Origin of the sequence: Vibrio crassostreae (assembly GCF_041439375.1) — a bacterium.
GTDB lineage: Bacteria > Pseudomonadota > Gammaproteobacteria > Enterobacterales > Vibrionaceae > Vibrio > Vibrio crassostreae_D.
The window spans coordinates 1-57671 of record NZ_JBGONY010000030.1; the positions used below are offsets into that span (position 1 = coordinate 1).

The window sequence follows — 57671 nt, forward strand, 5'->3', positions numbered from 1 at the left end:
TATAACTCTTTACCATGCTGTTCAAAAAACACTCACGAAAGATCAACACGCCCTAGCTTTCTCACACTAGTTTTTTCTATATCTTGCTCTCTAACAATGTTTTCAATTACGTTGTTTTCAGGATTCATAACTGTTTATTAGAAAACTATGAATTCATCTAAGGGTAGTCAAGAAGGGAATCCCTCTTGCCAGTGAACAACATTAGAACGTAGTGGGTTGTTCTATCTGGAATCCTTCAGAATATAAAACGTTAGAGCAGCATTAATTTGCAATTTTAATTATAAATTAATATTTGTTAAGTAAACGATTTATGTTGAAGAACTGGACAATTATTACTCAGGCAGTTAAGCATGGTGCTGAAGGAGTGTTAGTTAGAGAGAAATACCTAACCTCTAAAAACCATCCTAATCACAGGCTAACAGATAACCTCATTTCAATTATTGGCAATAAAGAAACATCAAAAAGAATAGCGTTAGCTGGTGAAGAGTTTAGAGTCAATCAACACCTATACCAGAAGAAAGGAGGCCGCCCTCTCTCAAGTTATGCAGTGGAGTATTGTCTGACACTACCAAAAGGCTACCGCCCTACAACAAAACAATGGCAGGAAATAGCGAAAGACTGCTGTGTAACACTAGCTAAGTTAGTCAATTTGAGTAATACAGAGGTTAAGCAGTACCAAAAGCAAATTCGTGCGGTACTACATCAGCAAGATCAGACCATTAAACAAGGCACAGGTGACCACGTTCATCTAATTATCGGTAAGGTTGTAGGAACTAGAGTTCTAAAAGAACTTCAACAAAAGAAAGCAACAAAAACACTAAAACAAGCGTTTAATGCCTCAGTATTAAAACATGTTGGCGTTAGTCATACATCTTATAAGCCTTATGAAATTAATAGAGGTAAAAGGCTAGCAACTATTCAATATCAAAACAAAATCGCAGAGCAAACCTATGAAATTCAATTGATTTTGGATAATCTAACAAAAAGTACCAAAAAATGGCTCAATCTCATGGAAGCAGGAAAACATCATCACGCCAAAAGGCTGCATCGAAGAATTAGTTCAAACTTAAATTCTTTACATGATAAAAGCCTAAGCGGTTCACAAGTTAACCACGTAGCTAGAATAAAATCACTGTTAAAAATATAGTGTATAAGTACTAACTAGGATCAAATTCAGACATTAACAACCTTCCAAACGCTATCGTTAACTGTCAGTTTTTTATACCTTTCCTCCTCAATTGCCATACATAGAAAATACTGGGGGCGAGATAATCCTACGTAAAGCATTTTTGAGCAATCTTCTATTCTCTCAATAGACTTTTTTAGTTTTTTTATTGTAGCTTCCCTTGTCTTTATACCCCTAACTTTTCCTGAACTTTCAATATCTTCAATTTCAGATTCGATTGAAGATATTTTTTTGTTAGTTTCTACAATTAGTTTTTCTGTATTTCCAATACCAGATATAACATCTAGCATGATATCACTTTCATACTTACCATCATAATAACTCTCAATATATAGAGTAGATGTATGAGTCTGCCCCTTAGCCGAATGTATAGTACCGAAAATTGGATTGTAAGTATTTGAGTCCACTTCAAAACTTTGTTCATCAATTTTAATACTATCGTCAAACCTCAAGTAACCAAAAGAATCCAACTCAATGCCATAATTATCTTTGAATAATCCTGACATATATACTTCAATATCATTCAGTATATTTTCACATCCAATTTCAATATATTCAGTAGACCATTTGTATAGACTAATTTTTAACGCGTTATATATATCCTCATTTTCTATCCTAAAGGCATTAAACAATTGGTTCTTCGTGATGACCTTATCATCAAATTTTACATCATTATCTTTTAAAACATAGACTATTGCATCTTTTATACATTCGCAGACTTCAGGAATTTCAATATCTTTAGACTTGTTAAGATTAAACAACTCACTCTGAAGAGTAGGTTCAGAGTTTTTAATCTGACATTTACCCATAAAACTAGAAAGCGTTAATTTATCATCATCCCTGTTAGTGCTTACCCAAGAGACAATACCAATATGTCTATCTCTTACTATAGGTATCATTTCACACCTTTCATATTCAGCATAGAGCTCTATATATTTATCTATTACCTTATCTTTCTGATTATTACTAAATACGATTAAATGAGGCATCAGAACTGACCTGTCGTTTAATCCATTAATCTTAGTTTCAGTAGAAGAAAAACAACTTACAACCTTTGCTATTTTAGGTGTTAACCTATGACTTCCTGATATATTTAAAACTAAGTTTCTATCTGACCATGCAGGTTTTTCGTTGGATTCATTATAGATAGATTGGTTACTATCCCCTACCCTCTGATAAACAATATCATCATTATTAAAGCACCTCTCAAGCAATTCATATTGAAGCTTGTCCATATCCTGCATTTCATCTACAAATGCAAATTTAAACCGTCTACAAAGATCCTTTACAACTAGAGGATTAAGATCTAAAAACTTCAGAGAGAATACATATGCATAGTGAAAAGAAATTACTCCACTCCTAAAAACAGAATCAAAAATAGCTTTTAGCCCCTGATACTTTGGATTTTTTCTGTCTGATATTAAACACTTTTTAATACCTTTGACATAAAATTTCTCATCATTAAAGTTGTAGTATAGCTTTTTAATTTCTTCATCAATTAGCCTTTCACAGACAGCTTTTTCTCTCTCTCCAGTTTCAGATGCAATCTTCTTTGCTTTGGCTATATTTCTACCCCAGAAAAACGTAGCAATCTTATCGTATTCATTTGAGTATCTAATTTTGTAATATTGATTTAACAAATTATTGGAGAAATCCTCATCATCAACACGGAAACTTTCAATTTTATATATTATTTGCATATAAGGCTTAGCAAAATAATTATTAGCAAAGCTTTGTATAGTTCCTACAAAATTTGGGTAAGAAAATAGTTTCGGACAAAACCCACCTAATTTTCTCTTCCATTCATTAACAGCCGCATTAGTATGAGATATTACAACTACTCCTTTATCATCATTAAAGGGCATATATCTATCTAAAATAACTAACTTAGCTAGCAATGCTGTGGTTTTTCCACTTCCTGGAACTGATTGAAGATCAAGGGTGCTAAAGTTAGCAATAAAATCTACACGTTCATCATCAAACTTCATTCCATTTATCAGAATGTTTTCTGCATAGGATATATCAGTATCTTTGATTTCAAGCGCAGACATACTTCACCCCATTGATCAAAGAACGAATATAGTCATCGTCTTGTGTTAAATCGATAGTAGGATCATAGTCGTAGCTATCAGGATCGATATATTTTGCTAGCCTATAAGCAAAATCTGTCTTGCAAAGCGACTTATTGAACAACTTGATTGCTAGCTCTTTTTCGGTTTGTGTCTTGTCCATTTGAGGATGCATTTCTTCAAGCACTTTTTTGACTATGCCGCCAAGTGCGTGGGATTGTTGAAGACTGTACTCCAACGTCCAATACTTGGTTACAAATACTTTGACTCTTTGCTCATCATACTCACTCTCAAGTTGCTTCAGTTTATCTTCTGATTCTTTCAGAAACTCAGTCTGGTCAACTTTAATGTATTCATAACTCTTTTTAGTCCCCTTGGATTCAACCTCTTTCCTCGCATAGGCCCGAGTATCGCAATCAGTAATTATAGCTACTGGAATAGCAAGTTCCGGCCCCTCATTCCTTAGAAATATCTTTCGAAACTTCATAAACTCAGCACTAGCAACATTTACTATCGCAACTCCAGCTTCGGTAAAGTCCTTATTTATAAGGCCTTGTTTTTTCATCAACTTAGCTAATGCTGGCAATAAAATTTCTTCAGACCACCCCTCTACCATTACTACGGATTTGGCGAAAAACATGTTGGACTTTGTTACATCTAAAAACCTCTCTAGATACAAATAGTCTCCGGCACCTTTATCTAACTTCGTATATTTTTCACCTAGCGGATATGCGCTACCTTCATGACATAGAATTATATTTTCTAGTTTTACCTTCGAGGTGAGGTTAGGGCTGTGTGAAGTGAGGATAAACTGTATCCCTTTCTGAGCTTGTAAGCTTTCTATAACTTTCATCTGCGCCTGAGGGTGTAAATGCGCTTCAAGCTCTTCAACCAAACATAGCTTTAATCCGGTCCATTCGCTCTTATCCAAATGTAACAACTCTGTAGCCATAAATAATTTATTAAGAGTACCTAGGCCGGGCTTTACGACGTTTTCAACTTTTAAAGACAGTTTTTCTAGTATTGATTTTATATTTGCAGGAGATACTTCAAATGAGGTTGCTGTATTTGAGTCAATAAAAGACGCCATAAATGCATCAATTTGCCCCTTTAACTCTTTCCCTTTCAAGTCTGAAGTTAAACCATTGTTTTCATGATCTTTTCCTTCAAAATAGTTTGCGATATTCGCATTGAAATCTTCAAACAATGAAAGGAGCAGGTGTTCTTCGTCTTTATTATGAAAAGCCTCATGTGTTTTAAGTATTTGTGACAACCTAGAGTTCTGTTTTGGAGTCAGATCAGCTCTAGCGTCTCTTAATGGTTTTAAGTACGTAGTTTTCAAATACTCTTTTGCTTCTGCCTTAAGCTGTTTCTCTAAGCCATTAGCACCACCATAGATATCTGAAGGAATTATTCTTCCATTCTTTATAGACACTTCATAAGTTAGTTTAAGTGTTGGATGAAGCTTGCCATCTATAGTCTCGTAGCTTAACCACTCATTGAAATGAAACGCTTCAGCTTCCATATCATCGAAATACAGCTCAATTCTCATAACACTTGAACCTGAATAGAAATCTTCTTCATCGGGTTTTATCCACTCAAAACTATGAGTCTTAAGAACGAGTTTGATTGCATCTATGATTGCTGTTTTTCCAGAGTCATTTTCACCAATAAGAACATTTACACCCTTATTAAGATTCAATTCTAAATGTGGCTCTTCTAGAACTATATCGCCTTGTCTTCCGTACTTTCTAAAATTCCACAGCTTCACTTTCTCTAAAAACATCGCACCCTCCAAATGAGGCAAGATTAATAATGGACCTTCAGTCTCCCCCTTTTGTCGGGAGCCATATGTAGCTGAAGTGATTGGCGATATATTAAGTTATGATATGCAATTACGCACCAAATACTCTGGAGTTTGTGATTGAGAATCGTAATTTAGAAGACAGCACCCCATCCTGTTCAGCTCCCAGAATGGGAACTGAACTAGCATTCAGGTGCGCGTGATTATAAGTGAACTATCTACCCTTCATAACATGACTGATTGTCCCTTGTATCAGGCGAATGGACATACTAGAATCACGTACTAACTGAGTTTGTGAAGAACAACCACTCTCTTAAAAACAACATAAACTACAAAGACTTAATGCATTTTTGTGGCAGCTCCCGCCAGCTCCACCAAACGTTTGGAAAGGGCGGTAACTCACTGAGTTATCGCCCTTTTTGTATTTATAATCATTAATTATGCTATTAGTACTAAAAGCAGATACTAAACGCGCCACCTTGCACTTTCGCTTTCAACACACCTTCAAAAGCCGTAAATAAATCAAACGTAGCCTCCACACATCCAACTTGGATGATGCTAATACCTTGCGTTACCATTATTTATTTCTTAATCACCTGTGTTTTCACTCACAGGGTGATGCACAGTGTAAGTGCTTTTGATTGCCATAACTTTAGTTTAGAACCATCTCGTTGCGCTTCAAAGTCAGTATTTCTAATTATCTCTTGTGTGGCATATTTGATCTACTTACGTGTAACTATCACCTCACCTTACCCGCATGGATAATCGCCAATCGCAAAAGAACTTAGCGACAAGTCTAACAAAGGCTGGCATCCACCTTCTTGCAATACCTCTTTAAGCTAAAGGCTTTGATAATCCTACTTTATCCTCTACAAGGTATATAACTTGCAATATCCCCTACAAGGTATAAAGTTACATATATCCCTTTGTTGGGATAACACGACCAATATCCTCTAATGGGGATAAAACATCATAGTAAGGAGTGACAACTTGTGATTTATAGCCCACAACAATTAGCCAATACTTTACTGCTAATACGCCAAAAGAATAGGTGGACTCAGTCTGAGCTGGCAAAAAAAGTAGGGATAAAACAAGCAACCATTTCGAACTTTGAAAATAGACCAGAAAAGGCAACTATTTCAACAATGTTCAAGCTTATCCAAGCATTAGAGCTCACCCTTAAAATCGAACCCAAAGATGCAAAAAATAGTCAAAGCACTGTTGATGAGGAAGATTGGTAATGCAACAACTTAATGCCTACATGAATGGTGAGTTGGTCGGTACTCTCACAAAGCAAAACAATGGCTCTCACGAATTTAAATATAATGAGTCTTGGCTCAGTAACGACAAATCTCGCCCATTATCTTTATCCCTTAAACTACAAATACCTACGATAACTTCTGATGCCGTTATCAACTACTTTGACAACCTGCTACCAGACAATATTGCTATACGTAATAGGATTGTTGCACGCTATCAAACGGCTTCAAATCAACCTTTTGATCTTCTGAAAGAAATTGGCAAAGACAGCGTTGGTGCCATTGCTCTGCTCCCTCCAAGTCAACCCTATATCGAGAACAAACTGTCATACGAACTTCTTGACGAATCTCGGCTTGAAAAAATCTTAGCAGCCCATCATTCCAATATTCCATTAGGTATGATTAAGGAAGAAGATGATTTCCGAATATCGGTTGCTGGCGCTCAAGAAAAAACAGCATTGCTAAGGTTGAACGGAGATTGGTGTTTGCCTAAAGGGAATACACCTACAAGCCATATCATTAAGCTACCTATTGGTGAGATTAAGCAGCCCACATCTATTCTAGATCTGACTGAAAGTGTCGAGAATGAGTTCATCTGTATTGAGTTAGCTAGAGAGTTGGGGTTTGATGTTCCGACCGTCGAGATCATCACAACCCATAATTATAAAGCCATTGCTGTTGAGCGTTTTGATAGACGTTGGATTAAGGATCGTACACACCTACTGCGCCTTCCTCAGGAAGATATCTGTCAAGCCAAAGGAATCCCTTCATCGATAAAATACGAAAGTGATGGAGGCCCCGGAATCGCCGATATTATGAAGCTACTTGAAGGCTCATCCAATGCACTGGAAGACAGATATAACTTCATGAAGTTTCAAGTTTTCCAATGGGCTATAGGCGCTATTGATGGGCATGCAAAGAACTATTCAATATTTATTGAAAAGCAAGGTAGTTATCGCTTAACACCATTTTATGACATTTTGTCTGCTTACCCTATCACGGGGAAAAAAGGACTAAACATAAGAAAATTAAAGTTAGCAATGGGATTAAAAGCAAGTCGTGGTAAGAAGTACCAAATAAGCAAGATCTACTCTCGCCACTTTCTTGATACAGCCCATTCAGTTGGCTTTAATTCTGATAGCATGCAAAGCATATTGGATGACATGCAAACTGAATTACCCAAAGCAATTGAGCGCCTCGCCGCACGCTTGCCTGAAGGTTTCCCAAAACACATAACCGAAGCTATCTTTGATAACTCTATTGCCATGCTTAACAAATTGAATTTGAGCAAGAACTAGATCATTCCCCTCTAGAGAAGATAGAACTTGATGTACTTTATAGAACTCTCAACAAACAGCCACACATCCCATTGCTGAAATGTGTGGCTGTTTGGAACGGTTCTATTACAAACTTAGTTAGGGGTTACTCCACATCACCTAGTAAGTAATCTTCATCGCTACTCACTACCGCGCCGTGTTTCAGGAAGTTCTTACCTAGAATCATACTGTATTCGAAGCGAGAACGATCTTGAAGGTTTACCCTCACCTCTTTCTCTAGGTCTCCAAGCTTAACCTTCATTTCAACGACAGGGCGAATGTTCACCTTCTCGCCTTTCTTGGCTTTAATGCGCATTACATCAATCACTGGCTTGGTAAAGTCTTGCTTATCGCCTTGGTTGTTTTGATAGGTAAAACTCACCATGTCTTGGCCGTCTTTCTTAAATCGTTTGATGTTAACTGCATTCATTGAGCTTACATCCGCGCCAGTATCTAGCTTGGCCGGGAACTTCATGCCGTTCACTTCAACGACTTCGATGTGCCCAACTTTAAACAGTGGCTCGGCTTTCAATAGGTAGTCTGAGCGCGTGTTTACGTAAACGCCCTCTTTCGCCATCTTCTTACCTAAAATAAAGTACGCTTCTTTCTCATTCGTATTGAGCACGTCGATGGCAAACTCTTGCGCACGCACTTTTCCAGACACCGCAAACTCACCACTAACAACCGGGCGAGTATCATCCCCGACTTTAAGCTTCTTAATAATTGGCTTGGTCACCTTCTGCTTCTCACCATTTACATCCGTAAGATAAAATTCAACGGAGGCATCTTTGCCTTTACCTGTCATTTCAAAACTGTCGACCTTCAGCAAAGGCGTGTTGACAGTAAATGAAGCAACAGCCTTCATAGGAAAACCATCTAATGTGATATCTTCTTCCGGTGAGATAATCAGTGGCTCAGTCTTTTTCGCGACCTCGCTGAAATTCTCAGATCCTTCAGAAAGAATATTTTCAGCGTTGGTATCAATCATGAAAAGTTCGCTTGCGGTGCTTGTACCAAATCTCAACTGTGACACGCTACTTGAGCGGTCACGTAGGTACACCAGAACGTCTTTGGTTGTGTTTTCATCGAGTTGGACTGGTACATATACCAGAGGTCTCTTTTTACCACTCACGCTTAACATACGAACTAATGGCAGTGTCATCTCTTTCTGTTTGCCATCGTTGTCGAACATATCAAACGTCACTTCACTGTTCTTCTTATCTACGTCGATGTCTTTTGCATGAAGAATACTGTAGCGATTCTTTAAGGAGAAGGTCGCGTTCATCGCCATTCCGGAGATAGACACCACCTCTTTACGGCCAACAACCGTCGCGTTTTCCTGCTCTTGCAAATAGTCGTAACCAGCAAACACTAAGGCGTTGTCAGCAAGAAAGGTTTTGCCGATCAGCACTGGCGCAGAGAAGTGACTTCTGTCCGTCAGGTTAACGTCTGTTTTTAATTCTTGGTCTGCAATGGTAAGCGACATTTTTACGGTAGGACGAAGTAAAGGCGTGCTGCTGGTGCGGCTACGTATCATGCTGACACGCTCTAAAGGCGCTTCGATTAATACCATGTCTCCCGTGCGTGGGTTTTGAACCTTAAAAGACACCACAGTTTCATATTTCGCAAAGGTGCTGCCATCCCAATCATCGTAATCAACATCGGAATTGTTCAACAGGTCTTCGGTTAACGCCGCCATCAACTCTTTGTCTTTGAGGTTTTGGTAATCGGGATTAGAGCTCTTCACATGAATGTCTTCAGCATGCATAGAAGTGGTTTCTGCACCGGTATCAATTTTACCAATGAAAGGAACATCTTTTAGCCCTTTAACGCTAGATAGGTACACGTTCTCAGTGCGACCTAGTACCGACTTACCATCGAGTTCGTAAGTGGGATTTTGAGTGGTAGGTGAAGAGTCAGTAGCCAAAGTGTATTGTGAAAAAAGTAGAGTGCTTAAAAGAGTTAGAGCCAAAGGTATCTTTTTCATTAGTTGGTCCGTTGTGATCAGTTCACTAATAATACTGGCGTTTCAGCGAAGAGTTCCCCCACCAGTAATGGTTCTCACAAAACGTTAACGCTATGAGTTTTTCAATGACAAACCGATGACTTTGCGCTGCATTCGCTTATCGATTATTGACTAATGGATACCCAATAACCTTTTCAATGCTCGGTGTTCTATTGGAGAAATGAATACAAAAAAGGCCAACGACGAGCGCTGACCTTAGCTATTCAAAACACACCTGAAGCGAGTTTAACTTGCTAAAACACAAACGGTTCTAGATAAACATAGCACTAAAAAGTCCCGACTGTTTTCTTTGCACAGATAGCCCGAGCTTTTTCTGCGTCCTCACCTTTATTTTTGAGATAGCACTGTCGATAAGATTCGACGTAGCGCTCAAATAACACCTTGGCTTCAGGTTGTGGTTTAGAGAGCAGTTGGTTAACGAACTTTCTTGATCCGACCTCAAAATGCTGAGTATCGATTGGGCTATTCCAATCCCCTCCCCAGATCATAAATCCGTGATGGGCAAAGAGCTCAACCACATCTTCAGCCATGCCGCGGCGTTCTATTTCATCACGCGCACGAAAGCGAGTACGGTTCACATAACTTGTCGCAGATTGTGAAGGCTTTACCGTGATTTTTCCGTTGCTATCGAACGCTAAGAAAGGGTTTTGAACTGGATTGATGTCTATCGCCACACCATAAGCATGCTTCGACCAACCATCTCCACCTATAATAGGACGAGCATTAAACGCACTGCTGTTGTTCGCGTCCATTGAGGCGTTATCGTCACCTCTGAATTCACGCATTAGGCGAGCGGAATGAAGAGGAAAATTGCGCTGTTTGAGCTCCGAAAAAATTTGTTCAACAGCAGGTGCAACCACATCAAGCACGATCATATTGCCCTGTTGCGTTTCCCCTTTGAAATTAATGAAATCGAAATCCACTTTGGATAGTCGCTCACAACCGACAGGCGCACCACTACTCAAGACATTGTTCTTTTTCATCATGTCGCATTGCCATTGAGATATAGGGGCAACTTGGCCGTAACTCGCAACACTGAGAACAGTGGCCAGCCAGCCGACAATAAAACGTTTCATATCAAAGACTCAAAATAGTAAGTGTGAAAAGTAGCAGAAGTTGGAAAGTAACATATTAAGCCAAGTGGAGCGCACGCTTTGTTAGCGCGTTTTGTCCCAATAGACAATCTCTCGAACTCTTCCGTTCTGATCCTTATCAGCCTTTCCGCCGATTTCAGAAAGCTCAGGCAAGCACGACAATGTTGGAGCGTGATAAGCAATCAACATCAAAATGAATGCGTCATAAATATCGTCTATCGCGACGTCTTTACGCTTGGTATTTAAAATGGCCAAAGACAAGCCGTCACACCATTGAGGGGCGAGTTGCTGAATAATAGAAAGCCGTTCCTCTTTGCCTTCTTGCGTTCGTTTGGAAAACGTCAGCGGTTCACCTTTCAATGCTGCAAACACCACCTCAGGATGTGATTCCCTTATCGAAAGGCTTGGGTGAGATTCAATGAGTTCATCAAGCTCGCGAATCTTGGGCACAATTCCCCAAGTTTGTTTAGAAAACTTCTTATCAAGCTGCTCAACATTAGCACTGCACGCCGCAATGTAATCGGTTTGGTAAACCGCCTCTCGACACGGAACAGGAAACACGGAAGAGCCACGTTTGCTGGTGAGGAAACGTCTTGCTGCTTTATCGCATAATCTATCTGGAGTCAGTGAATCGCTAAAGCCAATCGGCATATCGATTAATGTTGTTGATCCCGTAAGATCATCAACCAGCTCTTCGAGGGTCTTCACCACCTTGAACTCAGGTGTTTCATTGCCAGAGACAATCCAAGCGATCCAACCCGCCTTGCAGCCATCAATTCCGATGTATTTCATTGTTTACTCTACCGTTACTCAAAGGATTAAATTAGAGGGTAAATTGCGATCAGTGCCACTCATTGATTAATAGTCGGCTTTTCACACCGCGTACCTGCAAACCCATAGCGTCAAACACCTCTTCGAAATCTCGACACTGTGGTGGAATATTGGGTAAAGAAAGAGCCGCTTCCGAAAAGAACTGTTGTTCAAACTGAGCGGAATCGTTCCACGCCAATTGCCACCATTCGAGAATACGAGGCTTAGACGCACGAAGTTTTTCAGCGGTAGGAACTTTGTCACTTTTGCTTAGATTCTCTTTGCTTGTGGTGGGAAAGAGGTTCCACTTGTCGTTATTCGGCCAATAAGCAAAAGGCAGACAGTGATCAACGTGATACTCATTTTTTAATGATTTTCCACTCCAAACACTGACAATGTCTGCCTGATCAGCTCTAAGCTGTTCAACTCTTTTGCGTACATCACGAGTATCATGGTTTCGGTCAATCCAGACTAAACAGTCGTGATAGGTCTGTAGTGATATGTTGCGCTGTCGATTTAACTCAAAACGCTGCATCTCCATCACCCATTGATTCACCACCAGCGGTTCAATCCAAGAGTGGTAAATTCTAAAGCACTCCCACAGGCTTTCATCGAGAGTGAAATAGCCAAAGCTTTCTAGGAACTCACTATCAATGACCAGCGATTCTCGGCTCTTACGTCGCTGCTGAGGTGGGAGTATCTCAAACAGCTTATTCTCTTTAGAGCCATGATAAATAAAGGTCACTGGACCCGATTTAATAGTACTGATCGTTTGTGAAAACAGCTTCTGCAATGCTTTGGCTTCCTCGCCTAAAAACATAGTACCAATAGCTAGATCATCGGCACTAAGATGCTTTAGTTTGTTCCAACCATCCGTTTTTACAAATCCAAGGCCTTTACTCGTGTTGCTATTTTGCTGAATCCCAGCGCCTTCTATATCGATATCAATCAAGCGCTTAAACTGCCTAACCCAATACAGAGCGACCAAGCCCAATGGTAGAGAAATTTTCCCATCAGTTCGATCAATCACAGCGCCTGAATGAGCATCCGCAATTCGCAGTAATGTTCTCAACAAAGCCAACTTGTATGTGGCCGACTTGTTGTCATTCACAATAATGTGGCGCACCTTGTTCAAGTCACCGGAGCCATCGTCTGGCAATGTCATCACCACGGTTTGCCACCACACTTCATTGCGGTTCAACCTATCTTGGCTATCATCAACATGACGAACCAACAAGGCGCTGTTTTTTGATAAACGCTCGAGCTCTTCAACTGAGACTTCATAGCCTTGTCGACTGTCTTGAAACTCCCCATGACGCAGAGTGATCACCAGCTTGCCATTTGGAGCTAGCAAGTTAGACAATTTTCTAAATGCACGCTCTCGATGAGACGGAGCGAGATGCATCCAAACCGCACTCACCAATATCAACTCAAAACGCATTCCGAGGTTTTCAGTGCGGCTAAGCGAGGGGAGTGAATCATCAATCCAGGTAACACTTGGGCCTGTATATTTCGAGCCTTGTTCGCGTAATGAAGCACTTGGTTCTATCGCAATAACATCAGCTCCGGCTTTGTGCATCCATAGCGCATCACGACCGCTCCCTGCACCGATATCTAGTACTTTATCGCCCTCTAAAGGCCAGTAAGCTTGCCAGCTTTTATGTACCGTCTCGAACGTAACTGAGTTGTACTGCTGGCAAAGTGTGTGAGCATTTTTATCGTAAAATGGAATCGATGAGGACATATGCGTTATTGGAGTAAGGAGTCTATCTCAATAGTAATGGGGAGCTTGGGCGATTGCTAGCAGCTCATGTAAGTTCAGCCACACCAATCAACATTTATCGTTAGTGACTGTTTTATATCAATATCTACCTAATGAGCTCATCAGGCGAGTCACATCATGAATCAGTTTCGTCAGCAAAACAAAAACAAACAAGGTGCAAGCTGACGTGCGAACAGAGATAATTGTTTGAAGATGATTAACTCGCCTAAAGCACCTAGCCGATAAAGACTAATGAACACATACTCACACATAGATACCCCATTCAACCTGCGCCACACCTGTTGGTTTTGTGGTGAACCTTCCAGTAACCTTGTTGAATTCCCTAAGACAGCGCAGGCTGTTGCCAAGATTGGCCATTCACCGATAGCACTGCCGGCTTGTAATGAGTGTGCGAGAATTAACTATTCAAAGAATCTGACCTCAATTTGGTCTGTGCGCGATCAGATAAAACACACTCTGATAGACAAGTACGCTAAGCACCTTGGCATCGGTGAGAACTGGACAGAGCAAGAACTTATTGATTCTGATTTCTCGGGCTCGACACTTGGCGGGTTTGGGCGCAGCGCGTGGAAAATGTATCAAATCGCCAAGCAACGCGTCGATTATAAAGGCTGGCCTTTGTCGGTTGATGACATCCCACTTGAGGTATACGACGAAACCAGTGGCTTTGAGTTTGACGGTACTCGTTATGCCTCAATCAATTCGTGTATAGACTATTTCACCAAGGCTGCAGGCGTAGACAAAGAGCTGTTGTCGCAGCTTGTCGATATCGTTTCATCAGACCGATTTAGCTACGCACTGCGAATCGCTAAGCTGAACAAAAGTGTCTCTAATACCAAGCGCTCGGAGATCGTCGAAGAGGTGCTACAACAAGAGTCTGAACAAGAAGAGATACTGCTTGAGCAAGCTAATTCAATGTTTAACCCAAACGTCGAAGAGGTGAATATTTCAGGCTCAGTTGCGCCTGTATTTGCCATTCAATGGGCGTTAGCTAACAAGGTTGAAGATTTGGCCCACCTATGTGCGCTCGAAGATGAGTATTTCGACTATTTCGAACACCTCGGCGGCCCTGCAGCTTTCATGTCTTATAACGGCCTACAACTCTACTTGGAATCGCGTCAAGATCCTGAATGGGTAGAAAAATCGGATCCAAATAAACAGTATTGGTGATCATGAGCCATTACTGGTGAACACGTGTAAGCTCGATAAGTGTGTCAAATGCCCATTGTTAGTCCTTGTTTTATATAAAGATCTAAAAATAGCCCCCTAACACAGTTAATTGTTGCAATTCGGTTAAATAGAGTGAAAACTTCAAGCATCTAAAACTATTTAATCACTGCCATCAGTGGTGAGTAAGGAGTGAATTGTGCTTGCTGTTCTTCGTATTATTTTGGCTACGGTGTTTATTATTCTCACCACTCTATGTGCTTTTGTTTACTGCTTGTTTAGCCCCAAGAACCCCAAGCATGTGTACGTTTTCTGTCGTTGGTTCAACCAACTCCAAAAGATCATCGGTGTAAAACTGGTGCAGCGCGGCCTCGACAATACCCCGACACCAGAAAACAGCGTCTACATCTCTAACCACCAAAGCATATTGGACTTTGTGACCGACCCAGGAATGCTAAGACCACGCACTGTTTCATTGGGCAAACGCGATTTGTTGTACGTGCCTTTCTTTGGTCTGCTGTATTGGATCACCGGTAACATCATGATTAACCGTGAAGACAAGTCCAAAGCACGCGATACCATCAAACAAGTGGCGGAAGCGATTCATCAGAGAGATCTATCTGTTTGGGTTTACCCTGAAGGAACCCGTAGTAAAGGGCGTGGATTACTGCCATTCAAAACGGGCGCTTTCCGAATGGCGATTGAAGCTGGTGTGCCTATCACCCCGATGTGTACCAGCACCACACACAATAAGATCGACTTAAATCGATTAAACAACGGTATTGCGATTACCGAGATGCTGGAACCTATCGATGTGTCTGGATACAAGCTCAGCGATGCAAGGGAGCTGGCCAATCGCTGTCACGCACTCATGGCAGAGAAAATAGCAGAGCTTGATGCCGAAGTAGCTAGTTTAGAGGCGCAGCAAAACCCAGAGTTGGATTCAGACCGCTCTTCTACGAACTAACTCACAACGAACCCACTGAGTCATCGCTCAGTTACTTAAAAAGATACTCAACGATCGCAACTCTCATTGTTCTTGTTTTACTTACTGGCGCTTATCCGCAAAATAAAAACAGGCGTTAACGGCTTTATAGAGCAATGGGAGTAAACGATGGAAGTGATTCACCATGGCGGCAAACATACTGTCACAGGATCTTGTCACGAATTAAGAGATTCAGGCCAAGCGGTGCTCATCGATTGTGGCCTGTTTCAAGGTTTAGATCTTCAAGGTAAAAAGCTTCAAGGTGCGGACACCCACCCTCTTGATATTGAATTTGAAACATCCTACCTCAACGCTCTGCTGCTGACTCATACTCACATTGATCATATTGGCCGATTACCTTGGTTACTCGCCAGTGGGTTTAACCAACCGATTTATTGCACGCAAGCCACCGCTGAACTCGCCCCTTTAATGATTGAGGATGGCTTAAAGCTGCAAGGACTCAGTAATAAACAGTCGAAGCTGATACTCAAAAAGATTCATTCATTAATTGCTCCCAAGCCTTACGGGGAATGGTTTCCAATCACGTCTAAACAGCAAAAAAACGGAAAGGATCATCATAGGCCAAATACTTTGCATGCCCGCTTTCAACCCGCTGGGCACATCTTAGGTTCTGCCTATATCGAGATTAAATTACCCAACCAAGAGGTGGTAGTCTTCTCTGGCGATTTGGGCCCAAGTAACACACCACTACTGCCCGATCCTAAGCCACCACAACAAGCCGACTATCTGTTTATCGAATCCACTTATGGCACCAGTACACATGATGATATTGCGACACGAGCAGAGCGCCTCAAAAGCATCATAGATCGTTCGCTACTTGATGGGGGGGTCATCCTAATTCCGGCCTTCAGTATCGGTCGAACACAAGAGTTGCTATTTGATATCGAACACCTGATCTTTGAACATCAGCTCAGCGCCGATATTCCTATTATCCTCGATTCTCCTATGGCAGAGAAAGTGACACGTTCCTATCGACGCTTTAAAGAACTCTGGGGACAAGAAGCAAAGCAACGGCTAGAACTGAAACGTCACCCGCTTGCATTTGAGCAGTGCATTACTGTTGATGGGCATCGAATGCACAAGAAAATCGTTAATCGCCTTAAGTCGACAGGTGAACCCGCGATTGTGGTCGCAGCTTCTGGAATGTGTCAGGGCGGCAGGATCATGAACTACTTATCCGCCTTGCTTCCCGATAAACGAACTGATGTAATTTTAGCTGGCTATCAAGCGCACGGAACGCTCGGACGAGAGCTGCAACAAGGCGAAATGCAGGTTTCTATTGATAACAAAGACGTTGAGGTTAATGCTCAAATTCATGGCATGTCTGGCTATTCTGCTCATGCTGATAAAGAGGATCTCTACCGATTTATAGAGGGTATCGCGACTCTACCGAAAGAGGTGCATTTGATTCACGGCGAGCCAAATACTCAGTCGGAGTTCGCTCAAGAATTACAAGAGCGAGGGTTCGTAGTTGTTTGAAACAGTCATCAAACTAACAACTTTCACTAAGTAATTCTTAAAGCCGCAATTATCGAATCTTCAAAAAACACAGTTTCTTGTATCTGCTAGCTCACACGATACAGGTGATAGATTCCAATCTACTTATCCCACAACTCCTATATCAGCCGCTTATGCTAGCGGCTTTAACCGCTGCTCTTTTTTAATTTCGTATTTTATTCGCATCTCAAATCCCCCTTTTTGTATTAATCACTATTTATTCACTTTGCAAAACACCAGAAGGCAAAACTAGTTGCATATCAAGTTAAATGGAACGATTATCGAATTAGCACTAAGCATTAACAAACCCCCTCTATAACTTGCTTTATGTCACAGTAATCCTAATGCGCAGTTAAATAATTTAACACTTGGGTTACAAGTGAAGTATTGTGTTGTTCGAAAAACAATCATAAGCAAAACTAACAGGGAAAATACTCATGCAGTCATTCGTTGATTTTTTGAATGGAATAATCTGGAGCCCAGTACTTATCTACCTATGTTTAGGTGCAGGTTTGTTCTACTCCATCATGACTCGATTTGTTCAAATCCGTCACTTCTTTGAAATGTGGCGCTTGCTACTATCAGGTAAAAGCTCATCAAAAGGCATCTCGTCTTTCCAAGCTCTAGCCGTTTCGCTATCTGGCCGTGTAGGTACAGGTAACATTGCTGGTGTTGCTGCCGCTATCGGTTTCGGTGGCCCAGGTGCAGTATTCTGGATGTGGGTTGTAGCCTTCTTTGGCGCCGCAACTGCTTACGCAGAATCTACGCTAGCGCAAATCTACAAAGAAGAAGACGAAGGCCAGTTCCGTGGTGGTCCGGCTTACTACATTGAAAAAGCAATGGGTCAGAAGTGGTACGCATGGATCTTCGCTATCGCGACTATTTTTGCATGTGGCATTTTGCTTCCAGGTGTTCAGTCAAACAGTATTGGTAATGCTGTAGAAGCTGCATTTGGCTCAGGTGATATGATTGAAACAGCTGTCGGTACATTCAGTTTCGCTAAAATTTTCACCGGTACTGTTGTTGCTATCATCCTTGCTTTCATCATCTTTGGTGGTGTTAAACGTATTGCGAACTTCACACAAATCGTTGTTCCTTTCATGGCATTGGCGTACATCATCATCGCGTTCGTTATCATTCTGCTAAACATCAGCCAAGTGCCAACTGTTTTCGCAATGATTGTTGGTGATGCATTCACACCTATGGCTGGCTTCGGTGCTGCAATTGGTTGGGGTGTTAAGCGTGGTGTTTACTCAAACGAAGCGGGTCAAGGTACAGGTCCTCACGCGGCAGCAGCTGCAAGTGTTGATCACCCAGCTCAGCAAGGTTTGGTACAAGCGTTTTCTATCTACATCGATACTCTTCTAGTATGTTCTGCTACAGCGTTCATGATCATCATCACTGGTGCTTACAACGTTCACGGTGGCGCAGAAGGTGTGTTCCTTGTTCAGAACTTAGCAGCAAACGTTGGTGCGAATGGTCCTGTATTTACACAGCTTGCTATTGAAAGTGCACTACCAGGCATTGGTAAGCCATTCATCGCATTTGCTCTGTTCTTCTTCGCATTTACAACGATTCTTGCTTACTACTACATCGCAGAAACGAATATTGCTTACCTACGTCGTACCATCAAGATCCCTGGCATGATGTTCGTACTTAAGCTTGTTCTTATCACTGCAGTTTTCTATGGCACAGTTAAAACAGCTAACCTTGCATGGGCAATGGGTGATGTTGGTGTTGGCTTGATGGCATGGTTAAACATCGTGGGTATTCTGATCATCTTCTTCATGTCTAAGCCTGCGCTTAAAGCTCTAGCTGACTACGAAGAACAGCAGAAACAAGGCGTAACTGAGTACACGTTCAACCCTGTAAAACTAGGCATTAAAGGTGCTACTTACTGGGAAGAGAAGTACAAACGTAAAACAGGCAAGTCTCCTGAAACAGAAGCTGCAGACACTAAACCTGTAGAGCAACCTTCAGCTTAAGCTTGTGCCTTAACAAATGGATTGCTTTAGCAAATAGCTCGCTTTAACTCGCGCTATTAATAACGCATAAAAAAGGGGTTAGCCATTTCGGCTAACCCCTTTTGTTTTATTCATAACCAATAAACGGCTTATAACAAACTAACTGTTCCCGAGTTAGAGTATTAAGCAGCGATTTCTTGTGTTGCCAGTTGAGGTGCTTTCTTCTCACCGATAGGCAGAACTGTGCGGCCGTATTCGTTGTTGATTACTTGTGCCATTGCAAAGTAGATAGCTGAAGCGCCACAGAAGATACCTTCAAAACCAGCGATAGTACCGATCAGTTCGCTACCAGTGAAATCACGAGCTGCAAGTAGGAAGAACAAGATAGTTAGTGAACCGAATACTACTTGCTTCGCTACTGGGTAGCATAGAGAACCGATGAACATGAAGCCAGTGAAGATGCCCCATAGAAGTAGGTACCAACCCATGAATGCAGCAGGGCTTGCTGGTAGGCCCATGTAAGGCATTACGATTAAACCAACCAAAGACAACCAGAATAGGCCGTAAGAAGTAAACGCAGTTGTACCGAACGTGTCACCACGTTTGAAACACATTGTGCCCACGATAACTTGGCTCAAACCACCGTAAAAAATACCCATAGCAAGAATCATTGAATCGATTGGAAAGAAACCTGCGTTGTGGATATTAAGAAGAATAGTGGTCATACCGAAACCCATTAAGCCTAGTGGCGCTGGGTTAGCTAGTTTGGTCGACATTGCGAATTTACCTTATTAAAGTGGTTGATTAAAAAAAATCGATAAAATTTGTAAAAAAATTTTAATATATAAACCGCTCAACTAGGTAATCCAGTTATCGAAAACTAAGATTGTGTAAATGATCTTATGGAAAATTAGTTTCATAACAACGCAAATCAATTCACAGAAACTATAAGTAAACAAATTCCCTATCGCGCTATAAAAAAGATACGAGTAACGAGATGCGAGATTCGAAAAGAGTCTTTAGATTCGAGTAAGCGGGATACGAAGAGCGTGTTGAGATTGAAGTTAGTAATATGCATATGAAAAAGTTGCGGGTAACGAGATGCGGGATGCGAAAAGAGTCTTCAGATTTGAGTAAGCGAGAACCCTTAGCATCAAACTTAGACAATAGAGAGCGAGCTTTTCGTTACTCGATTACTCGCATCCCGTATCTGTTCCCCATTCGTAATCTTAAATTACGCTTGTTGTGTTTTAGATTCAGACACTTGAGATTGAACGTCTGAAGAAGCGTTTTTACTCGCATCGCGCTTGGCTAATAACGTAACGATAATCAATTGAGCGACAAGCGCACCCAACACAACCAATGCACTTCCCGTAAAGCCTGCGACTACAAAACTAATCAGAGCAATAGAGCCATTCATCAATGCATAAGGCAGCTGTGTCTTAAAGTGCTCAAACTGGTCACACCCGGCACCTGTTGAAGAAAGAATCGTGGTTTCAGAGATCGGTGAGCAGTGATCACCAAACAAGCCACCCGATAACACGGCACCAATTGCGACGAGTAGCGGAGCATCTATTGCAATCGCGGTTGGAATAACCAATGGCATCATTATCGCGAAGGTTCCCCACGATGAGCCCGTTGCGAATGAAATAATAGCCGATAACAAAAAAGCGACCGCAGGTACTAACCAGTATGGGAAACCGCTCTGTGCTTGCTCGGCAATATAAGCTGCTGCACCCAACTCTTTACCAACGGTGCTTAACGCCCAAGCCAATACCAAGATGATCGCGACTGGCATCATGTTTCCCATACCTTTTAAGTACACAGAAACACCATCAGACAGCTTTCTTACACCGTAGTAAGCCATTAGCGAGATTAAGGTAATCGCGGCAAAGAAATAAGCCGATGATAAAGCTGCTCTGAACGATGAGCCCGCGACCTTTTGGAACGGGAAGCCTTGTGGAACCAACATGGCACACAACACCACCAGCATCACTAACAATGGTGCCCAGACAAAAGATGCCTTTGCATTTTTATGCGAGAACGGATTTAGTGATTCGTTATTCACGCCAGAGTTAATTCCCGCCTGGCAATCACGCTCAGCTTTTGCCATTGGCCCAAAATCTAAACCTTTAACGGACACGAGCGGAACGATGAAAATCGCGAGGAATGCGTAGAACTGAAAAGGAATCGCACCGATGAACGCATCCCAATCAGACATATTGACATTCAACGCCGTAAACTCTTTTTGGATCAGGCTCATGATGTAAACGCCCCACCCAATGAAAGGAATAAGGATGGCAACTGGCGACGAGGTTGAATCAATGATGAATGCTAGCTTCTGTCTAGAAAGTTTCAGTTTATCGAAAAGAGGACGAAAGACAGGACCAACAATCAACGGAGTACCTAAGTCAGAGAAAAATATCACGATTCCTCCAAACCACGCAGACAATTGAGCTTGGCACTTGTTGCTTACCCACTGAGTCACACGCTTAGCAAACGCAACACCACCACCCGACTTTTCCATCAAAGCGACAAAACCACCGATGAACACCAACAGCATAATCACGCCAGCGTTGTAGCTATCAGTAAGCTGAGGGACTAGGTAACCTTTAACCATGGTACCAAACGTATCAAGCGGGTTAAGTTCGCTAAACATGCCAGTCAGCATCGCAACACCACTCAGCACGCCAGCAAAAAGGCCAATCACCACATTCCTTGTCGCCAACGACAACACCAAAGTAATCACAATGGGGATGAGTGACGTGATATCTGTCTGTTCCATAGGTACACCTTAACCCTAAAATAAAAAGAATAAATATAATTTAAATTTGAATATAAATTCACACTCATCGTTTGTACAGAACTTTATCCTCTAACTGGATAATTAGTCTTTAAATGCGCTTCAACATAGCCAAATAGACCAATAGCCCTCCTTAGATAGCCAAGTTCGAAACGAAAAAAAGCCGAAAGTAGACACTTTCGGCTTTTGATTATTTATATCATTATGGTCGTACTACTGAACTCGTCGGTTAGACCGCTTTTCAGTATTCAGGCGATCAATTACAACTAATTTCATCCCAGAACCAATTCGATTGAACTGGGCTTTCCCATACGCCCGGGCCGTTTTTAGCCACGAAGCACTTGCCGTTATGCGTCACTTTGTCGCCATTACTCACTTGGCTAACGCCCGCTTGCCACGTGATAAACACAGATGGGTCAACAACGACAGGTGGCTCGGTAACAGGTGGGGCAACTGGTGTTGGGTCTACCGGAACGGGATCAACAGGTGTAGGCTCGACTGGTGCTGGCTCGGTCACTACCGGCGGCGTTGGCTCACCTGCCACTAATTTCCAAGGGCCGCCGTTGGCAGGATCATCCCCTTGTGTCCACCATTTCGCTTCGTAGGTTGCGCCATTATGAGTCACTTGGTCGCCCGCGTTGTAAACCTTGGTCGCACTCCAACCATTACCACCCGGATCAGTACCAGGATCTACCGGATCCAGCTTATCGACAACTTTCACTTCAGGCCAACTCGCATGAGAACCATAAAAGTTGGTCACACACTTTTCGTAATCGCCAGCCACCAGCGCGGAATAAGCAGTTTGGAAACCAACCAACTCGCACTCAAATGAATACCCTTCTGGGCGATCTGCGTAGTATTTCCAGTTGCCATCCCAGTTGGTGTACAACACATCAGTCGCGCCGTTGAGGTTCAAGCTTCCGTAAGGTGTTTGCTGCCAACAGGTATTGGCTTCATCCGCTTCTACAGGAATTTCATAGTGAGCCGCTAACCCTTCCCAGTAACGAATACGGTTAACTGGTTGGCCCTTGTCTTTATTCTGTTCACCACACTCAATACCACCGTTGATCACGTTGATTGTGGTACCAAACCCATAACCAATACCGGCATCCAGTTCACGTTGAGATGGTGTCCATGTACGGTCAATGACATGCAGCATGGCAGGCTTAGGTGCTTGTGGTGTTAAGAAAAACCAGATAGCTGACGCTAAGTTCAACCAAGAGTCCGCTACCAAGCCCGGATTGTTGAGAAGCACTGTCGCGTCACCATCAAACATCACCTCAGAGAAAGCACCGTAGTTAAAGTGGTAAGAAAGCTGTTTAGCACCACGACCGAAGTAGCCCTGCCCCGCGGCACATGGCCAGCGAGCATTTTGCCAATCGTTCTGACCACAACCAGTGGTGTAGCCTTCTTGACCTTCTGACCACCCCATTTCACGAACATGTACCAGCGCTTGCTGCCACTCTTCTAGAGCTAATGGGTTATCTGAGGTGTTGTCTATCGCGATGTGACCGCCTGTCTCTTGAGAGAAGTGAGCAAAAGCGGTGATGATGGATTTCTTACAGATAGCATCAGAATCACGGCCATCAGTGTACTCTCCACAGAACGCAGGGAATTTACCAATCGCACGTAAGAAACGAGTGTAAGTGTATTCTGGCGCCGCCATCTGAGTAAGGAAATCCCATTCAGATTGAGGGAACACACGCTCAACCCGCTTTACGTTTTCAGGGTTAGATGGGGAACCGGGTTCAATCGCTTCAACGATTGTGTTCGAACGAGTTTGTAATGCTTGTGACCAGATCGCATACATAGGATCGGATGTTTTTGCTTGTTCAGCAGCTTGTAATGCCGACTTTTCAACAAGGTAACCATTCGGGTTTTGCGGATCAGGTTGAATGTTCAAAGACGCATGACTTTGCGCTGCCAATGTGCAGCCCAGTACTGTCGCCAAATATTTGATTTTTAACATGATGGATTCTCTTATCTGTCCTTAATAAGTCCATCAAAGAGTATGCGGCGCGTGAGAAATGGCCTAGCTGTTGCTGTGTGAATTTATAAAAAGTGCGAGTGATATTTTTGATATATAGCTCAACACAACAAAGCGTCTCATAGTTTCTTGAGCTGATATCTAGTTTCCAACTCATTTGGTTTCTAGGCATTGTTCATTTGATTTCTAGGTATGGCTCATAAGCCTTTAATGCTATGAGTCAATATAATGAATCGAAAAGAAAAAAGCCCCGAACTGAGTTCGAGGCTTAAGATCTTAATCAACGCTGGTTAAATCTCTAAGAGATTATTCCCACTCGATAGTTGCCGGTGGCTTACCAGAAATATCGTAAACAACACGTGAAATGCCGTTAACTTCGTTGATAATACGGTTAGAAACCTTACCTAGGAAGTCGTATGGTAGGTGTGCCCAGTGAGCAGTCATGAAGTCGATAGTTTCTACAGCACGTAGAGATACAACCCAATCGTACTTACGGCCATCGCCCATTACGCCAACTGAACGTACTGGTAGGAATACCGTGAATGCTTGAGATACTTTGTGGTAAAGGTCAGCAGCGTGAAGCTCTTCAATGAAGATTGCATCAGCACGACGCAGTAAATCACAGTACTCTTTCTTCACTTCGCCAAGTACACGAACACCTAGACCTGGACCTGGGAATGGGTGGCGGTAAAGCATGTTGTATGGAAGACCAAGCTCTAGACCGATCTTACGTACTTCATCTTTGAATAGCTCACGTAGAGGCTCAACAAGGCCCATTTCCATATCATCAGGAAGACCACCAACGTTGTGGTGAGATTTGATTACGTGTGCTTTACCTGTCTTAGATGCAGCAGACTCGATTACGTCTGGGTAGATAGTACCTTGAGCAAGCCATTTAGCATTCTTCAGTTTCTTAGACTCTTCATCGAAGATATCTACGAATACGTGACCGATGATCTTACGCTTAGCTTCTGGTTCAGCTTCGCCTTCAAGAGCGTCAAGGAAGCGTTGCTCAGCATCTACTTTGATGATGTTTAGACCAAACTTGTTGCCGAACATCTCCATAACCTGCTCAGCTTCGTTCAAACGAAGAAGGCCGTTATCTACAAATACACATGTTAGTTTGTCGCCGATAGCGCGGTGAGCAAGCATTGCAACTACAGATGAATCAACACCACCAGAAAGACCAAGGATAACTTCGTCGTCACCTACTTGTTCTTTAATACGTGCAACTGCATCTTCAATGATTGAAGCTGAAGTCCACAGACCTTCACAACCACATGCGTTAAGAACGAAGTTCTCTAGCATTTTTAGGCCGTTCTTAGTGTGTGTTACTTCTGGGTGGAATTGTACGCCGTAGTACTTCTTCTCTTCGTTTGCCATTGCAGCGTATGGGCAAGTGTCTGTTTCAGCGATCTTTGTGAAATCAGCTGGGATCTCAACCACTTTATCGCCGTGGCTCATCCAAACATCTTGAGTAGACTCAAGGTCTGCGAAAAGTGCAGATTCACCAGTCACTTGTACCGCTGCGTAGCCGAACTCGCGCTCAGTAGACGTTGCTACTTTACCGCCAAGTTGCTCAGCCATAGTTTGCATTCCGTAGCAGATACCGAATACAGGAACACCTGAATCAAATACGTACTGAGGTGCACGTGGAGAGTTCTCTTCCGTTACACTTTCAGGGCCACCAGATAGGATGATGCCGTCTGGATTGAATTCACGAATATCCGCTTCTTCTACGTCCCAGCTCCAAAGTTCACAGTAAACACCGATCTCACGAATACGACGAGCTACTAGCTGTGTGTATTGAGAACCGAAGTCTAGAATTAGAATACGTTGGTCATGAATATTTTTAGTCATTGTAAGCAGTCTTATTGGCTATGTGATAAAACGGAGGCGAGTTTACTCACCTCTGATTAACTCTTCAAGAAATAAAGCAAACGTTTTCGTTGGTTATCTGTAACCTCGTGTTTTGAAAAAATCAGAATTTCAGCAAAACAGGCGGTAGATATAATACCAATCACAGTAAGTAAGTGTTCAGTAGTAGCGCTGGAAAAAAGCTTGAGAACAAGGCTGTCTATTCAACAAAGAGTTCTGATAAGTAGTTATTCCACAATCAAAAATTCTAACGAAGTTATCGAGGTTTTTAACAAGCTAGGATGACCAGTTATTTACTACGGTTGGTATATTAATGTGCCGACTCAATCAGCACATTATTCAAACGTTTGGACGTATTATTAACCTAAACGGTAGTTAGGTGCTTCTTTCGTGATTTGAACATCGTGTACGTGAGATTCTTTCATGCCCGCACCAGAGATACGAACAAACTCAGCTTTAGTACGCATGTCTTCAACAGTTGCAGAACCCGTAAGGCCCATGCTTGAGCGTAGACCGCCCATCTGTTGGTGAACGATCTCTTTTAGACGACCTTTGTATGCGATACGACCTTCAATACCTTCTGGAACAAGCTTGTCTGCAGCGTTGTCAGATTGGAAGTAACGGTCAGAAGAACCTTGAGACATAGCGCCAAGAGAACCCATACCACGGTAAGACTTGTAAGAACGACCGTTGTAAAGGATAACTTCACCTGGAGCTTCTTCAGTACCAGCGAACATTGAACCAACCATCACACAAGATGCGCCAGCAACGATAGCTTTACAGATATCGCCAGAGAAGCGGATACCGCCATCTGCGATTACTGGAATACCGTATTCGTTAGCGACTTCAGCTGCATCTGCGATTGCTGTCACTTGAGGAACACCAACACCAGTAACGATACGAGTCGTACAGATTGAACCAGGGCCGATACCTACTTTAACCGCACTAACACCAGCTTCGATAAGAGCACGAGCGCCAGCGCCAGTTGCTACGTTACCACCGATGATTTGTAGATCAGGGTATGCAGCGCGAGTTTCGCGGATACGGTTAAGTACGCCTTCAGAGTGACCGTGTGAAGAGTCGATAAGTAGAACGTCTACGCCAGCTTCAACTAGAGCAGCAACGCGCTCTTCGTTACCAGCACCAGCACCAACAGCTGCACCTACACGTAGGCTGCCGCGCTCATCTTTACAAGCGTTTGGTTTACGTTCTGCTTTGTGGAAATCTTTTGCAGTGATCATTCCAGTTAGTTGGAAGTCATCATTTACAACAAGAACTTTTTCAACACGCGCTTCATGCATTTTCTCTTGAACTTCTTCACGAGTTGCACCTTCTTTAACAGAAGCAAGGCGAGCTTTAGGCGTCATTACTACATCAACTTTCTTAGAAAGGTCAGTAACAAAGCGAACGTCACGGCCAGTAATAATACCAACCAATTCGTTTGTTTCAGTAACAACAGGGAAACCGGCAAAGCCGTGTTTTTCAGTTAGGGCTACAACATCAGCGATTGTCGCGTCAGGGTTTACAGTTACTGGGTGAGAAACCACACCTGCTTCGTAAATTTTAACCTGGCGAACCATTTCAGCTTGCTGTTCAATAGACATGTTCTTATGAATGAAGCCTATTCCGCCTTCTTGTGCCAGTGCAATCGCTAGGCGAGCTTCTGTCACAGTATCCATCGATGCAGAGATCATTGGGATGTTTAGGGAAATATTCTTCGTCAGCTGAGTGCGAAGATCAGCTGTATTAGGGAGAACGGTGGAGTGTGCTGGCACTAGCAGTACGTCGTCGAATGTCAGCGCTTCTTTGGCAATTCTTAGCATTTGCAATATCTCACAATAATAGGAGTAAAAAGAAACAATCCAATCTCATCGTTTCGCCTAATGAGGGCAGCCAATTAAGGAAAATCAAACTGCATTTGGATTAGATATTGCGGACGGATTATACGGCCAACGAAATCGCTTGGCTACACATTTTTGTATTTTTAATTTGCATTTACCCCCTTGCTATGTATTATATTGCCGCTATCTTCCATACTCACGCCCTGTGAGATTCCAAGAAAGACCTTCCTTCAAGGAAAGATAGTGCTTCTATGACTAATCCAAACATCTTTACTGTTTCTCGCCTCAACTCAGAGGTTCGTCTCCTATTAGAAAACGAAATGGGAATAGTCTGGCTCGTTGGTGAAATATCAAACTTCTCTGCACCTGTATCTGGTCACTGGTACCTCACGCTTAAAGACTCTCGCGCTCAAGTTAAGTGCGCCATGTTTCGTGGCAATAACCGCCGAGTCACTTTTAAGCCTCAGAACGGTAATCAAGTGTTAGTCAAAGCTCGCCTGTCGCTTTATGAGCCACGCGGTGACTACCAACTGATCATCGAAAGCATGCAGCCAGAGGGTGACGGTAAACTTCAGCAAGAGTTTGAAAAGCTTAAGATGAACTTGGCGGCGGAAGGCTTATTTGCTCAGTCCAGTAAGCAAGCTCTTCCTGAACATCCAAAACGCGTTGGCGTCATCACCTCTAAAACCGGTGCAGCACTGTTTGATATTCTTGATGTCCTGAAAAGACGCGATCCTTCATTGCCTGTTGTGGTTTACCCGACCATGGTTCAAGGCGAAGAGGCGGCAATTCAGATTGCTCAGGCGATTGGGCGTGCCAATGAGCGCAATGAGTGTGATGTGTTGATCGTGGGTCGTGGCGGCGGTTCGTTAGAAGACCTATGGTGCTTCAATAACGAGATCGTAGCTCGCACAATCGCTGCAAGCCAAATCCCGATTATCAGTGCAGTTGGCCACGAAGTTGATGTCACTATCGCCGATTTCGTCGCAGATATGCGCGCTCCAACACCATCAGCAGCCGCTGAATTGGTTAGCCGTGATAACAGCCATAAAGAACAAGCTTTTGCGTCTAAACGTGCTCGCTTAGTCAGTGCGATTCGTCATGTGTTAATCAAACAAGCGCAATCAACTCAAACATTGAAGTACCGCTTAGAGAAGCAACATCCTAGCTACCAACTGCAAAAGCAGAGTCAGCAGCTTGATGACCTAGATATGCGTTTGCGTCGTGGTATGACTCAATACCTAAAGCAGCATGCACAGCGTGTTGAACGTAAACAGCACCAGCTTCAATTGAACTCGCCAATAAAGCGCCTTGGCGAACAGAAGCTACATCTACAACGTTCAGAGCAAAAGCTATTGGATGCGATGGATAAAACGTTACTAACGACTCGCCACCAGCTCGCTATGGCTGCAGAGAAGTTAGAAACCGTTAGTCCACTAGCTACCCTAAAGCGTGGCTACAGCATTACTCATTCAGCATCGAGCAAGACGGTATCATCGATTAACGATGTCGAAGTGGGCGAAGTGATCACCACCCAAGTTGAAGACGGTGTTATTGAGTCGCAAGTGACCACAAGAGTCGCTAAGAGCGAGCTTTAAGTTCGACTCGAACGTTTAAAATCAAAAAGCCCTATCGATAATCGACAGGGCTTTTTAGTCTCTAACGGTTTATAAAATCAATAATTCTAACCCTACTCAGTAGTAGAAGGCTCTTTCATGGTTAGCATCCCTTCCGTCACGATAAAGTTGATGATGAAGTCTAACCCTTGGCTCTCTTTGAGGTTGGTGAATACGTACGGCTTGGTTGGACGCATGCGTTGTGTGTCTTGTTCCATCACCTCCAGTGACGCGCCAACATACGGTGCTAAATCGATTTTATTGATAACCAACAGATCAGAGCGTGTAATACCCGGGCCACCTTTACGTGGGATCTTCTCCCCTTCCGCTACATCAATCACGTAGATAGTCAGGTCGGCTAACTCAGGGCTGAACGTCGCACTGAGGTTGTCGCCACCACTCTCTACAAATACCACATCGAGGTTCTTATGTAGCTTAGCCAGCTCTTCGACTGCTGCGAGGTTCATCGAGGCATCTTCACGAATCGCGGTATGTGGGCAGCCGCCTGTTTCCACACCGATAATACGATCCGGTTCTAGCGCTTCTGCTCGCGTGAGTATCTTGGCATCTTCTTGGGTGTAGATGTCGTTGGTTACCACCGCAATGTTGAGCTTGTCGCGAATCGCCTTACATAGCACCTCTAACAACGCTGTTTTACCAGACCCTACCGGGCCACCAATACCAATTCGAAGTGGTTGCTTATAACTTTCCATTGTCTACTTCCTTATATTCTTTTTACTACACCGTTCAAGCTGACCGCTATGAACGAAATAGTCGTGTGTATTGTGTTTCGTGCAGTGAACTTGCTAATGCCATTGATGGCGAAAAGCTACCTATCATCCAATCTTCAATCGTGCGTGCTTTCTCAATCACCTCGGGAAAGGTGTTAGTGATATTAATCAGTGCCAACTGCCCGTCGGTTTGGCCTAAAGGCACCAATTTGACTCCTGCGGTAACGATATTTTCAAGCCAGCTCCATAAGTAACCTTGCTTGAGGCTTTCTAAATCAATGCCCCAATGCTGAGCCGCCATACACATGCCCAACAGTTGGTTTGGGTGACTATCAACAGAGTCCACCAGCGAAATATCGATATCCAAGCGCTTCAACAAGGTATTCAATGCATGCCCACGCTGCTTTTCTTCTGCTCGCAATTCACTGGTTTCGCGGCTTGAGTACAAGTAGTTACACCAATGCTCAATTTCATCGAGTTCACCCTTTTCTAGGGCATGATAAAGGCGCTCTAAGATAGGTAATTCCAAGGTCGCGACACTGGAACTGACGATAGTATTAAGCCACTGTTCCATACTATCGCGATTGGTTACCCACCCCGCTTCAACCGCTAACTCTAAGCCTTGCGAGTATGTGAATCCACCAATCGGCAGTGACGGACTGATCAATTGAAACAGACGATAGATGGCAACATTTTCTGTTGTGTTCATAATCGCGCCCTCAGTCTTCTAGAATCGAAAAAGTTCGAGAGCTTACGCGCCTAACAGTAATAATGCGCTAGCTGAAGCCACACCAACCGACATCCATTTAGAGTAAACCGCGCGTCCAACCGATGTACCGATAACCATAAGAGCCAAAGCAGTGATGCTCATGCCTGCTGCAAACTGAGTTAGGTTGCTCGCAGCTTCAACGCCGTGTGCGTAACCATGGAAAAACAACATAGCAATAGAAGCGACTAATACGCTGTTTACACGCTTGGTTGATGGTGAGAATACGTGCCATAGGCAAAGGCTGACGACGAACAGAGAAGCGATAATGGCTGGTTCAACAATTACAGAGAAACCTAAGGCTTGGCCTGCGATAAGCCCAACCACCAACGAAGCCAATCCACCGCCAATCAAAGCGGCTTTTATCTTGGTTGAAAACGACAGTGCGCCAATTAACAGACCAAAAGCGATCAGCATAATCAGGTGATCCATACCTGTCACAGGGTGAGTTAAGCCAGACATAAATGAGTGAGACTCATGAACCGAATGCGAACCGTGCCCCGGGTGAGCGAAAGCCATCGTGGATGTTGTTAGAGAAGCCAGTGTGAAAGTACAAAAGCCAGCAGCTGTTTTAAAGTTCATCGCGAGTTCCTTGCGTTTATAATTATTGATATCGTGGTTGTATCTATAAATGGATGAGTCTCAAATGACTCGATTAATGATGGTGATGATGACCACCAGAGCGACCGCCATAAGCGCCGCCTTCTGGTTCAAACGGTTGTTTTTCGGTCGTCACTGTCGCGCCCAAGCCTTCAACCATTTCATCCAAAACATGGTCGTGTTGATAACGAACCCAGCCCGCTTCCACTTGCAGCGGAACATGTCGGTTACCAAGGTGATAAGCAACACGAGTTAACAGATGCGAGTCTTCACAGTAAACGGTCGACACGGTTTCCGGCGCCGCTTTCACTTCGACAGTTAAGCCACACTCACTAGTCAATTGTTCTCCACCACGCAAAATATGACCGCGTGGTAGAAACAATCCAGCATTGCGCCCGTCATCAAGCATCACCTTAAGACGGCTTTTAATGCGACTATCGATCGGCAGACTTAAATAGCCGTCCGGTGCATTTTGTATTTGAGTATTTAGTTGAGTCAGTTCAATCATGCTATTACCTCAATCTCCTTGTGAGATTTATAACGTTCAAATTAGGAGCCCTCAGCCAAGAGCTAAAATACGAGCTTCAGCTAAAGGACTTAAAATAAAAGCCTTCAGCCGAGCTATTAAAATAAAAAATATCTTTGAGCCATTGGCAGTTCTTCAGCCGGCTCACACGTCAGCAGTTCACCATCAGCACGCACTTGATAAGTCTGAGAGTCGACCTCAATTTTTGGCATCCAATCATTGAGCTTCATGTCGGCTTTGCTGATGTTTCGGCAGTTACTCACAACACCAATCAAGCTCTGCAGACCCAATTGTTTGTCGATGTTCTGTGCCTTGGCTTCTTTAGAGACAAACAACATTGATGTGTTCTGACATGCCTTGCCGTAGCTACCAAACATCGAGCGATAGTGAACTGGCTGAGGTGTTGGGATTGAAGCATTTGGGTCACCCATCGGCGCCATGGCGATCATACCGCCTTTCAAAATCACGCTCGGCTTCACACCAAAGAAAGCAGGTTTCCACAGCACGAGATCCGCGAGCTTTCCTGCTTCGATAGAGCCGATCTCATGTGCCATGCCGTGCGTGATCGCAGGGTTAATGGTGTACTTAGCGACATAACGTCTTAGGCGGAAGTTATCGCTGTAGTCAGAATCTTCTTTTAGGTTGCCACGCTGCACTTTCATCTTGTGTGCGGTTTGCCAAGTACGTGTTACTACCTCACCTACGCGCCCCATCGCTTGCGAATCCGAAGCGATCATCGAAAAGGCTCCTAAGTCATGAAGAATATCTTCTGCGGCAATGGTTTCACGGCGAATGCGCGATTCAGCGAACGCGACATCTTCAGCAATTGACGGTGACAAGTGATGACACACCATCAACATGTCTAAGTGCTCATCGACCGTATTGACCGTATAAGGTCGCGTTGGGTTAGTCGAAGAAGGCAGAACATTTGGTTCACCTGCCGCGCGGATAATATCAGGAGCATGACCACCACCCGCACCTTCAGTGTGATAGGTATGAATCACGCGATCACCGATGGCACCAAGTGTCGATTCCACAAAACCAGATTCGTTCAGAGTATCGGTGTGAATCGCAACTTGTACGTCCATCTCGTCTGCAACACTCAAACAAGTATCAATTGAAGCGGGTGTTGTTCCCCAGTCTTCATGCAACTTCAAACCCACAGCACCCGCTGCCACTTGCTCACGCAGTGCTTCCGGTTGGCTAGCATTGCCTTTCCCGAGTAAACCAAAGTTCATTGGGAATTGATCGAGTGATTCCAACATACGATGCATGTTCCACGGTCCCGGTGTACATGTGGTCGCGTTAGTACCGGTGTTTGGCCCCGTGCCACCGCCTATCATGGTCGTAACACCCGACGCCAACGCTTCTTCAATCTGCTGTGGGCAGATAAAGTGGATGTGTGAGTCGATGCCACCTGCCGTGAGGATCGAACCTTCACCTGCTAAAATCTCTGTGCCCGGACCAATCACTATATCGACGCCCGGTTGAACATCGGGGTTACCCGCTTTACCCAACGCTTGAACTCGGCCGTCTTTGATAGCGACATCGGCTTTTACGATGCCCCAGTAGTCCAAAACAATCGCATTGGTGATCACCAAATCAGGAGTTTCGGCACTTGGACGTTGACTTTGCCCTTGTCCATCACGAATCACTTTACCGCCGCCGAACTTCACTTCGTCACCGTATACGGTGTAATCCTTTTCAACTTCTAGCCATAAATCGGTGTCAGCAAGACGCACTCGGTCTCCGACTGTTGGCCCAAACATTTCGGCATAAGCCTGTCTGGATATCGTCGCCATGTTCAATCCTTTGTTATTTTCATTGTTTCCGTGAGAGCGCTTAGAGCTTGCCCATCACTTTCCCTTGGAAGCCGTAGATCTCTAACTTACCGGCGTAACGCACTAACTCGACGCTGCGCGACTGACCCGGTTCAAAACGGGTGGCGGTGCCTGCTGGGATATTGAGTCGAAAACCTTTAGTGGCTTCTCGATCAAAAATCAGCGAAGGGTTTGCTTCATAGAAGTGGTAATGAGAACCAATTTGAACAGGACGATCGCCAATGTTTTGAACCTTTACGGACGTCGTGTCTCGACCTTCATTGAGAGTGATGTCACCGGGAGCGGTTTCTACTTTTCCGGGTACGAAGCCTGAATATTGTTTGGTGGAACCAGCCATATTACTTCTCCCTACACGATAGGTTCATGAACGGTCACCAACTTGGTGCCATCAAGAAAAGTAGCTTCGACTTGTACATCTGGGATCATGGAAGGGATCCCCTCCATAACGTCATCGACGGTAAGCAGTGTGCGTCCAAAATCCATCAATTCCGAAACGGTTTTACCCTCACGGGCACCTTCAAGAATGGCACTGCTGATCAGCGCAATAGATTCTGGGTAGTTGAGTTTTAAGCCTTTTTGTTTGCGCTGCTGTGCCAGCATTCCTGCGCAGAAGATAAGTAACTTGTCTTTTTCTCTTGGTGTTAATTCCATTTAGCCACCCGCTGTTAGTGTTGTTTTCTTATTGCTCAAAAAGCATGAGCAGTAAGTGGGATTCAATCACAGCAAGCTTGAAAAAATGTACCGAGGGCCGGAAGGCGCCCCCGGTACAAATAGGGCTAATCGCTAAGTCGCCCAAATCCTTGGTAAATCAGGAGTCGTACCACATAAATGAGAGCGAGTTGCTTGCCAAATCTGACCAAAGGCTTGGAGGATATCCTCACTCCAATTCCCCAAGGCTCGCACCACAATCAATCCTTCTATCTGAGTAGCGCCCAATATTAATGTGGGTTCACTCGACGTTTTTGATGTAACTGATTGCTGTGAAGCTTGCTGTGTAATAGATAAGAGCAAGCTCTGTACCAACTCTAAATCTTGCTTCTCATTTGAGGTGATATAAAAGGTTCCCATCATTGAAAAATCAAGTAACCCCATATTTATCATCAACTTATCGCCACCATGAAAATTAAAACCTTCAGTCAGAAGCCTTTGATTATCAAGATAGATTTCCGTTTTCCCAACAAGGTGACCTCGCTCAAATCCCTCATTCTGTGCAGGTCGTCCAAAACAGTGCATCTCCCACCCCCAAAACTGTGCACCCTTTTCTAGACGAATTTCAGTGTCTAGGCGCACGTGTGCATTGGGGAAAAAGATGTTCTCTTGCGGCATCCATTCCAAGCGCGCACCTTTCTTGACGCGCAGGGTTTGCTTCTGCTTGGCGTACTTATTGTTAGAACGATAGAACTTGGTCGCACCGGGTGTGGTGATCAACGTATGAGCACCGCTTTCTACGGTTGCCTCAATATTAAGAGTGTCACCACCTACCACTCCGCCGGGGGGATGAAGTAAGTAGGTGTGACACGTTTCCCCATCAGGATACAAGGGACGTTGCACCGCAAGCGGACCAGACTGCTGACGATTCTTTAATACGGTTTTGTCACCACGGTCGACAAAGGTGAGGTTTAAGCTCGCTTGCCAACCATCTCGAATATCTTGTTCGATGGTCTCATTCAGAGACAAGGCTTCTACTAAAGAAGCGTTCCTTACTTCATTCGGAGAAAAGAGAGAATTCATACGGTTAGGTACTCCTTAATCAAGGACTCATTGAGCCCTTTCATTTCACCTTCAGCCACCTGACGCCCACGGTCGAGAATACAAAAACGGTCACCGACCTTTCTCGCAAATGGCAGCTTCTGCTCTACCAACAGAACCGTGAGCCCCATCTTCTCGTTGAGCATACGAATGATGTCTCCAATCTCTTGTACAATATTGGGCTGAATACCTTCTGTTGGTTCATCCAAGATCAATAGCTTTGGATTAACCACCAACGCACGCCCAATTGCGAGTTGCTGCTGCTGACCACCGGATAAGTCACCACCGCGGCGATGCATCATCTCTTTCAAGACAGGGAAGATATCGAAAATGAACTCTGGAATCTTACGATCGCCCTTCTCTCGAATCGGCAAGCCAACCTCTAGATTTTCTTGAACAGTGAGCATCGGGAATATCTGACGACCTTGCGGCACATAACCGATCCCTTGGCGAGGACGATCCTCGGCGTCGGTTTTTAGTAGCGACTCGCCCGATAAAGAGATGTCACCACTTTCAACCTTAATCAGCCCCATGATACATTGCAGCAACGTAGTTTTACCGACGCCATTGCGGCCCATTAACACCGTGCATTTACCCTCTGGGATCTGCATATCCAAGTCCCACAAAGTGTGGCTCTCACCGTAATATTGATTAACTGATTTAACCTCTAACATCCTATTCTCCGAGATAAACTTGTTTAACTTCAGGGTGAGCCTGCACTTGGTCCATGGTGCCTTCTGCCAACACGTGACCTTGATGAAGCACGGTGACATGGCTAGCAATCGAACGAACGAAATCCATATCGTGTTCAACCACGACCACTGAGTGCTTGCCTGCCAGTGAGTTAAGTAACTCAGATGTGCGGTCCATCTCTTGGTGAGTCATACCTGCAACGGGTTCATCCACCAGCAACAGCCTAGGGTTTTGCATCAGTAACATGCCGATCTCTAACCACTGCTTTTGCCCGTGAGACAGGTTGCCTGCCAAGTTAGCCGCTTCGTCTTTTAAATGAATCAGCTCAAGCACAGAGGTCAGTTTGTCTTTCTGCTCGCCAGACATCCCGGCAGTGAAAGTCGCCCACACCGAGCGATCACCTGCCATGGCTAATTCAAGGTTCTGCCACACGGTTAAACATTCAATCACGGTCGGCTTTTGGAACTTACGCCCAACACCTGCATTGGCAATTTCAGCTTCGTTCATCTTGAGTAGATTGATGTTCGAACCTAACCACACTTCGCCAGTGTCTGGCTTAGTTTTCCCGGTGATGATGTCCATCATGGTGGTTTTACCTGCGCCATTAGGGCCAATGATGCAGCGCAGTTCGCCCTCTTTGATATAAAGATTGAGATCGTTTATCGCTTGGAAACCATCGAAGCTTTTATTAACGCCTTCCACGTACAACAACACGTTGTGACGGGTATCGATGGCAGGATGAATATCGGGTTTAAGGTAATCAAACACTTCGTCTCGACGAGTGAACGCCTGAACCGACTCTTTTACGCTGTTAAATGTGGTCATGCGATCGCCTCCTTGCCTTTATGTTGATCATCCTTATCTTGTCCTTCGCCTTTTGCATTCGATGCCTTGCGTAGCTGTTGCCATTTTTCGCTAACAAAGCCAATCACACCTTGTGGGAAGTACATGGTTGAAAGAACGAATAGTCCACCGAGAGCGAATAACCACACCTCTGGGAATTCAACGGTAAACCAGCTCTTGGCGTAGTTGATGATCAGAGCGCCAACGATGGCACCAAACAGAGTGGCGCGGCCGCCTAAGGCAACCCAAACCACAATTTCAATCGAGTTAAGCGGTGCAAATTCACCTGGGTTGATGATGCCGACTTGAGGCACATAGAGCGCGCCAGCAATACCCGCGATAACCGCAGACAAAACGAAGACCCAGAGCTTAATGCCATCGACGTCGTAACCCATAAAGCGGGTGCGAGATTCAGTATCACGAATCGCTAAGGCCACACGTCCTAATCGACTGGTCACGACCATGCGACACGCTATATAGCTAAGGATGAGCGAGATACCCGTCGCGACAAACAGACCAATCTTGACCGCATCACTCTGTAAACTCAGGCCAATGATGTCTTTAAAATCCGTCAGTCCATTGTTACCACCAAAGCCCATCTCGTTGCGGAAGAACGCCAACATCAAAGCGTAAGTTAACGCTTGAGTCATGATCGAAAGGTAGACACCAGACACGCGAGATCGGAAAGCCAAATAACCGAACAAATAGGCCAATGCGCCCGGCACCAACACCACCATTAAGCAAGCAAACCAGAATTGATCAAAACCCTGCCAGAACCACGGCAACGCTGACCAATCAAGGAACACCATGAAGTCAGGCAAAATAGGATCGCCATAAACCCCACGATCACCAATCTGGCGCATTAAGTACATGCCCATCGCATAACCGCCAAGCGCAAAGAAAGCACCGTGGCCTAAGCTCAGTATGCCGAGGTAGCCCCACACCAGATCGAGCGCCAACGCCAACATCGCATAGCTTAGGTATTTGCCCATCAGCGAGATAGTGAAAGTCTCGACATGAAGCGGGTGTCCACTTGGTAACACGGTATTAGCCAGTGGGATTAGAATCACGGCCGCAAGAATGGCAAGGATGGTCAGTTGACCACCTTTATCACCACGCATCGCCGAAAGTACAAATGATTTAGACTGCATGATGTTGTCCTTAACCTTCAGCCGCACGACCACGTTGCGGGAACAATCCGCGTGGGCGTTTTTGAATAAATAGAATGATGAAAACCAGTACTAGAATCTTGGCGAGCACTGCGCCAGCCCAAGGATCTAAGATCTTATTGAACAAACCAAGGCTTAAGCCTGCGACTAATGTTCCCCACAAGTTGCCTACTCCGCCGAACACCACCACCATGAAAGAATCGATGATGTACGCTTGCCCCATATTAGGGCCAACGTTAGTCAGTTGAGAAAGTGCCACACCCGCGACACCCGCCACGCCAGAACCTAAACCAAAGGTCATCGCATCAACTCGTTCAGAACGAATGCCCATCGCACGCGCCATGCCACGTTTTTGAGAAACCGCACGAACCTGCAAACCTAGTGGTGTCTTTTTCAAAACCATCAACAAGCCCAAAAACACCAAACCACAGAATAAGATGATATAAAGTCGGTTGTAGGTCAGAGATAACATTGGGTTCAATTGAAGTGCGCCAGACATCCATTCAGGCGTGCTCACTGAGCGGTTAAGTGGAGAGAAAATAGAGCGAACGGCTTGTTGCAAGATCAAGCTGATACCGAAGGTCGCGAGCAAAGTTTCCAATGGGCGACCGTAAAGATGACGAATCACGCTGCGCTCAATCGCAATACCGACCAGACCAGACACAATAAATGCAGCCGGAATAGAGAGAATTAGCGCTAAACCGATGTGATTCGGCATTAGTAGTTGCAATACATAGGTGGTGTAAGCGCCAATCATGATCAGCTCGCCATGAGCCATGTTGATCACGCCCATCACACCAAAGGTAATCGCCAAACCTATTCCTGCTAGCACCAACACAGAACCTAAACTCAAGCCGAAGAACACTGTCTCAACACCCGAATAAAGTGCTTGGCTCTGTTGATAATCATCCATCGCTCTCTCTGCTGCCGCCAAGACTTTTGGGTCTTGTTCGCTGTTGAGCAATTGATTCAAGGTTTTGAGTACTACTGAATGTTTGAAGTCACCGACTCGGTCAATCAAAACCACACGATCGTCAACCGTGGCACTCTTATCAAGAGAAGTGAAAATGGCTAACGACAAGTCCATCAACTCAGCGACTTTTCCCTCTGACTCACTGGTTCTCAGCACAGCTAAACGATCGATGATGTTAGAATCTTTGGTACCGAGCAGATCCAGAACCGCTTTATAACGTACGTCTGGGTTACTGCTGTTCAGTCCAATAGAAGCAATTTCGCCGCGCAAGATCCCGCGAAGTTTATTGTTCACGCGAACCTTTTTAAACTGTCTCGCATTCTCGATACTGAGGCTTGATTCATCCCACACAGACTGAGCCGAGGTTGCCGTTTTAATACTTTGAATTAGGTAAAGCTGTTTGTACTGCTCACTTTGTTTGTCATTAAAGTAATAGAGATCACCGTTTAACCAGCCATCCAAAATAGGTTTCGACACATCTTCCATTTGCGTCTCAATAACCCAATCAATAGCTAATTCTTTATCCGATGTTTTCTTACCAACTAGCGCCTTGGTAAAACTAGCTTCATCCGTTATTCCAGCAAAAGCCAACTGAGCACTGACAGCCATAAGCAGCAGCGCTTTAAATACGTTCAATAGTTTTTTCATCCCTGCTTCCTTAATCCATCGAGCTAGATTTTGTTATTTTTGCTCGATGGATATGTGGAGAATAATGATTACTTGAAACGTGATCCTTTCGTTAGTTACGCTCCTAAATAAAGCGTTCTTCCCTAATCCGAAAGGCTCAATGTTTCTGACGAATCGATCTAGTTACCGCCAGAACACTTCTTGGTTTCGACGTTAAACGCACCACATGAGAATGGTTTCGACCAACTAGAGAACAGCTTCGCTGATTCAGGTAGGTAGCTCGACCAAGCATCACCCGCCACTAGGCCAGTGGTTTCCCAAACGATATCGAATTGACCATCGTCTTGGATCTCACCGATCAGGACTGGCTTAGTAATGTGGTGGTTTGGCAGCATGGTTGAGTAGCCGCCAGAAAGGTTAGGTACAGACACACCAATCAAAGCATCTTGTACAGATTCCGGATCGGTTGTACCCGCGTTGGTTACCGCTTGCGCCCACATGTTGAAGCCCACATAGTGCGCTTCCATTGGGTCATTGGTGACACGCTTTTCACTCTTTATGAACGACTGCCACGTTTCAACGAACTCTTCATTGGCTTCGGTATCAACACTCATGAAGTAGTTCCATGCGGCTAGATGGCCTACTAGTGGTTCTGTGTCCATACCTGAAAGTTCTTCTTCACCAACAGAGAATGCAATAACTGGGATGTCTTCAGATGAAATGCCTTGTGCGCCAAGCTCTTTATAGAAAGGTACGTTAGCATCGCCGTTCACAGTAGAAACCACAGCGGTTTTCTTACCGGCTTCGCCGAACTTTTTGATGTCTGAAACGATAGATTGCCAATCAGAGTGACCAAATGGCGTGTAGTTGATCATGATGTCTTCTTCTGCGACACCTTTATCTTTTAGGTAAGCTTCTAAGATCTTATTGGTAGTACGTGGGTAAACGTAATCGGTACCTGCAAGTACCCAACGCTCAACTTCAAGCTCTTCCATCAAGTAATCCACTGCTGGGATCGCTTGTTGGTTTGGCGCGGCACCGGTGTAGAAAACGTTTTTAGAGGACTCTTCACCTTCATACTGTACTGGGTAGAAAAGGATGCTGTTGAGTTCTTCAAAGACAGGCAGCATCGATTTACGTGATACCGATGTCCAACCACCGAACACCACATCGACCTTCTCTTTTTCGATAAGCTCACGCGCTTTCTCAGCAAATAGCGGCCAGTTTGACGCAGGGTCAACCACAACAGGCTCTAGCTTCTTGCCAAGTAAACCGCCCTTTTTGTTCTGCTCTTCGATAAGCATTAGCACGGTATCTTTTAGCGTTGTTTCACTGATCGCCATGGTACCAGACAGTGAATGTAGAACGCCGACCTTGATGGTCTCATCAGCCGCAAGCACGGTAGCAGAAGAAAATGAAAGTGTTGTACACAGTGCAGCTAGCGATAAATTGAACACCTTGTTCATGATAGTACTCCATAATTGTATTTTTGTTATTCAATTACAGAGTTACAAGAAGAGTGCCAAACTTATAAATCAACAAGTTTATTTATAAGTTATTGTATTAATAGAATTTAAAATTAACTCACACCAGTAGAGTGCATAGTAATCATGTAACTATGTTTCATACTGGTGCAGCGGCGATAAGAATGAACCAAGATGACACATTCCTGTTCTTCAGATACAAAAAAGACCCAACACTTTAGTATTGAGTCTCTGGTATAACATCACCGATAGTCGTTCAAACCATGCAGTTTAAGGCTATTCCGCTGGTTGGAATTCGAATTTTACTCTCGATTTAGACTTAAGCTCGTTGCAATCGCCATTGCAAAAATAGCTCGCGGCACCACAGGCTTGAAGCTTCTCAAGTTGGCAGCTGCATTCAGGGCAAAACCCAACTTTAGTAAAGTGAGCCTGACAAGTTTCACAATGATATTTACCATCCCAACCAAGCTCAGACTGACACTTAGGGCAGATATTTTCACTCATTTGCATTTCCTAATTCACTACTCTGTTTACAATCTACTACTGCTGGGATTTAGCTTGCTTGATTTGGTACATGTTCTTATCAGCTTGTGCAATCAACTGGTCTAATCCTTGAGGCTCTTTCTCACAAGAAAGCCCGACACTCACTGAAAACTGCACATCATTGATATAAAGCGCTTGTTGCAGTGCTTTCTCTAAGCTGTGATAGAAGCTAACAACGCTTTCTTGATCATCAAAACAAGAGAACACCACAAACTCATCACCACCATAACGTCCTATCTTGGCACAGGCTGTAGTTGCCTCATCAAGAACCTCAGCAACCGCCAACAACACATCGTCACCGAAACTGTGGCCATAGGTATCATTTATCGATTTGAACTTATCGACATCAACAAACAGACACGCCATCACCTTTTGTGCAAAACAGCGCTTAGTTAACACTTTTTCGGCTTCATTGAACAATGCCCGACGATTCAAACAGTGAGTTAGAGAATCACGATTGGCGAAAAAGTTAAGCTGATTCTCCAGCTCAAACTTCTCTAGTGCGACCGAATACAGAGACGCTAATAGCTCTAAGATCTCGAGCTCAAATTCATGTGGTTCAGAGATGTACTGACTATAAATAGCAAAGGTACCCAAAACATTACCGCGCGACGATATAATGGGTACCGACCAACAGGCATGCAGATTGGCTTGGCTGGTTAAGGCTAAGAAAGGCGCCCAGTTTGGGTGTGCATTTATATTGGAGACCATCACTGCTTTCTTAAGCGCAGCTGCCTCACCACAGGAACCAATCCCGGCACCAATTCCCACCCCTTCTATCTGTTGATTGTAGAAATCAGGCAGGTTGGGGGCATATTCAAGATGTAGAGTCTTTGATTCGGAGTTGAGCAGTAAGATTGAAGCCATACGCTGACCAAAAAGCAGCTCAGTAAGCTGAATGATCTTATGGTTTAAGTCCTTGCGATCCATCCCAAGGGCAAGCTTCCGAAGCAAACTATTGACTGCTCGGTGGCCTTCTAATAAAAATTGTTGTTCCATTCGCTAAAGCTTTCAATTGTGTAATTGGGTACAGCTTGTTCTTATGCAAGCTTGTTATTGGTTAATAATAACACACTAAGTTAGTACCACACACAACCGAAGATCATAGGTTGATCTTTCGCTTTATCTATTTTGATCAGCGATCTACCCCAAAAAGAATATTTATATCACCACACACCGAAAGCATAAGTTACATGTGCTGCATTTCAATTTTAAATGGTCATTTATATCAAAAGTGACATTTTAAAACAGAATATACAGCACAACCCATTTCGATCTGTAGTCTAAATCATCGAATTACATGCGTCAGCATTTCAATATGCTGGTCATCTAGCTGGGTTAACTTAACGGATAATGTCTTAAGTTCTGAGGTGTTCTCGATGTGAGTACCACCACACGGAATAGACACCAAAGTATCGCTATCCAACTGCCATTCCCAATAGCGAGAGTCTGTTAATGTCTCGCCTTCCAGTCGCATCGCAACTGGTGTCGGCTCTGCAAGCCAGCCCGCAATCATCTGGTTGATGTCAGCTTCAATGCCATCTAGGTTTGCTAGCATGTCTGCAACGTTCAAACCGCGCTTCTTCAGGGTTTTGCCTAAACGATACTTATCGGTACACAGCTCTGGAGTCACAAAGCTCGTCACCTGTGCATAGCTATTGAAATCGTAGCTGCCAAGCGGATCTTTTCTGTCCGCATCTTTACGCCAGTAGCTTTCAGCCAATACTTTATTCAGGGCTAGAAAAGCGATGTGGCCAGCACTGTGACCACGGCTCAAACTGGCTTGATATTCTTTATCAACCGACAACACGACTTCGTCGCTAACCTTAATCATAGAAGCAGATGCGGGTAGCTGGTGGACAACCACAAACGCCCACCCTTCCGTATCACGCTTAACAGGAATATCTGCTGCGATATGAAGCTTGTCAGTAGATTGTTCTATTGCACCAACAAGGCACTCCTCCACTGGATATTGAACGTCACCAACAGTCACAAAGCCTTGGTCTGCCGGATGATCAGGCCAAATATGGCTAACAGGGTGGAAAGGTGTTACGTCGGTGATCAAGTAAGTTTTACTGTCATCACTTTCAACGTACAGCGCTTTAGCATTGAACTGCCAGGCCTGATGACAAAATTTAGTGATGGTTGGTGTGATTGCTGACGCAGGTGTAATCAAATCGCTAGTAGTCATATCGTTCTTCTTTGGGAATCTAGTCTGATTCGTTAAGCCATGATGATAAAAATATATTTTTATGGCTTAACGTGAATTTTGCTTAAAAAAATACCCGAGACAGGCTCGGGTATCAAATCTATTGGAAAGGTTTACTTACGACCTTTAACCATGCTCATCATACGTTTACGTTTGCGTTCTTGAGAAATTGTCAGCTTGTTTGTCTTAGCTTCAAATGGGTTCTCGCTGTTCTGGAACTGAATGCGAATAGGTGTACCCATAATTTCTAGTGAACGACGGTAGTAGTTCATCAAGAATCGTTTGTATGAATCTGGCAAATTACGAACTTGGTTACCGTGGATAACGATAATCGGTGGGTTGTAGCCACCAGCGTGCGCGTATTTCAGTTTCACACGACGGCCACGAACCATAGGCGGTTGGTGATCATCAGTCGCCATCTTCATGATACGAGTTAGCACAGAAGTACCAACACGAGTCGTCGCTGACTTGTAAGCTTCTTGTACAGACTCAAACAAGTGACCAACACCAGTACCGTGAAGTGCAGAGATAAAGTGAATACGTGCGAAATCAACGAAACCTAAGCGACGGTCTAGCTCTTTCTTAACGCGTTCTTTCACGTCGTTATCTAGGCCATCCCACTTGTTTACAGCAATAACAATTGAACGACCCGCGTTCAACGCAAAGCCTAACAAGCTTAGATCTTGATCAGAGATGTTTTCGCGAGCATCGATAAGCAGCAATACAACGTTGGCATCTTCAATCGCTTTCAGTGTTTTAACTACTGAGAACTTCTCTACCGTTTCGTTGATGTTTTTACGACGACGAACACCCGCAGTATCGATTAGAACGTATTCACGCTCATCACGTTGCATTGGGATATAGATAGAGTCACGAGTTGTGCCTGGCATATCGTAAACAACCACACGTTCTTCACCAAGAATACGGTTAGTTAGTGTTGATTTACCTACGTTAGGACGGCCAATGATCGCTAGCTTGATTGGTTGATCTTGAAGACGCTTGAATTCTTCTTCAGCTTCTTCTTCTGTAAATTCAACCTGCTCTTCTTCTTCGTCTTCAAACTCAGTTAGATCGCTTACTTCGCCATTTTCCGCTTTTAGCGCTTCTGCGAATGGGTTAAGAGCAAGGTCAATCAGTGCAGTAACGCCACGACCGTGCGCCGCAGCGATTTGGTACATGTCTTCTACACCTAGTTGCCAGAAGTCAGCACTTGCAGCATCAGGGTCGATACCATCAACCTTGTTTACTACTAGCATTGAAGGCTTTTCTAGTTGACGTAGGTGCTTAGCAATCGCTACATCAGATGGTGTTAGACCAGCACGGCCATCTACCATAAATAGAACAACATCAGCTTCATCAATCGCTGCTAGCGACTGTTCAGCCATTTTAGTTTCAACACCTTCTTCGGTACCGTCGATACCGCCAGTGTCAATAACAATAAAGTCATGCTCGCTAAAATGAGCATGGCCGTATTTACGGTCACGCGTTAAGCCAGGGAAATCCGCAACCAATGCATCACGAGTTCGAGTCAATCGGTTAAATAACGTAGATTTACCTACGTTCGGACGCCCTACTAGAGCAACAACAGGTACCATAACAACCTCTACAATTTCTTCTCTAAATGTAGTTATAGGTAAGCACTTGTTCGCAAGTTTAAACTCTTACCTATAACCACACGGTTTATTAATTTTTAACAACAAAACGGCTCCTGGCTGTTACCAACCAGGAGCCGACTGTGAATTATATCACGCTTTTATTGGCTAATCGTTAGTTTCTTTACATCGCCATTGCGAGTCGTCACTAAGTAGCCTTCAGGCAGTTCAATTGGTGCAACCGCAAAGCCGCTATCATCGACAAGCTGTTGAGCAACAAACTCACCCGATGAACGATCTAACCAGTGCAGGTAACCTTCTGTGTCACCCACGACTACATAACCATTAATAATAGCAGGTGCTGTCAGTAAGCGGTTTTCTAACAATGGAGTGCTCCACAGTTCAGTACCACTACGAGCATCAACCGCAACCACATGGTCTTTGTCGGTAACAACGAACAAACGGCTGCCATCACTTGCTAAATCAATCGCTGACGAGTAGTTACGCTTCCAAATTGGCTTACCAGAACGAAGGTCAATTGCAATCAGCTGACCATTGATACCTACGGTATACAGGGTGCCACCGAGAACAATTGGAGATGCATCAACATCAACCAAGCGATCGATTTCCGTTGCGCCTTTTGGCGTACCTACTGGCTGTTGCCAAATAAGCTGACCACGGTCAACGATAGCCGCAGCTAGACGACCATTTGCTGTACCCCAGAATACACCACCAGAAACCGCAACCGGTGAGCTATCGCCACGGAGTGTTAGGCTTGGCACTTCAGTACTGATGGTCCACTTTTGTTCGCCACTTGCTTGATCTAGCGCGATCAACATACCGCGACTGGTATGAACAATGACCATGTTGCTATCAGTTGCTGGGGATGCAAGCACCTCGCCATTCACTGATACACGCCACAGCTCTTCACCGGTCGATTCTTCCAGTGCGATCACTTCGCCATTTTCAGAACCAACAAATACTTTACCGTAAGCCGCCGTTAAGCCACCCGATAAACGAGCCAGTACGTCTTTCTCAAGATCGACTTTCCACAGCTCTTTACCTGTATCAGGATCAAGCGCTTTAACCATACCTTCACGGCTTGCAACAAACACTTTGTCGTAAGCCAATTCTGGCGTTAGTTTTGAAAAGTAGTGACCAACACCATCACCAACCGACGTAGACCATTCCTGACTAGGAGTGAACTCGCTGTTTACCGTTGGTACTGGAGCCATGATTACGGTGTCTTCTTCACCCGCACAGCCAGCTAGTAGGCCAAGAGCAATCGCACACAACGCCGCTTTTGGAAACATCTTCTTCATTCAAAGCGCCTTATTTAGCTAGGTCGTCAAGTTTGATTTGAAGCGTTTGGCTAGCATCAACAGCTTGCTGTGCTTCTGTGTAAGCACTGTATGCTGCGTCAGTGTCGCCTTTACGAAGTGAGATATCACCACGCAGTTCAGCAACACGGCCTTTCCAAGATTCATCAGTCATAGCAGCAAGATCAGTCAATGCTGCGTCAAATTCACCTTGCTCAGCTTTAATGCGTGCAACACGGTAAGTAAGTAGTGGCGCAAGTGCCGCATCCTTAGTTGCCGATTTTGCCCACTCTAGCTGTTCAAGTGCTGCTGCTAGCTCACCCGCTTGCACTTGTACTTTTGCTAATTGCATAGCTGCAAGTACTGAGTACTCAGCGTCTTTGTTTGCGTCGATGAAAGCTTGAATATCAGATTGAGCATCAACGCCCTTAGCATCAAGAGCTGAAATTACAGAGGTGTAGCTTTCTGAAGCAGCTTCACGCGCTTCAACGACTGAATCTTGGTAATAGCGCCAGCCAAATAGACCACCTAAACCAATAACCGCACCAAAGATTACGGCTTTACCGTTCTCTTTCCACCAATCTTTAATGGCTTCAACTTGTTGCTCTTCGCTATCGTAAAGTTCCACTTCCTGTCCTCTTTAATTCTTTAAACGCCAGCATAGTGCTGACGTTAGTATTCATTATGAGCGTTTGCTCAATGGCTAATTAGATTAGCGCAGCAACTTTCTCTGCAACTTCCGTTTGAGACACGGTTTCTTGCTCGCCGCCAACCAGATCTTTTAGCACAACTGTATTGTCAGCAACTTCGTTCTCACCAAGTACCAACGCCACAACAGCACCTACTTTGTCAGCACGTTTGAATTGCTTCTTGAAGTTACCACCACCGAAGTGGTTCATTACACGTACGCCTTCAACGGTGTCGCGTAATTGATTCGCTAACTGCATACCCGCGATCATAGTACCTTCGCCAGCAGCAACTACGTATACATCAACGCTACGGCGAACTTCTGTAAGCTCTAGCGTTTCCATCATCAGAACCAGACGCTCTAGACCCATTGCGAAGCCAACTGCATTGGTTGCTTTGCCGCCTAGTTGCTCAACAAGACCATCGTAACGGCCGCCGCCACATACTGTACCTTGAGCACCAAGACTATCAGTGATCCACTCAAATACGGTGCGGTTGTAGTAATCTAGGCCACGAACTAGACGCTCATTAACTTGGTATTCGATACCAACAGCGTCAAGAAGTTCACATAAACCAGCAAAATGTTGCTTCGATTCTTCACCTAGATATTCAGATAGTCGAGGTGCGTCACCTAAGATAGCTTGAACATCAGGGTTCTTAGTATCAAGTACACGTAGAGGATTAGTGTGCATGCGACGTTTACAGTCTTCATCTAGCACATCAATGTGTTGCTCAAGGAAAGCCACTAACGCAGTGCGGTAGCTTACGCGATCTTCTTGAGAACCGATTGAGTTTAGCTCTAGGCGAACGTGCTTATCGATACCTAGCTCACGCCATAGACGTGCTGTCATCATGATAAGTTCTGCGTCAACGTCTGGACCGTCTAGGCCAAACACCTCAACACCACATTGGTGGAATTGACGGTAACGACCTTTTTGAGGACGCTCGTGACGGAACATCGGGCCCATGTACCATAGGCGCTGTTCATCACGGTTGATAAGGCTGTTTTGAATACATGAACGTACACAACCAGCTGTGCCTTCTGGACGCAGCGTTAGGCTGTCGCCATTACGGTCATCAAAGGTGTACATCTCTTTAGAAACAACGTCAGTTTCTTCACCAACTGCACGGCTAAATAGGTTTGTTTCTTCAACGATAGGCATACGTACTTCGTTGTAACCGTATGCGCTCACCACGTTTTTAACTGCGCTTTCTACTTTCTGCCACAGTGGTGATTGAGTTGGAAGGCAGTCGTTCATGCCTCGAATTGCTTGGATATTTTTAGCCACAGTATTTATTCCGTAATTTCTCACGACCAGGTGTTAGTGCGAATAGACAATCACACCCCATCGCGTTGTATTAATCTTCTAAGTTTTCTACATCAATGCGATTTGCTGGATCAAGCACTGATGCTTTTGCACGAATCTTAGCTTCAAGTTTGTCGACAAGGTCATCGTTGTCGAATCGCTCTTTCTGACGCTTACCGTCTTCGTAGAAAGCACTCTTGCGTGCACTACCTGCAAGACCTAAATGAGACACTTCAGCTTCACCTGGGCCATTAACCACACAACCTATGATCGACACGTCCATTGGAGTAATCACGTCTTCTAGGCGTTCTTCAAGGGCATTAACGGTGTTAATAACATCGAACTCTTGACGAGAACAGCTCGGGCACGCAATGAAGTTGATGCCACGAGAACGAATGCGCAAAGATTTAAGAATATCAAAGCCAACTTTGATCTCTTCAACAGGATCAGCCGCTAGCGAGATACGCAGCGTATCGCCGATACCTTCAGAAAGAAGCATACCTAAACCTACCGCTGACTTCACAGAGCCAGCACGCGCACCACCCGCTTCGGTAATGCCAAGATGAAGAGGCTGATCAATCTGCTTAGCCAGCAAACGGTAAGAACCGACTGCAAGGAATACATCAGAGGCCTTAACGCTGACTTTGAATTGATCAAAGTTCAGACGGTCTAGGATATCTACGTGACGCATTGCTGATTCAACAAGCGCTTCTGCTGTAGGCTCTGTGTACTTCTCTTGGATCTCTTTCTCAAGAGAACCACCGTTAACACCAATACGAATCGGAATATTCATATCACGTGCGCAATCAACAACTGAGCGGATACGGCTTTCGTTACCGATGTTGCCTGGGTTGATACGCAGACAGTCAACGCCGTATTCTGCCACTTTAAGGGCGATACGGTAGTCGAAGTGAATATCAGCAACCAAAGGAACAGAGACCTGCTGTTTGATTAGCTTAAAGGCTTCAGCGGCATCCATAGTCGGTACAGATACGCGAACGATATCAGCGCCAACTTTTTCCAAAGCTCGAATTTGAGCAACGGTCGCGGCTACATCTGTTGTTCTTGTGTTGGTCATGGATTGCACAGCAATTGGTGCACCATCACCGATCGGCACATCACCCACATAAATACGGGTTGATTTGCGACGAATAATAGGAGATTCGTGTTGCATATTAACTCTAAGGTAAGGTTATTCTAGCTACTTTGCCTGAAGTATACCCAGAAAGGTCGACAGGTTCACTTGCAAATGTCATTGATACGCCCTCTGGCGCACCTAGAATCACTTTATATGGCGCAGTTCCTGATAGATTTAATGACTGACCTGCTTTTTTGATGCCAGTCGACAGGGTTTTACCGGTTGCATCTTTTACTTGGATCCAGCAATCAGCAGAGAACTGCATCACTAGCTCGTTAGCCACAACTTCAGGAGTAGCACTTGCTTCTACAGCTTCTGCCTTAGCAGCAACTTCAGTAGCGGGTTCTGTCTCTGTTGCTTGTTGTGCCGTAGTTTCGTCAGCTAGAGTAACTGCATCTGAAGTATCTTCCGTATCGCTTATAGCAACAAGGTCATCTGTACTTTCAGCAACAGCAGCACCTGCTTCGTTTTGTTCAGCTTCAATCACTTCTAAAGAGGTGAATTCAGGGGCAAGTGATTCTTCTACCGCTAGCTCTTCTGAACTTGCAGTATTCGCTAAAGATTGAGATAGGGTGTCTTGCTGTTGGTTCTGCCACCACCACAGTGAAGAGATACCCGCAATTACCGCAAAAATGCTCCAAGTAAGTATCATAATACGGCTGTTGTGCTTCTCGGTTTTGGTCTTACGAGAAAAGCTCAGCATTTCTTGCTCTTGATGCTGAGCATCACCAGCATGATGCAGCGCACTCAATACGACTTTTTCGTCAAGATTGACGTATTTCGCGTATGAACGAATGTAGCCACGCATAAACGTCGCCACTTGATCTGACTCGAATTGGTTTTCTTCAATTTGCTGAATCAGCGTAACGCGAAGTTTTAAGCGATCAGAAATCTGCTTTTGCGTTAAACCAAGAGATTCTCGTTTGTTCTTAAGCAGCGTTCCCGCTTCCAAAGCTGGAGCGATCGGTTCTTGCGTTTGTGTATCTTGTTCTGTGTTCATAGAGAGTGAACTTCTAAAGTATTATCGCAAGTTGAGGAGAGCGTTTTTTTATTGTCGTTTAAGCTCAATCTAACAACCCACGTTATGTGGAATTTTTCCTGCTATCTAAATCATCAACCCTTAAAGGCGAACATCATTCATTTGTTATGGATGACCTTCTCAGGAAGCTAGTTTATCAAGTAGCCAACCTAAATAGACATATTGGCGATCAGTAGCAAGCGAGCACTTAAATTAATTTAAGATTAGTTAATCATAAGCTAATGCCATTACAAGGCAAAAACACTTTAAACAAAATTTACCGTCAGCTCATGGTTTTGTCCAAAATTTGACGAAAAATGTAAGAAAGCGTGGGCAAGAAGTCCAAAAAATCAAAAACTGTCCCCCAGAAAAGCAACAAGCCAGAAGTAAGACTTCTGGCTTGTTTAGGTTCTAATCGCGTTTTATACCGCTTTTACTTCAATCACACCACCGGCAATCAAGTTCGCTTCAGAGGCTGCTTTAAGCATTTTAGTACGCTTGGTTCTGTCAATAACATCACCGACTAATTGGCCACACGCGGCATCAATATCATCACCACGCGTTTTACGAACCGTTACTGTGTAGTTGTATTCCATCAGCGTTTTTTGGAAGCGATCAATTCGAGAGTTGCTTGGCTTCTTATAAGGCGAACCCGGGTAAGGGTTGAATGGAATCAAGTTAATCTTACAAGGCGTCTCTTTCATTAGCTCTGCAAGTTCACGTGCGTGGTCCATATCATCATTCACATGATCCAATAACACGTACTCAACCGTTACTTTACCGCGGTTAGCATTTGAAGAGGCAATGTAACGACGAACAGATGCTAGGAAGTCTTGGATATCCCAACGATCGTTGATCGGCATGATTTGGCTGCGTAGTGCATCGTTTGGCGCATGCAGAGAGATAGCCAATGCTACATCGATGTTGTCTGTCATTTGGTCAAGGCCAGATACAACACCAGAAGTTGATACGGTTACACGACGCTTAGACAGTGCGAAACCTAGATCATCAAGCATGATTTCTAATGATGGCATTAGGTTCTTCATGTTCAATAGAGGCTCGCCCATACCCATCATTACAACGTTAGTAATTGGACGACGACCGGTTTCTTTTTCTAGGCCGATTTCGCGAGATGCACGCCAGATTTGGCCAACAATCTCTGAAACTTTTAGGTTACGGTTAAAGCCTTGTTGAGCTGTAGAACAGAACTTACATTCAAGTGCACAACCAACCTGTGAAGATACACACAGCGTCGCACGGTCACCATCTGGGATGTATACCGTTTCAACGTCTTGGTCGCCAACGCTCATCGCCCATTTGATTGTGCCATCTGAAGAATGTTGAGCTTCAGAAACAACAGGTGCAACAATCTCACAGCGACGTTGCAGTTTCTCACGTAACTTTTTGTTGATGTTGTTCATTTGTTCGAAGTCATCGACACCGAAGTGATAAATCCACTTCATCACTTGCTCTGCTCGAAACGCTTTCTCATTCAGTTCTTCTGTGAAAAATTTACGAAGACCTTTACGATCAAAATCGAGTAGATTGACTTTAGCTGTGGTCATGATGCCTCTCAATGACGGAACAATAATTAAGGGCGCGAATTGTACAGGCTTTACGCAACTTCAACAAGCACTGTAAAACCCTGAGTTTATTAAGACATTCAAACTTAAGCGATTAAAATTTGAACAATTGTGTTTGTCGGCCTGAGATTACCCAATTTAAACAAAATATTCCCGATTACGCTCCTTCGTCGCTTTCAGGAATGACGACTAAATTGATTATCGAGAACGCAAAGTCCACTTACAAAAAAGGCCTCACCGAAGTGAAGCCTTTTGAATCATTTGCTGTGTCGATTATTGAGCTGGACGTGGGCAAATTTCAGATTCAGGGAAGAAGAACTCGATTTCACGAGCTGCAGACTCAGGGCTGTCGCTGCCGTGTACTGAGTTGTAACGCATGCTGATTGCGTAGTCAGCGCGGATAGTGCCGCATGCTGCTTCTTCTGGGTTAGTTTTACCCATTAGTTCACGGTAACGAGCGATTGCGTTTTCGCCTTCAAGTACTTGAACCATGATAGGACCAGAAGTCATGAACTCTTTTAGTGGACCAAAAAATTCTTTGCCTTCATGTTCCGCGTAGAAGCCGCTCGCTTGCTCTTCAGTCAGACGAACCATCTTAGCAGCGATAATTTCAAGACCTGCTTTTTCGATTCGGTGGTAAATTTCACCAACAAGGTTACGCTTAACTGCATCCGGCTTAACAATTGAGAACGTTCTTTCTAGAGCCATAGGGATTCCTTCACTTCATTTTTTTGTTATTAAATACTGAAATTACTGAGATCTTTCAATCTTAGCTTTATGAATGAGCGGCACAAAATACCGCTCACTCTTATTATTATTTTGCTTGGTCAACAAGAAGACGAGCCAGTGTACGAACACCCATACCCGTTGCGCCTGCCGCCCACTTATCACTTGCTGATTTACGGTAGGTACCCGCGCAATCCATGTGAATCCAACCTTTTTTGTAGTCGTCTACAAAGTAAGAAAGGAACGCAGCGGCTGTACTTGCACCCGGCGTGTAATCGCCCGTGCTGATGTTTGAAAGATCAGCAAAGTTTGAAGGCAACATGCCACGGTGGAAATCAGCAAGAGGCAATGGCCATAGGCCTTCTTTCTCTTGGTTTGCCGCCGTTAGCGCTTGATGAGAAAGCTCATCGTCGAAGCTTAATAGTGCGTGGTAGTCGTTACCCAGTGCATTTTTAGCTGCACCAGTTAGCGTTGCACAGTCGATGATAAGCTCAGGGTTTTGTGCACTTGCGTACATCAGGCCATCAGCAAGCACCAAGCGGCCTTCCGCATCGGTGTTCATGATCTCAACTGTCTTACCATTTTTGTAAGTAATGATGTCGCCAAGCTTCAATGCACGGCCAGAGATCATGTTCTCAGCACAACATAGGATAAGCTTGATACGCTTGTTCAGACCACGTTCAATCGCAAGACCCAAACCACCAGTGATGGTAGCTGCGCCGCCCATGTCAGCCTTCATCGCTGTCATGAATTGCCCTGGCTTGATGCTGTAACCGCCTGAGTCAAAGGTAATACCTTTACCCACTAGACAAGCAAACACTGGTGCGTTTTCATCACCGGTTGGGTTGAAGTCCAGTTGCAGCATTGCAGAGGTGCGCTCAGAGCCACGACCTACCGCATAAATGCCTTCCCAACCTTCAGTTAGGAGATCTTTGTCTTTAACGATTTTTGCTTTTACTGTGCCTGCTGGCGCCACTGATTTGATGTATTCAGCTGCCATCGTCGCTAATTGACGAGGAGCCACTTCTTCAGCCGTTTTATTGATAATGTCACGCGTCCAATCAGTAGCACGGATGCGAGCTTCTAGCTCAGCTTGATCGGCTTCTGAAAGTGCATCCCATTCCAATGCATTCTTTTTCTTTGGTCCACGGTAGCCTTGGTAGAAAGCCCAAACGCTTTCTAGATCCCAACCTTCACCACGAAGTGAAACTAATGCGATACCTTGTCCGTCAAGCGTACGACCAGCACGCTGAACCGCGCCTAGATCGTGGCCTTCACCAATGTGAATTGTCGCTCCCGCTTCTGAGAACGATAAAATAGCTCTTGCTCCCCACTGAGGCTGGGCAGCTTCTTGACTTAAAAATACTGACATCTGTGTAGACATGATTTCTCCTTGTCATGAACCACTTTGAGTGTGTGATTCTGATTATTTTTTATTAGCGCACTGATGTTAGCATTATGTAGGAGGAAAATGTCATTTTGATAAAAAAACGGACCATAAGGTCCGCTTTTTTTAGTAAGAATTGTTAACTTGGCTGCGTTTTATATTGGACTGATACCAACCCGCGACCAAATCATCAGATAATAGGATTAATCCATCTCATCCATCCAGCACAAAATAATAGCCTCTAAGATTTTCTCATTCGAGTGGTTAGGCTCGTCGTCGAACTCTTCAAGGTCTAGCACCCATTGATGCAGATCGGTAAAACGTACCGTTTTAGGATCAGTATCAGGGTACAAATCACATAGCTCAATTGCGATATCTCGCGAATCAATCCACTTCAAGCTCATAACACTTCCTTATATTTATCAGCGACGCTCTGTCACCTTTATGATCTATATTCTAGGCCAGTTTTCTTAGTATGTTTGTCTAAGCAATAGCTCTCTCTGTCATCACTGTATTAGCCATGACTGAGAACAGGTTCTTAGTGGTCTTCAGAAGCCAGGTTCAATGTGTACTTTGGAATCTCTACTACAAGATCTTCATTCGCCACTTTTGCTTGGCAACCCAGGCGAGATTCCATCTCTAAGCCCCATGCTTTATCTAGCATGTCGTCTTCTAGGTCATCACTCTCTTCTAAAGAATCAAAACCTTCACGAATCACAACGTGACATGTCGTACATGCACACGATTTTTCACATGCGTGTTCAATACCAATACCGGCCTTCAATGCAACATCAAGAACCGTCTCACCAGTTTTTGCTTCTAAAACAGCGCCTTCTGGACATAGATCTTCGTGAGGTAAAACAATAATCTTTGGCATGTTTATCTATTCTCTAACTATTAAATATTATCGACTGACTGACCTGACAGTGCAGCACGAATTGATTTATCCATACGACGAGAAGCAAAGTCTTGGCTCGCTTTGTCGGTATTCTTAATTTCTAGTTCAATCGCATCGGCATTATCGCCATTGCGCACTTCAATCAGTGCTTCAATCGCTTGAACAAGTTGTTGTTTGCCTTGCTCATCAAGTAACTCATCGCCATCGGCTTGCATTGCAGCAATTAGGCCTTCAATAACGCGATCCGCTTCTACGCGTTGCTCAGCAAGAGCACGCGCTTGCATGTCTTCTTTTGCAAAAGTCATCGAATCTTTCAGCATGCTAGCCACTTCGTTATCGCTTAGACCGTAAGAGGGCTTAACTTGGATTTCAGCTTGAACGCCTGTGCTCTTCTCCATTGCGGTAACCGATAGCAGGCCATCAGCATCCACTTGGTAAGTCACACGAATATGAGCAGCACCTGCAGTCATCGGCGGGATGCCTTTCAAAGCAAATCGAGCCAGTGAACGACAGTCATCAACCATTTCGCGTTCACCTTGTACGGTGTGCACTGTCATAGCAGTTTGACCGTCTTTGAACGTGGTAAATTCTTGTGCGCGAGCCACTGGGATCGTGGTGTTTCGAGGGATGATCTTTTCGACCAAGCCGCCCATGGTTTCGATGCCAAGAGACAGAGGGATAACGTCCAGAAGCAGCATCTCAGAGTCAGGCTTATTACCGACTAAGATATCCGCTTGAATCGATGCGCCAATTGCAACCACTTCATCAGGGTTAATGCTGGTTAGTGGCGTACGACCAAAGAAGTCACCGACCATTTCACGTACAAGTAATGTGCGAGTTGAACCGCCGACCATCACGACTTCTAGAACTTCATCTGCATCAACTTCCGCATCTTTTAGTGCACGACGGCATGAAAGCAGTGTTTTCTTAACGAGCGGTTTGATGATCTCTTCAAACTCTTCACGAGTTAATGAACCAGACCAACCTAGTACTTCAACCTCAACGCTTTCAGCTTCAGATAAGCCAATCTTAGCTTCTGTTGCGGCGTCTAGAAGAATACGGTTCTGCTCTGCAGTTAGCTCCGATAAGCCCATTTGCTCTTGGAAATGATCCGCAACTAAATGGTCAAAGTCGTCGCCGCCTAATGCAGAGTCACCGCCCGTAGCTAGAACTTCGAAGACACCTTTAGATAGGCGTAGGATAGAGATATCAAACGTACCACCACCTAAGTCATAAACAGCAATTACCCCTTCTTTACCTGAATCCAAACCGTAAGCAATCGCAGCGGCAGTCGGCTCATTAAGAAGACGTAACACGTGAAGACCAGCAAGTTGCGCCGCGTCTTTCGTACCCGCACGCTGTGCATCATCAAAGTAAGCAGGAACGGTAATAACAGCACCAGATAACTCGCCACCAAGTGTTGACTCAGCACGTTGACCTAGCGCTCGCAGAATGTCTGCAGATACTTGAATTGGGTTTTTGTTACCTTGCTCTGTGCGAATCACAGGCAAACCATTATCACTTTCTTCAAATTGATATGGCAGAGATGGGTATCGCTGTTGAATATCTGACAGTGAGCGACCGATTAGTCGCTTAACTGAGATAATGGTATTTTTAGGATCAGTCTGTGCATTTGCACGAGCTTCATCACCAGTCGTGTATGACTCTGACGTATAGTGAACAACGGAAGGAAGAATACTGCGACCCTGTTGATCAATCAGTGTGCTCGCCTCACCACTGCGCACTGCCGCAACCAATGAGTTTGTTGTACCTAAATCAATACCCACAGCAAGCTTGTGCTGGTGAGGAGCGGCGCTTTGCCCTGGTTCTGCAATCTGAAGTAGTGCCATGGATGTGTCCTTGTTATACGAACTAGCCGATCAGACGATCTTCAACTAACTCGATTTCATTCTTTAATTTTGCAATAAACTTAAGCTTTCTTACTCGGTCTGCAGCTTCTAGCCAAGCCTCACTGTCGAGTTCTTGTTGGATAGCGCTTAATTGTTGTTTATACATTTTGCTAACCTTTCCTTCAAATGCAAACAAAGCATCTTCAGGTTCAGAACTGTCGGCGATATCTTCAAGCTCTTCACGCAATTCCATTTGCTCCATTAGGAACATAGGATCTTGCAGGGTCTGCTGTTCACCACGAATAT

49 protein-coding genes (1 of these 49 running past the window's edge) are annotated in these 57671 nt (G+C 44.3%); 8 read left to right on the plus strand and 41 right to left on the minus strand.

The window, feature by feature from the left end:
- Positions 1–310: 310 nt before the first annotated feature.
- Complete coding sequence (locus ACED45_RS13540) at positions 311–1147, plus strand: hypothetical protein (protein ID WP_371714258.1); 837 nt, start codon at positions 311–313, stop codon at positions 1145–1147.
- A 26-nt stretch (positions 1148–1173) separates the two neighbouring features.
- Here the strand turns inward: ACED45_RS13540 and ACED45_RS13545 are convergent, their stop codons facing one another.
- The 3 genes from ACED45_RS13545 to ACED45_RS13555 all read right to left on the minus strand — a co-directional run bounded on the left by ACED45_RS13545 (position 1174) and on the right by ACED45_RS13555 (position 5637).
- Positions 1174–3237, minus strand: coding sequence for a UvrD-helicase domain-containing protein (locus ACED45_RS13545; protein WP_371714259.1), 2064 nt, complete (start codon positions 3235–3237; stop codon positions 1174–1176).
- Positions 3224–5041: an ATP-dependent nuclease gene (locus tag ACED45_RS13550; protein WP_371714260.1), complete on the minus strand. Its 1818-nt coding sequence runs from the start codon at positions 5039–5041 to the stop codon at positions 3224–3226. Before ACED45_RS13550 ends, ACED45_RS13545 begins: the two co-directional genes overlap by 14 nt.
- Before the next feature lie 470 nt (positions 5042–5511).
- Positions 5512–5637 carry a hypothetical protein gene (locus ACED45_RS13555; RefSeq protein WP_260167462.1) on the minus strand — a complete coding sequence of 42 codons (126 nt, stop codon included), beginning with the start codon at positions 5635–5637 and terminating at the stop codon, positions 5512–5514.
- A gap of 414 nt (positions 5638–6051) precedes the next feature.
- On the opposite strand from ACED45_RS13555, the gene hipB reads away from it, so the two are divergent.
- Positions 6052–6300: a type II toxin-antitoxin system antitoxin HipB gene (hipB, locus tag ACED45_RS13560; RefSeq protein ID WP_171732553.1), complete on the plus strand. Its 249-nt coding sequence runs from the start codon at positions 6052–6054 to the stop codon at positions 6298–6300.
- Positions 6300–7616 (plus strand): type II toxin-antitoxin system HipA family toxin, encoded by a 1317-nt coding sequence (locus tag ACED45_RS13565; RefSeq protein WP_048658807.1) that lies wholly within the window; start codon positions 6300–6302, stop codon positions 7614–7616. The genes hipB and ACED45_RS13565 overlap by 1 nt, the downstream gene beginning before the upstream one ends.
- Positions 7617–7740: 124 nt before the next feature.
- Here ACED45_RS13565 and ACED45_RS13570 read toward each other — a convergent pair whose 3' ends face one another.
- The 4 genes from ACED45_RS13570 to ACED45_RS13585 form a co-directional block, all read right to left on the minus strand.
- Positions 7741–9621, minus strand: a complete 1881-nt coding sequence (locus ACED45_RS13570; protein ID WP_371714261.1) for an ATP-dependent zinc protease family protein — start codon at positions 9619–9621, stop codon at positions 7741–7743.
- Positions 9622–9926: 305 nt separating this feature from the next.
- A complete protein-coding gene (locus tag ACED45_RS13575; protein WP_371714262.1) occupies positions 9927–10736 on the minus strand; it encodes a M15 family metallopeptidase in 810 nt (269 codons plus the stop codon).
- An 81-nt stretch (positions 10737–10817) separates the two neighbouring features.
- Complete coding sequence (locus ACED45_RS13580) at positions 10818–11546, minus strand: DUF429 domain-containing protein (RefSeq protein ID WP_102479240.1); 729 nt, start codon at positions 11544–11546, stop codon at positions 10818–10820.
- A 49-nt stretch (positions 11547–11595) separates the two neighbouring features.
- Positions 11596–13308 carry a class I SAM-dependent methyltransferase gene (locus ACED45_RS13585; RefSeq protein WP_371714263.1) on the minus strand — a complete coding sequence of 571 codons (1713 nt, stop codon included), beginning with the start codon at positions 13306–13308 and terminating at the stop codon, positions 11596–11598.
- A 270-nt stretch (positions 13309–13578) separates the two neighbouring features.
- Here ACED45_RS13585 and ACED45_RS13590 point away from each other — a divergent pair, with 270 nt between their 5' ends.
- The 4 genes from ACED45_RS13590 to ACED45_RS13605 all read left to right on the plus strand — a co-directional run bounded on the left by ACED45_RS13590 (position 13579) and on the right by ACED45_RS13605 (position 19002).
- Positions 13579–14517, plus strand: a complete 939-nt coding sequence (locus ACED45_RS13590; protein ID WP_048658812.1) for a hypothetical protein — start codon at positions 13579–13581, stop codon at positions 14515–14517.
- 196 nt (positions 14518–14713) lie between these two features.
- Positions 14714–15481 carry a 1-acylglycerol-3-phosphate O-acyltransferase gene (locus ACED45_RS13595; RefSeq protein ID WP_371714264.1) on the plus strand — a complete coding sequence of 256 codons (768 nt, stop codon included), beginning with the start codon at positions 14714–14716 and terminating at the stop codon, positions 15479–15481.
- A gap of 147 nt (positions 15482–15628) precedes the next feature.
- Entirely contained in the window at positions 15629–16999 is a 1371-nt protein-coding gene (locus ACED45_RS13600; protein WP_371714265.1) for an MBL fold metallo-hydrolase, read from the plus strand.
- Between the two features lie 455 nt (positions 17000–17454).
- Positions 17455–19002, plus strand: coding sequence for an alanine/glycine:cation symporter family protein (locus ACED45_RS13605; protein ID WP_048658817.1), 1548 nt, complete (start codon positions 17455–17457; stop codon positions 19000–19002).
- A 161-nt stretch (positions 19003–19163) separates the two neighbouring features.
- Here ACED45_RS13605 and ACED45_RS13610 read toward each other — a convergent pair whose 3' ends face one another.
- The 5 genes from ACED45_RS13610 to guaB form a co-directional block, all read right to left on the minus strand.
- Positions 19164–19757 (minus strand): acetate uptake transporter, encoded by a 594-nt coding sequence (locus ACED45_RS13610; protein WP_017056721.1) that lies wholly within the window; start codon positions 19755–19757, stop codon positions 19164–19166.
- Positions 19758–20215: 458 nt separating this feature from the next.
- Positions 20216–21766: a Na+/H+ antiporter NhaC family protein gene (locus ACED45_RS13615; RefSeq protein WP_371714266.1), complete on the minus strand. Its 1551-nt coding sequence runs from the start codon at positions 21764–21766 to the stop codon at positions 20216–20218.
- A 274-nt stretch (positions 21767–22040) separates the two neighbouring features.
- Complete coding sequence (locus tag ACED45_RS13620; RefSeq protein WP_371714267.1) at positions 22041–23753, minus strand: chitinase; 1713 nt, start codon at positions 23751–23753, stop codon at positions 22041–22043.
- A gap of 324 nt (positions 23754–24077) precedes the next feature.
- Complete coding sequence (gene guaA / locus ACED45_RS13625) at positions 24078–25631, minus strand: glutamine-hydrolyzing GMP synthase (protein WP_019820323.1); 1554 nt, start codon at positions 25629–25631, stop codon at positions 24078–24080.
- Positions 25632–26008: 377 nt separating this feature from the next.
- Positions 26009–27472, minus strand: coding sequence for an IMP dehydrogenase (gene guaB, locus ACED45_RS13630; RefSeq protein ID WP_048669208.1), 1464 nt, complete (start codon positions 27470–27472; stop codon positions 26009–26011).
- Positions 27473–27741: 269 nt separating this feature from the next.
- On the opposite strand from guaB, the gene xseA reads away from it, so the two are divergent.
- Positions 27742–29088: an exodeoxyribonuclease VII large subunit gene (gene xseA, locus ACED45_RS13635; RefSeq protein ID WP_102431889.1), complete on the plus strand. Its 1347-nt coding sequence runs from the start codon at positions 27742–27744 to the stop codon at positions 29086–29088.
- Between the two features lie 92 nt (positions 29089–29180).
- On the opposite strand, the gene ureG is transcribed toward xseA, so the two are convergent.
- The 29 genes from ureG to hscB all read right to left on the minus strand — a co-directional run.
- Positions 29181–29819: an urease accessory protein UreG gene (gene ureG, locus ACED45_RS13640; protein ID WP_017062498.1), complete on the minus strand. Its 639-nt coding sequence runs from the start codon at positions 29817–29819 to the stop codon at positions 29181–29183.
- Positions 29820–29865: 46 nt separating this feature from the next.
- A complete protein-coding gene (locus tag ACED45_RS13645; protein WP_108083377.1) occupies positions 29866–30546 on the minus strand; it encodes an urease accessory protein UreF in 681 nt (226 codons plus the stop codon).
- A gap of 42 nt (positions 30547–30588) precedes the next feature.
- Positions 30589–31185, minus strand: a complete 597-nt coding sequence (locus tag ACED45_RS13650) for a HupE/UreJ family protein (RefSeq protein WP_048663724.1) — start codon at positions 31183–31185, stop codon at positions 30589–30591.
- Between the two features lie 73 nt (positions 31186–31258).
- The gene (ureE, locus tag ACED45_RS13655; RefSeq protein ID WP_048669212.1) at positions 31259–31711 is read right to left on the minus strand and encodes an urease accessory protein UreE; all 453 of its coding nucleotides are present in this window, start codon (positions 31709–31711) and stop codon (positions 31259–31261) included.
- 116 nt (positions 31712–31827) lie between these two features.
- Complete coding sequence (ureC, locus tag ACED45_RS13660; protein WP_102431885.1) at positions 31828–33531, minus strand: urease subunit alpha; 1704 nt, start codon at positions 33529–33531, stop codon at positions 31828–31830.
- A gap of 40 nt (positions 33532–33571) precedes the next feature.
- Positions 33572–33907, minus strand: coding sequence for an urease subunit beta (locus ACED45_RS13665; protein ID WP_004735120.1), 336 nt, complete (start codon positions 33905–33907; stop codon positions 33572–33574).
- An 11-nt stretch (positions 33908–33918) separates the two neighbouring features.
- Positions 33919–34221 (minus strand): urease subunit gamma, encoded by a 303-nt coding sequence (gene ureA, locus ACED45_RS13670; protein ID WP_107899057.1) that lies wholly within the window; start codon positions 34219–34221, stop codon positions 33919–33921.
- Between the two features lie 132 nt (positions 34222–34353).
- Positions 34354–35301 carry an urease accessory protein UreD gene (locus tag ACED45_RS13675; protein ID WP_102431883.1) on the minus strand — a complete coding sequence of 316 codons (948 nt, stop codon included), beginning with the start codon at positions 35299–35301 and terminating at the stop codon, positions 34354–34356.
- Positions 35298–35993: an urea ABC transporter ATP-binding subunit UrtE gene (urtE, locus tag ACED45_RS13680; protein WP_371714268.1), complete on the minus strand. Its 696-nt coding sequence runs from the start codon at positions 35991–35993 to the stop codon at positions 35298–35300. The genes ACED45_RS13675 and urtE overlap by 4 nt, the downstream gene beginning before the upstream one ends.
- A 1-nt stretch (position 35994) precedes the next feature.
- Entirely contained in the window at positions 35995–36837 is an 843-nt protein-coding gene (urtD, locus tag ACED45_RS13685; RefSeq protein WP_371714269.1) for an urea ABC transporter ATP-binding protein UrtD, read from the minus strand.
- On the minus strand, positions 36834–38006 hold the full coding sequence (gene urtC, locus ACED45_RS13690; RefSeq protein ID WP_102431880.1) for an urea ABC transporter permease subunit UrtC: 1173 nt from the start codon (positions 38004–38006) through the stop codon (positions 36834–36836). The genes urtD and urtC overlap by 4 nt, the downstream gene beginning before the upstream one ends.
- A 10-nt stretch (positions 38007–38016) precedes the next feature.
- Entirely contained in the window at positions 38017–39645 is a 1629-nt protein-coding gene (gene urtB, locus ACED45_RS13695) for an urea ABC transporter permease subunit UrtB (RefSeq protein WP_371714270.1), read from the minus strand.
- Between the two features lie 158 nt (positions 39646–39803).
- Positions 39804–41090, minus strand: coding sequence for an urea ABC transporter substrate-binding protein (urtA, locus tag ACED45_RS13700; RefSeq protein WP_076650847.1), 1287 nt, complete (start codon positions 41088–41090; stop codon positions 39804–39806).
- A gap of 294 nt (positions 41091–41384) precedes the next feature.
- Entirely contained in the window at positions 41385–41612 is a 228-nt protein-coding gene (locus ACED45_RS13705) for a zinc ribbon domain-containing protein (RefSeq protein ID WP_107899061.1), read from the minus strand.
- A 36-nt stretch (positions 41613–41648) separates the two neighbouring features.
- Positions 41649–42650: a sensor domain-containing diguanylate cyclase gene (locus tag ACED45_RS13710; RefSeq protein WP_102431876.1), complete on the minus strand. Its 1002-nt coding sequence runs from the start codon at positions 42648–42650 to the stop codon at positions 41649–41651.
- A gap of 289 nt (positions 42651–42939) precedes the next feature.
- Positions 42940–43842 carry a metal-dependent hydrolase gene (locus tag ACED45_RS13715; protein ID WP_108083371.1) on the minus strand — a complete coding sequence of 301 codons (903 nt, stop codon included), beginning with the start codon at positions 43840–43842 and terminating at the stop codon, positions 42940–42942.
- Positions 43843–43973: 131 nt separating this feature from the next.
- Positions 43974–45455, minus strand: coding sequence for a ribosome biogenesis GTPase Der (der, locus tag ACED45_RS13720; protein ID WP_017629857.1), 1482 nt, complete (start codon positions 45453–45455; stop codon positions 43974–43976).
- 158 nt (positions 45456–45613) lie between these two features.
- A complete protein-coding gene (bamB, locus tag ACED45_RS13725; protein ID WP_048613470.1) occupies positions 45614–46774 on the minus strand; it encodes an outer membrane protein assembly factor BamB in 1161 nt (386 codons plus the stop codon).
- Positions 46775–46784: 10 nt separating this feature from the next.
- Entirely contained in the window at positions 46785–47399 is a 615-nt protein-coding gene (locus ACED45_RS13730; protein ID WP_371714271.1) for a YfgM family protein, read from the minus strand.
- Positions 47400–47478: 79 nt separating this feature from the next.
- Complete coding sequence (hisS, locus tag ACED45_RS13735) at positions 47479–48747, minus strand: histidine--tRNA ligase (RefSeq protein WP_017062514.1); 1269 nt, start codon at positions 48745–48747, stop codon at positions 47479–47481.
- A 70-nt stretch (positions 48748–48817) separates the two neighbouring features.
- Positions 48818–49939 (minus strand): flavodoxin-dependent (E)-4-hydroxy-3-methylbut-2-enyl-diphosphate synthase, encoded by a 1122-nt coding sequence (gene ispG / locus ACED45_RS13740; RefSeq protein ID WP_371714272.1) that lies wholly within the window; start codon positions 49937–49939, stop codon positions 48818–48820.
- 7 nt (positions 49940–49946) lie between these two features.
- Complete coding sequence (gene rodZ / locus ACED45_RS13745; RefSeq protein ID WP_371714273.1) at positions 49947–50903, minus strand: cytoskeleton protein RodZ; 957 nt, start codon at positions 50901–50903, stop codon at positions 49947–49949.
- A gap of 440 nt (positions 50904–51343) precedes the next feature.
- On the minus strand, positions 51344–52486 hold the full coding sequence (locus tag ACED45_RS13750) for a bifunctional tRNA (adenosine(37)-C2)-methyltransferase TrmG/ribosomal RNA large subunit methyltransferase RlmN (protein WP_017062516.1): 1143 nt from the start codon (positions 52484–52486) through the stop codon (positions 51344–51346).
- 291 nt (positions 52487–52777) lie between these two features.
- Positions 52778–53212, minus strand: a complete 435-nt coding sequence (gene ndk / locus ACED45_RS13755) for a nucleoside-diphosphate kinase (protein ID WP_008222758.1) — start codon at positions 53210–53212, stop codon at positions 52778–52780.
- A gap of 106 nt (positions 53213–53318) precedes the next feature.
- Positions 53319–54614 carry an aminopeptidase PepB gene (gene pepB / locus ACED45_RS13760; RefSeq protein WP_371714274.1) on the minus strand — a complete coding sequence of 432 codons (1296 nt, stop codon included), beginning with the start codon at positions 54612–54614 and terminating at the stop codon, positions 53319–53321.
- Between the two features lie 206 nt (positions 54615–54820).
- Positions 54821–55021, minus strand: coding sequence for a Fe-S cluster assembly protein IscX (gene iscX / locus ACED45_RS13765; RefSeq protein ID WP_004740335.1), 201 nt, complete (start codon positions 55019–55021; stop codon positions 54821–54823).
- Between the two features lie 134 nt (positions 55022–55155).
- Complete coding sequence (fdx, locus tag ACED45_RS13770) at positions 55156–55494, minus strand: ISC system 2Fe-2S type ferredoxin (protein WP_017629863.1); 339 nt, start codon at positions 55492–55494, stop codon at positions 55156–55158.
- Between the two features lie 20 nt (positions 55495–55514).
- Positions 55515–57365 carry a Fe-S protein assembly chaperone HscA gene (hscA, locus tag ACED45_RS13775; RefSeq protein WP_048658837.1) on the minus strand — a complete coding sequence of 617 codons (1851 nt, stop codon included), beginning with the start codon at positions 57363–57365 and terminating at the stop codon, positions 55515–55517.
- 22 nt (positions 57366–57387) lie between these two features.
- Positions 57388–57671, minus strand: the 3' portion of a protein-coding gene (hscB, locus tag ACED45_RS13780) for a co-chaperone HscB (RefSeq protein ID WP_019822106.1). It continues 232 nt past the right edge of the window; only the last 284 of its 516 coding nucleotides appear in the window; the start codon falls outside the window, past its right edge; its stop codon occupies positions 57388–57390.

Excerpts from the sequence above, each read along its gene's own strand:
- ACED45_RS13540 (WP_371714258.1), top strand. The coding sequence starts at position 311 with ATGTTGAAGAACTGGACAATTATTACTCAGGCAGTTAAGCATGGTGCT.
- ACED45_RS13545 (WP_371714259.1), bottom strand. The coding sequence starts at position 3,237 with ATGTCTGCGCTTGAAATCAAAGATACTGATATATCCTATGCAGAAAAC.
- ACED45_RS13550 (WP_371714260.1), bottom strand. The coding sequence starts at position 5,041 with ATGTTTTTAGAGAAAGTGAAGCTGTGGAATTTTAGAAAGTACGGAAGA.
- ACED45_RS13555 (WP_260167462.1), bottom strand. The coding sequence starts at position 5,637 with ATGGTAACGCAAGGTATTAGCATCATCCAAGTTGGATGTGTGGAGGCT.
- ACED45_RS13565 (WP_048658807.1), top strand. The coding sequence starts at position 6,300 with ATGCAACAACTTAATGCCTACATGAATGGTGAGTTGGTCGGTACTCTC.
- ACED45_RS13570 (WP_371714261.1), bottom strand. The coding sequence starts at position 9,621 with ATGAAAAAGATACCTTTGGCTCTAACTCTTTTAAGCACTCTACTTTTT.
- ACED45_RS13575 (WP_371714262.1), bottom strand. The coding sequence starts at position 10,736 with ATGAAACGTTTTATTGTCGGCTGGCTGGCCACTGTTCTCAGTGTTGCG.
- ACED45_RS13580 (WP_102479240.1), bottom strand. The coding sequence starts at position 11,546 with ATGAAATACATCGGAATTGATGGCTGCAAGGCGGGTTGGATCGCTTGG.
- ACED45_RS13585 (WP_371714263.1), bottom strand. The coding sequence starts at position 13,308 with ATGTCCTCATCGATTCCATTTTACGATAAAAATGCTCACACACTTTGC.
- ACED45_RS13590 (WP_048658812.1), top strand. The coding sequence starts at position 13,579 with ATGAACACATACTCACACATAGATACCCCATTCAACCTGCGCCACACC.
- ACED45_RS13600 (WP_371714265.1), top strand. The coding sequence starts at position 15,629 with ATGGAAGTGATTCACCATGGCGGCAAACATACTGTCACAGGATCTTGT.
- ACED45_RS13605 (WP_048658817.1), top strand. The coding sequence starts at position 17,455 with ATGCAGTCATTCGTTGATTTTTTGAATGGAATAATCTGGAGCCCAGTA.
- ACED45_RS13610 (WP_017056721.1), bottom strand. The coding sequence starts at position 19,757 with ATGTCGACCAAACTAGCTAACCCAGCGCCACTAGGCTTAATGGGTTTC.
- ACED45_RS13615 (WP_371714266.1), bottom strand. The coding sequence starts at position 21,766 with ATGGAACAGACAGATATCACGTCACTCATCCCCATTGTGATTACTTTG.
- ACED45_RS13620 (WP_371714267.1), bottom strand. The coding sequence starts at position 23,753 with ATGTTAAAAATCAAATATTTGGCGACAGTACTGGGCTGCACATTGGCA.
- guaA (WP_019820323.1), bottom strand. The coding sequence starts at position 25,631 with ATGACTAAAAATATTCATGACCAACGTATTCTAATTCTAGACTTCGGT.
- guaB (WP_048669208.1), bottom strand. The coding sequence starts at position 27,472 with ATGCTAAGAATTGCCAAAGAAGCGCTGACATTCGACGACGTACTGCTA.
- xseA (WP_102431889.1), top strand. The coding sequence starts at position 27,742 with ATGACTAATCCAAACATCTTTACTGTTTCTCGCCTCAACTCAGAGGTT.
- ureG (WP_017062498.1), bottom strand. The coding sequence starts at position 29,819 with ATGGAAAGTTATAAGCAACCACTTCGAATTGGTATTGGTGGCCCGGTA.
- ACED45_RS13645 (WP_108083377.1), bottom strand. The coding sequence starts at position 30,546 with ATGAACACAACAGAAAATGTTGCCATCTATCGTCTGTTTCAATTGATC.
- ACED45_RS13650 (WP_048663724.1), bottom strand. The coding sequence starts at position 31,185 with ATGAACTTTAAAACAGCTGCTGGCTTTTGTACTTTCACACTGGCTTCT.
- ureE (WP_048669212.1), bottom strand. The coding sequence starts at position 31,711 with ATGATTGAACTGACTCAACTAAATACTCAAATACAAAATGCACCGGAC.
- ureC (WP_102431885.1), bottom strand. The coding sequence starts at position 33,531 with ATGGCGACGATATCCAGACAGGCTTATGCCGAAATGTTTGGGCCAACA.
- ACED45_RS13665 (WP_004735120.1), bottom strand. The coding sequence starts at position 33,907 with ATGGCTGGTTCCACCAAACAATATTCAGGCTTCGTACCCGGAAAAGTA.
- ureA (WP_107899057.1), bottom strand. The coding sequence starts at position 34,221 with ATGGAATTAACACCAAGAGAAAAAGACAAGTTACTTATCTTCTGCGCA.
- ACED45_RS13675 (WP_102431883.1), bottom strand. The coding sequence starts at position 35,301 with ATGAATTCTCTCTTTTCTCCGAATGAAGTAAGGAACGCTTCTTTAGTA.
- urtE (WP_371714268.1), bottom strand. The coding sequence starts at position 35,993 with ATGTTAGAGGTTAAATCAGTTAATCAATATTACGGTGAGAGCCACACT.
- urtD (WP_371714269.1), bottom strand. The coding sequence starts at position 36,837 with ATGACCACATTTAACAGCGTAAAAGAGTCGGTTCAGGCGTTCACTCGT.
- urtC (WP_102431880.1), bottom strand. The coding sequence starts at position 38,006 with ATGCAGTCTAAATCATTTGTACTTTCGGCGATGCGTGGTGATAAAGGT.
- urtB (WP_371714270.1), bottom strand. The coding sequence starts at position 39,645 with ATGAAAAAACTATTGAACGTATTTAAAGCGCTGCTGCTTATGGCTGTC.
- urtA (WP_076650847.1), bottom strand. The coding sequence starts at position 41,090 with ATGAACAAGGTGTTCAATTTATCGCTAGCTGCACTGTGTACAACACTT.
- ACED45_RS13705 (WP_107899061.1), bottom strand. The coding sequence starts at position 41,612 with ATGAGTGAAAATATCTGCCCTAAGTGTCAGTCTGAGCTTGGTTGGGAT.
- ACED45_RS13710 (WP_102431876.1), bottom strand. The coding sequence starts at position 42,650 with ATGGAACAACAATTTTTATTAGAAGGCCACCGAGCAGTCAATAGTTTG.
- ACED45_RS13715 (WP_108083371.1), bottom strand. The coding sequence starts at position 43,842 with ATGACTACTAGCGATTTGATTACACCTGCGTCAGCAATCACACCAACC.
- der (WP_017629857.1), bottom strand. The coding sequence starts at position 45,455 with ATGGTACCTGTTGTTGCTCTAGTAGGGCGTCCGAACGTAGGTAAATCT.
- bamB (WP_048613470.1), bottom strand. The coding sequence starts at position 46,774 with ATGAAGAAGATGTTTCCAAAAGCGGCGTTGTGTGCGATTGCTCTTGGC.
- ispG (WP_371714272.1), bottom strand. The coding sequence starts at position 49,939 with ATGCAACACGAATCTCCTATTATTCGTCGCAAATCAACCCGTATTTAT.
- rodZ (WP_371714273.1), bottom strand. The coding sequence starts at position 50,903 with ATGAACACAGAACAAGATACACAAACGCAAGAACCGATCGCTCCAGCT.
- ACED45_RS13750 (WP_017062516.1), bottom strand. The coding sequence starts at position 52,486 with ATGACCACAGCTAAAGTCAATCTACTCGATTTTGATCGTAAAGGTCTT.
- ndk (WP_008222758.1), bottom strand. The coding sequence starts at position 53,212 with ATGGCTCTAGAAAGAACGTTCTCAATTGTTAAGCCGGATGCAGTTAAG.
- pepB (WP_371714274.1), bottom strand. The coding sequence starts at position 54,614 with ATGTCTACACAGATGTCAGTATTTTTAAGTCAAGAAGCTGCCCAGCCT.
- iscX (WP_004740335.1), bottom strand. The coding sequence starts at position 55,021 with ATGAGCTTGAAGTGGATTGATTCGCGAGATATCGCAATTGAGCTATGT.
- fdx (WP_017629863.1), bottom strand. The coding sequence starts at position 55,494 with ATGCCAAAGATTATTGTTTTACCTCACGAAGATCTATGTCCAGAAGGC.
- hscA (WP_048658837.1), bottom strand. The coding sequence starts at position 57,365 with ATGGCACTACTTCAGATTGCAGAACCAGGGCAAAGCGCCGCTCCTCAC.